At 67.8% G+C, this 55276-nt stretch carries 57 protein-coding genes (1 of these 57 cut by a window edge); 39 read left to right on the plus strand and 18 right to left on the minus strand.

The features are described 5' to 3' along the window. From phnE (KM176_RS00655) to phnC, 4 genes are all read right to left on the minus strand, one after another. On the minus strand, positions 1 to 880 hold the 5' portion of the coding sequence (gene phnE, locus KM176_RS00655; protein WP_160891694.1) for a phosphonate ABC transporter, permease protein PhnE. The gene continues 437 nt to the left of window position 1, outside the view; only the first 880 of its 1317 coding nucleotides appear in the window; the start codon lies at positions 878 to 880; its stop codon lies beyond the left edge, outside the window. Next, a complete protein-coding gene (gene phnE, locus KM176_RS00660; RefSeq protein WP_160891696.1) occupies positions 877 to 1749 on the minus strand; it encodes a phosphonate ABC transporter, permease protein PhnE in 873 nt (290 codons plus the stop codon). Before phnE (KM176_RS00660) ends, phnE (KM176_RS00655) begins: the two co-directional genes overlap by 4 nt. Before the next feature lie 69 nt (positions 1750 to 1818). After that, entirely contained in the window at positions 1819 to 2724 is a 906-nt protein-coding gene (gene phnD, locus KM176_RS00665; protein ID WP_160891698.1) for a phosphonate ABC transporter substrate-binding protein, read from the minus strand. 57 nt (positions 2725 to 2781) lie between these two features. Continuing rightward, positions 2782 to 3591, minus strand: coding sequence for a phosphonate ABC transporter ATP-binding protein (phnC, locus tag KM176_RS00670; protein WP_160891700.1), 810 nt, complete (start codon positions 3589 to 3591; stop codon positions 2782 to 2784). Between the two features lie 256 nt (positions 3592 to 3847). On the opposite strand from phnC, the gene KM176_RS00675 reads away from it, so the two are divergent. Together KM176_RS00675 and KM176_RS00680 are read left to right on the plus strand one after the other, a co-directional pair. Beyond that, positions 3848 to 5359, plus strand: a complete 1512-nt coding sequence (locus KM176_RS00675; protein ID WP_160891702.1) for a sensor histidine kinase — start codon at positions 3848 to 3850, stop codon at positions 5357 to 5359. Next, positions 5356 to 5772: a response regulator gene (locus tag KM176_RS00680; protein ID WP_160891704.1), complete on the plus strand. Its 417-nt coding sequence runs from the start codon at positions 5356 to 5358 to the stop codon at positions 5770 to 5772. Before KM176_RS00675 ends, KM176_RS00680 begins: the two co-directional genes overlap by 4 nt. A gap of 427 nt (positions 5773 to 6199) precedes the next feature. Here KM176_RS00680 and KM176_RS00685 read toward each other — a convergent pair whose 3' ends face one another. Continuing rightward, complete coding sequence (locus tag KM176_RS00685; RefSeq protein WP_160891706.1) at positions 6200 to 6904, minus strand: response regulator; 705 nt, start codon at positions 6902 to 6904, stop codon at positions 6200 to 6202. Between the two features lie 187 nt (positions 6905 to 7091). On the opposite strand from KM176_RS00685, the gene KM176_RS00690 reads away from it, so the two are divergent. The 3 genes from KM176_RS00690 to hisH all read left to right on the plus strand — a co-directional run bounded on the left by KM176_RS00690 (position 7092) and on the right by hisH (position 9359). Continuing rightward, entirely contained in the window at positions 7092 to 7829 is a 738-nt protein-coding gene (locus KM176_RS00690) for a sensor histidine kinase (RefSeq protein WP_160891708.1), read from the plus strand. A 275-nt stretch (positions 7830 to 8104) separates the two neighbouring features. After that, positions 8105 to 8692: an imidazoleglycerol-phosphate dehydratase HisB gene (hisB, locus tag KM176_RS00695; RefSeq protein ID WP_160891710.1), complete on the plus strand. Its 588-nt coding sequence runs from the start codon at positions 8105 to 8107 to the stop codon at positions 8690 to 8692. A 22-nt stretch (positions 8693 to 8714) separates the two neighbouring features. Beyond that, the gene (gene hisH / locus KM176_RS00700; RefSeq protein WP_160891712.1) at positions 8715 to 9359 is read left to right on the plus strand and encodes an imidazole glycerol phosphate synthase subunit HisH; all 645 of its coding nucleotides are present in this window, start codon (positions 8715 to 8717) and stop codon (positions 9357 to 9359) included. Positions 9360 to 9377: 18 nt separating this feature from the next. On the opposite strand, the gene KM176_RS00705 is transcribed toward hisH, so the two are convergent. Then, positions 9378 to 9791: a DUF2147 domain-containing protein gene (locus KM176_RS00705; protein WP_160891714.1), complete on the minus strand. Its 414-nt coding sequence runs from the start codon at positions 9789 to 9791 to the stop codon at positions 9378 to 9380. A 153-nt stretch (positions 9792 to 9944) separates the two neighbouring features. Between KM176_RS00705 and hisA the strand changes: the two genes are divergently transcribed. Genes hisA through KM176_RS00725 form a run of 4 tightly spaced genes read left to right on the plus strand, consistent with a single transcriptional unit; the run spans position 9945 to position 12339 of the window. Beyond that, positions 9945 to 10667, plus strand: a complete 723-nt coding sequence (gene hisA / locus KM176_RS00710; protein WP_160891716.1) for a 1-(5-phosphoribosyl)-5-[(5-phosphoribosylamino)methylideneamino]imidazole-4-carboxamide isomerase — start codon at positions 9945 to 9947, stop codon at positions 10665 to 10667. Positions 10668 to 10724: 57 nt separating this feature from the next. Further along, positions 10725 to 11228 carry a DUF2867 domain-containing protein gene (locus KM176_RS00715; RefSeq protein ID WP_236045122.1) on the plus strand — a complete coding sequence of 168 codons (504 nt, stop codon included), beginning with the start codon at positions 10725 to 10727 and terminating at the stop codon, positions 11226 to 11228. Between the two features lie 32 nt (positions 11229 to 11260). Then, entirely contained in the window at positions 11261 to 12022 is a 762-nt protein-coding gene (gene hisF / locus KM176_RS00720; protein ID WP_160891718.1) for an imidazole glycerol phosphate synthase subunit HisF, read from the plus strand. Continuing rightward, on the plus strand, positions 12019 to 12339 hold the full coding sequence (locus KM176_RS00725) for a phosphoribosyl-ATP diphosphatase (protein ID WP_160891720.1): 321 nt from the start codon (positions 12019 to 12021) through the stop codon (positions 12337 to 12339). Before hisF ends, KM176_RS00725 begins: the two co-directional genes overlap by 4 nt. A gap of 4 nt (positions 12340 to 12343) precedes the next feature. Here the strand turns inward: KM176_RS00725 and gloA2 are convergent, their stop codons facing one another. Together gloA2 and KM176_RS00735 are read right to left on the minus strand one after the other, a co-directional pair. Continuing rightward, positions 12344 to 12733 (minus strand): SMU1112c/YaeR family gloxylase I-like metalloprotein, encoded by a 390-nt coding sequence (gene gloA2 / locus KM176_RS00730; protein WP_311136124.1) that lies wholly within the window; start codon positions 12731 to 12733, stop codon positions 12344 to 12346. Then, positions 12730 to 13959 carry a deoxyguanosinetriphosphate triphosphohydrolase gene (locus tag KM176_RS00735; RefSeq protein WP_160892509.1) on the minus strand — a complete coding sequence of 410 codons (1230 nt, stop codon included), beginning with the start codon at positions 13957 to 13959 and terminating at the stop codon, positions 12730 to 12732. The genes gloA2 and KM176_RS00735 overlap by 4 nt, the downstream gene beginning before the upstream one ends. A gap of 86 nt (positions 13960 to 14045) precedes the next feature. Between KM176_RS00735 and KM176_RS00740 the strand changes: the two genes are divergently transcribed. From KM176_RS00740 to xth, 3 genes are all read left to right on the plus strand, one after another. Then, positions 14046 to 14363: a HesB/IscA family protein gene (locus KM176_RS00740; protein ID WP_160891722.1), complete on the plus strand. Its 318-nt coding sequence runs from the start codon at positions 14046 to 14048 to the stop codon at positions 14361 to 14363. Next, on the plus strand, positions 14360 to 14539 hold the full coding sequence (locus KM176_RS25120; protein WP_160891724.1) for an antitoxin VbhA family protein: 180 nt from the start codon (positions 14360 to 14362) through the stop codon (positions 14537 to 14539). Before KM176_RS00740 ends, KM176_RS25120 begins: the two co-directional genes overlap by 4 nt. 309 nt (positions 14540 to 14848) lie before the next feature. Then, on the plus strand, positions 14849 to 15658 hold the full coding sequence (gene xth / locus KM176_RS00750; RefSeq protein ID WP_160891726.1) for an exodeoxyribonuclease III: 810 nt from the start codon (positions 14849 to 14851) through the stop codon (positions 15656 to 15658). Here the strand turns inward: xth and KM176_RS00755 are convergent, their stop codons facing one another. After that, positions 15659 to 16840, minus strand: a complete 1182-nt coding sequence (locus KM176_RS00755; protein WP_160891728.1) for an FAD-dependent monooxygenase — start codon at positions 16838 to 16840, stop codon at positions 15659 to 15661. 157 nt (positions 16841 to 16997) lie between these two features. After that, positions 16998 to 17420 (minus strand): RNA polymerase-binding protein DksA, encoded by a 423-nt coding sequence (dksA, locus tag KM176_RS00760; protein WP_160891730.1) that lies wholly within the window; start codon positions 17418 to 17420, stop codon positions 16998 to 17000. Between the two features lie 470 nt (positions 17421 to 17890). Between dksA and KM176_RS00765 the strand changes: the two genes are divergently transcribed. The 8 genes from KM176_RS00765 to KM176_RS00800 all read left to right on the plus strand — a co-directional run bounded on the left by KM176_RS00765 (position 17891) and on the right by KM176_RS00800 (position 25609). Beyond that, a complete protein-coding gene (locus tag KM176_RS00765; protein ID WP_160891732.1) occupies positions 17891 to 18742 on the plus strand; it encodes an AAA family ATPase in 852 nt (283 codons plus the stop codon). 90 nt (positions 18743 to 18832) lie between these two features. Beyond that, positions 18833 to 20362 (plus strand): DUF2927 domain-containing protein, encoded by a 1530-nt coding sequence (locus KM176_RS00770; protein ID WP_311136125.1) that lies wholly within the window; start codon positions 18833 to 18835, stop codon positions 20360 to 20362. A 28-nt stretch (positions 20363 to 20390) separates the two neighbouring features. Continuing rightward, positions 20391 to 20558: a hypothetical protein gene (locus tag KM176_RS00775; protein WP_202397705.1), complete on the plus strand. Its 168-nt coding sequence runs from the start codon at positions 20391 to 20393 to the stop codon at positions 20556 to 20558. Between the two features lie 26 nt (positions 20559 to 20584). Continuing rightward, complete coding sequence (locus KM176_RS00780; protein WP_160891734.1) at positions 20585 to 21769, plus strand: vWA domain-containing protein; 1185 nt, start codon at positions 20585 to 20587, stop codon at positions 21767 to 21769. Positions 21770 to 21822: 53 nt separating this feature from the next. Continuing rightward, positions 21823 to 23232, plus strand: a complete 1410-nt coding sequence (locus KM176_RS00785; RefSeq protein WP_160891736.1) for a DUF2252 domain-containing protein — start codon at positions 21823 to 21825, stop codon at positions 23230 to 23232. 133 nt (positions 23233 to 23365) lie between these two features. Next, a complete protein-coding gene (locus KM176_RS00790) occupies positions 23366 to 23791 on the plus strand; it encodes an OsmC family protein (RefSeq protein WP_160891738.1) in 426 nt (141 codons plus the stop codon). Positions 23792 to 23888: 97 nt separating this feature from the next. Continuing rightward, entirely contained in the window at positions 23889 to 24593 is a 705-nt protein-coding gene (locus KM176_RS00795; protein ID WP_160891740.1) for a M48 family metalloprotease, read from the plus strand. After that, positions 24590 to 25609, plus strand: coding sequence for an LLM class flavin-dependent oxidoreductase (locus KM176_RS00800; protein WP_160891742.1), 1020 nt, complete (start codon positions 24590 to 24592; stop codon positions 25607 to 25609). Before KM176_RS00795 ends, KM176_RS00800 begins: the two co-directional genes overlap by 4 nt. A gap of 93 nt (positions 25610 to 25702) precedes the next feature. Here the strand turns inward: KM176_RS00800 and KM176_RS00805 are convergent, their stop codons facing one another. The 3 genes from KM176_RS00805 to KM176_RS00815 all read right to left on the minus strand — a co-directional run bounded on the left by KM176_RS00805 (position 25703) and on the right by KM176_RS00815 (position 28226). Beyond that, complete coding sequence (locus tag KM176_RS00805) at positions 25703 to 26260, minus strand: RSP_2648 family PIN domain-containing protein (RefSeq protein ID WP_160891744.1); 558 nt, start codon at positions 26258 to 26260, stop codon at positions 25703 to 25705. Next, a complete protein-coding gene (locus tag KM176_RS00810) occupies positions 26257 to 27465 on the minus strand; it encodes an RSP_2647 family RNA methyltransferase (protein WP_160891746.1) in 1209 nt (402 codons plus the stop codon). Before KM176_RS00810 ends, KM176_RS00805 begins: the two co-directional genes overlap by 4 nt. A gap of 92 nt (positions 27466 to 27557) precedes the next feature. Beyond that, the gene (locus tag KM176_RS00815; RefSeq protein ID WP_160891748.1) at positions 27558 to 28226 is read right to left on the minus strand and encodes a DUF6778 family protein; all 669 of its coding nucleotides are present in this window, start codon (positions 28224 to 28226) and stop codon (positions 27558 to 27560) included. A 224-nt stretch (positions 28227 to 28450) separates the two neighbouring features. On the opposite strand from KM176_RS00815, the gene edd reads away from it, so the two are divergent. From edd to KM176_RS00870, 11 genes are all read left to right on the plus strand, one after another. Beyond that, positions 28451 to 30253, plus strand: a complete 1803-nt coding sequence (gene edd / locus KM176_RS00820) for a phosphogluconate dehydratase (RefSeq protein ID WP_160891750.1) — start codon at positions 28451 to 28453, stop codon at positions 30251 to 30253. Positions 30254 to 30265: 12 nt separating this feature from the next. After that, positions 30266 to 30910, plus strand: a complete 645-nt coding sequence (gene eda / locus KM176_RS00825) for a bifunctional 4-hydroxy-2-oxoglutarate aldolase/2-dehydro-3-deoxy-phosphogluconate aldolase (RefSeq protein ID WP_160891752.1) — start codon at positions 30266 to 30268, stop codon at positions 30908 to 30910. Positions 30911 to 31014: 104 nt separating this feature from the next. Next, positions 31015 to 33825 (plus strand): [protein-PII] uridylyltransferase family protein, encoded by a 2811-nt coding sequence (locus tag KM176_RS00830; RefSeq protein WP_160891754.1) that lies wholly within the window; start codon positions 31015 to 31017, stop codon positions 33823 to 33825. Continuing rightward, positions 33822 to 34103, plus strand: a complete 282-nt coding sequence (locus tag KM176_RS00835) for a hypothetical protein (RefSeq protein WP_160891756.1) — start codon at positions 33822 to 33824, stop codon at positions 34101 to 34103. The genes KM176_RS00830 and KM176_RS00835 overlap by 4 nt, the downstream gene beginning before the upstream one ends. Before the next feature lie 151 nt (positions 34104 to 34254). Further along, the gene (locus tag KM176_RS00840; RefSeq protein ID WP_375372112.1) at positions 34255 to 34779 is read left to right on the plus strand and encodes an NUDIX hydrolase; all 525 of its coding nucleotides are present in this window, start codon (positions 34255 to 34257) and stop codon (positions 34777 to 34779) included. A 32-nt stretch (positions 34780 to 34811) separates the two neighbouring features. Further along, positions 34812 to 36293, plus strand: a complete 1482-nt coding sequence (locus KM176_RS00845; protein ID WP_160891757.1) for an inorganic phosphate transporter — start codon at positions 34812 to 34814, stop codon at positions 36291 to 36293. A gap of 59 nt (positions 36294 to 36352) precedes the next feature. Further along, a complete protein-coding gene (locus KM176_RS00850) occupies positions 36353 to 36820 on the plus strand; it encodes a YbaK/EbsC family protein (protein ID WP_160891759.1) in 468 nt (155 codons plus the stop codon). A gap of 105 nt (positions 36821 to 36925) precedes the next feature. After that, on the plus strand, positions 36926 to 37384 hold the full coding sequence (locus KM176_RS00855) for a DUF2852 domain-containing protein (protein WP_160891761.1): 459 nt from the start codon (positions 36926 to 36928) through the stop codon (positions 37382 to 37384). Positions 37385 to 37512: 128 nt separating this feature from the next. Then, positions 37513 to 37965: an RDD family protein gene (locus KM176_RS00860; RefSeq protein WP_160891763.1), complete on the plus strand. Its 453-nt coding sequence runs from the start codon at positions 37513 to 37515 to the stop codon at positions 37963 to 37965. Between the two features lie 105 nt (positions 37966 to 38070). Continuing rightward, on the plus strand, positions 38071 to 38889 hold the full coding sequence (locus KM176_RS00865) for an arginyltransferase (RefSeq protein WP_160891765.1): 819 nt from the start codon (positions 38071 to 38073) through the stop codon (positions 38887 to 38889). 345 nt (positions 38890 to 39234) lie between these two features. Beyond that, a complete protein-coding gene (locus KM176_RS00870; RefSeq protein ID WP_160891767.1) occupies positions 39235 to 39675 on the plus strand; it encodes a DUF1236 domain-containing protein in 441 nt (146 codons plus the stop codon). A 63-nt stretch (positions 39676 to 39738) separates the two neighbouring features. Here the strand turns inward: KM176_RS00870 and KM176_RS00875 are convergent, their stop codons facing one another. The 3 genes from KM176_RS00875 to KM176_RS00885 form a co-directional block, all read right to left on the minus strand. Beyond that, positions 39739 to 42096, minus strand: a complete 2358-nt coding sequence (locus tag KM176_RS00875) for a TRAP transporter large permease (protein ID WP_160891769.1) — start codon at positions 42094 to 42096, stop codon at positions 39739 to 39741. 14 nt (positions 42097 to 42110) lie between these two features. Next, positions 42111 to 43004: a TRAP transporter small permease subunit gene (locus KM176_RS00880; RefSeq protein WP_160891771.1), complete on the minus strand. Its 894-nt coding sequence runs from the start codon at positions 43002 to 43004 to the stop codon at positions 42111 to 42113. Positions 43005 to 43106: 102 nt separating this feature from the next. Next, positions 43107 to 44192: a TRAP transporter substrate-binding protein gene (locus tag KM176_RS00885; protein WP_160891773.1), complete on the minus strand. Its 1086-nt coding sequence runs from the start codon at positions 44190 to 44192 to the stop codon at positions 43107 to 43109. Between the two features lie 241 nt (positions 44193 to 44433). Here KM176_RS00885 and KM176_RS00890 point away from each other — a divergent pair, with 241 nt between their 5' ends. From KM176_RS00890 to ilvN, 5 genes are all read left to right on the plus strand, one after another. Continuing rightward, a complete protein-coding gene (locus KM176_RS00890; protein ID WP_160891775.1) occupies positions 44434 to 45870 on the plus strand; it encodes a cache domain-containing protein in 1437 nt (478 codons plus the stop codon). Continuing rightward, positions 45867 to 46517 (plus strand): response regulator transcription factor, encoded by a 651-nt coding sequence (locus KM176_RS00895; RefSeq protein WP_160891777.1) that lies wholly within the window; start codon positions 45867 to 45869, stop codon positions 46515 to 46517. Before KM176_RS00890 ends, KM176_RS00895 begins: the two co-directional genes overlap by 4 nt. A 126-nt stretch (positions 46518 to 46643) precedes the next feature. Beyond that, entirely contained in the window at positions 46644 to 47558 is a 915-nt protein-coding gene (locus tag KM176_RS00900; RefSeq protein WP_160891779.1) for a delta-class carbonic anhydrase, read from the plus strand. Between the two features lie 390 nt (positions 47559 to 47948). After that, complete coding sequence (locus KM176_RS00905) at positions 47949 to 49703, plus strand: acetolactate synthase 3 large subunit (RefSeq protein WP_160891781.1); 1755 nt, start codon at positions 47949 to 47951, stop codon at positions 49701 to 49703. Positions 49704 to 49727: 24 nt separating this feature from the next. After that, the gene (ilvN, locus tag KM176_RS00910; protein WP_160891783.1) at positions 49728 to 50291 is read left to right on the plus strand and encodes an acetolactate synthase small subunit; all 564 of its coding nucleotides are present in this window, start codon (positions 49728 to 49730) and stop codon (positions 50289 to 50291) included. 101 nt (positions 50292 to 50392) lie between these two features. Here the strand turns inward: ilvN and KM176_RS00915 are convergent, their stop codons facing one another. Further along, on the minus strand, positions 50393 to 50812 hold the full coding sequence (locus tag KM176_RS00915; protein WP_160891785.1) for a hypothetical protein: 420 nt from the start codon (positions 50810 to 50812) through the stop codon (positions 50393 to 50395). Positions 50813 to 51032: 220 nt separating this feature from the next. Between KM176_RS00915 and KM176_RS00920 the strand changes: the two genes are divergently transcribed. Beyond that, entirely contained in the window at positions 51033 to 51842 is an 810-nt protein-coding gene (locus KM176_RS00920; RefSeq protein ID WP_160891787.1) for a helix-turn-helix domain-containing protein, read from the plus strand. 9 nt (positions 51843 to 51851) lie between these two features. Here the strand turns inward: KM176_RS00920 and KM176_RS00925 are convergent, their stop codons facing one another. After that, positions 51852 to 53003, minus strand: coding sequence for a pyridoxal phosphate-dependent aminotransferase (locus KM176_RS00925; protein ID WP_160891789.1), 1152 nt, complete (start codon positions 53001 to 53003; stop codon positions 51852 to 51854). A 186-nt stretch (positions 53004 to 53189) separates the two neighbouring features. Between KM176_RS00925 and KM176_RS00930 the strand changes: the two genes are divergently transcribed. Together KM176_RS00930 and KM176_RS00935 are read left to right on the plus strand one after the other, a co-directional pair. Then, complete coding sequence (locus tag KM176_RS00930; RefSeq protein WP_311136126.1) at positions 53190 to 54437, plus strand: M48 family metalloprotease; 1248 nt, start codon at positions 53190 to 53192, stop codon at positions 54435 to 54437. A gap of 72 nt (positions 54438 to 54509) precedes the next feature. After that, positions 54510 to 55274 (plus strand): DsbA family protein, encoded by a 765-nt coding sequence (locus tag KM176_RS00935; RefSeq protein WP_160891791.1) that lies wholly within the window; start codon positions 54510 to 54512, stop codon positions 55272 to 55274. Positions 55275 to 55276: the final 2 nt, after the last annotated feature.

The raw sequence follows: 55276 nt of genomic DNA on the forward strand, positions 1-55276 counted from the left end.
TCCAGATCAGCGCATCCACCCCGCGGCAGAGATCGAAGAGGCGGCGGAAAAACTGGCGCACCAGCACCAGCGGCGTGAAGTTGCGCGCCGCAAGGAAGGCCAGCGGCAGCGCCACGAGGGCCGCGCCGAAGGTGCCGAGGAAGGCCATCATCACCGTCTCGCAGAGCGCCCAGGCGACATCGGCGTGGCGCCACATGGCATTGTGCCAGAAGTCGTGCCAGATCTGCGGCGCTTCGCCGTTCAGCGCATGGGACAGCAGCTGCGCCGGACCCATGCCGTGATAGGGGCTGTCGAGGGTGAAGAAGAACAGCTCCCAGCCCAGGGAATAGCGGAACACCTCGGTGCGGTTGCGGGTGATCGTGATCTTGCCGCCGGGGGCATTGATCGTCACCCGGTTGCGGGAGGCATTGATCCAGTCGGGTCGCGCGCCTTCGGGGAAGGTCGCCTGAACGCCGCCGCTGCCGGGGGTGGCGCGGATGGTGCCGTAGTCGGGCAGCGCGACCTCCACGTGATCGGGGAAGTAGCGGACAGTTTCGCCCCGGCGCAGGGTGATCGTCGTCACGCCGTCGCTCTGGGCCACCCAGTCGGGGTGCTGGCCTTCCGGGTACTGGCCCTTGCGCTCTCCCTCGATGGCGAAGGTGACGGCGCCGCTGCGGTTGTCGCGGGTGGCATGGGTCTTGTAGCTGTAGATGTCGCGCACCAGGGTGGCGCCGTTTTCGGGGCTGGCGCTGCGCAGCAGGCCGGGAATGTCGAAGGCGAACAGCGCATAGGCCAGGTAGGCCAGCACCAGCAGCGGCAGGCCAAAGGCCTGGGCCTGCTTGCGGCGCAACAGGCGGCGGGCCTGGCCGCGCAGATCGGGGTTGGTGGTGGCAAGCGTCATGCGAAGATCCCCCGTTGGCGGCCATGGGTCAGCAGGTCGCGCAGCCAGCCCGACAGCTGGTCCACCGCGACGATGGTCAGGAACAGCATCAGGAAGATCGCCGCCGCCGCATCGAACCGCCCCTGCCCCCAGGAAATCGCATTCTTCAGCTCGTAGCCGATGCCGCCGGCACCGACGAAGCCCAGGATGGCAGAGGCGCGGATGTTGATCTCGAACCGGATCAGCGCGTAGCTGAGGTAGTTGGGTGCCACCTGCGGCATCACCCCCAGCACCATGCGCTGCCCCCAGCTGGCCCCGACCGAGGTCAGCCCCTCGACCGGCTTCAGGGAGGCGTTCTCATTCACCTCGGAGAAGAGCTTGCCCAGGGCTCCGACGGTGTGGAAGGCGATGGCGATCATCGCCGGCACCGGGCCGCCGCCCAGAACGAAGATCAGGATCAGCGCGATGACGATCTCGGGGACCGCGCGCATCACGTCCATGATCCGGCGGAACAGCGGAATGAGGCGCGGCCAGGGCGCCAGCCCCTGGGTCGCCAACATCGACAGCAGCGTGCCCAGGATCGCCCCGAACAGCGTCGAGACGGCGGCGATGTTCACCGTTTCCAGCAGGGTCGGGAAATATTCGACGATATGGCCCGGCAGGGCGGCGCGCTTTTCCCAGGCCTCCGACAGGACAGAGGCCGGGAAATCGAAGAGCCGGTGCAGCCCGCCCCAGAAACCGCCGGCGTTGCGTTCATCCACCACGACGAAGCCCGAGGCCATCAGCGCCACGAAAAGCGCCAGCATCAGCGCGGAGTAAAGCCTCTTGCGGCGCAGCATCGCCATGTAATCGGCGTGCAGCAGGGCGCTTTGGGGAAAGTCCTGGGTCATCGGATCTCGCTTCGGCGGAACGGAACGGGGCGGCCTTGCGAAGGGCCGCCCCGGGGTGTCAGGACAGGATCAGCTGCCGATCTTCGATTTGCGTGCGGCGATGATCGAGGTGTAGGCATCGAGCGTGATCGGGGTGAAACCCTTGCTCTCGCCGCCGACAACGCCGTAGGCGCAATCCGCATCGGTCTCGTAGAGATTGTCCATCATGTCGGTCATCTTGGCGCGCACGTCCTCGGGCAGCGCGTTGCGCAGCACCACGGGGCCGTTCGGGATCAGCTTGGAGCGCCAGATCTCGACCAGGTCGTTCATGTCCACAAGGCCCGCGTCCACGGCCTTGCGCAGCGCGCCGTTGTTGTAGCCGTCTTCCCAGTTGCCCATGCCGTCGGCCCAGGTGACGCCCGCATCCACATCGCCGTTGTTGACCGCGACAATGGTCTGCTCATGCCCGCCGGTGAAGACGACCTTGCCGAAGAAATCGCCGTCCTGCATCGAATGGCCGGTCACTTCGGGGATCTCGATCGAGGGGATCAGGTAGCCCGAGGTCGAGTTCGGATCGCCAAAGCCGAATTCCTTGCCCTTGAGGTCCATCAGGGATTTCACGCCGCTGTCCTTGCGGGCAAAGCCGATGGAGTAGTAGCCGGTGGACCCATCGGGGTTTTCCGTGGTCAGCACCGGGGTCACGGCATTCGGGTCTTCCAGGTAGATCTTGGCAAAGCCCGAGGCGCCGAGGACGGCCATGTCGATGGTGCCGCCCAGCAGGCCCTGGATGACGCCGTCGTAATCGGCGGGGGTGAAGACCTTCACCGGCACGCCCAGGGCCTTCTCGGTGTAATCGACGAGGCACTGGTTGTTGGCGATGCGGTCCTGAGCGTTCTCGCCGCCCAGGATCCCGATGCGGAATTCCTGGATGTCGGCGGCGCTGGCGGCGCCGGCAAGGGCGGTGGTGGCCAGGGCGGCCGCGATCAGTTTCTTCATGGTGTCAGCTCCCGAAATGGCCCCGCGTTTGCTCCCCCGGGGCGCTGTGAAACAGGCTCAGGCGGGAACGGGGCGTCCGGTGCCCCGCTCAAGCGCCGCGATCTCGGTCGAGGTGGCCTCTTCCGAGAAACTTGCATCCGCGCCGTAGATCTCGCGCGCGATCTGAAGGGTCAGCTGGGCGGGGGTGCCGTCGAAGACGATGCGCCCGTCGCGCATCCCCACCACCCGGTCGCAGTAGCGCCGCGCGGTATCCAGCGTGTGCAGGTTGGCGATGACCATGCGACCGTCTTCCTCGTGGATGCGGCGCAGGGTCTGCATGACCACCTGCGCGTTCATCGGATCGAGAGAGGCGATGGGCTCATCCGCCAGGATGATCTTCGGGTCCTGCATCAGCGCGCGGGCGATGGCAACGCGCTGCTGCTGGCCGCCCGAAAGCGCCTCGGCGCGCTTGGGCGCATGTTCGGCAATGCCGAGACGTTCGAGGATGTCGATGGCGCGGTAGATGTCGGCCTGCGGATAGAGGTTGAACAGCGAGGCCAGCGTCGAGCGCCGGTTCAGCGTGCCGTGCAGCACGTTCGAAACCACGTCCATCCGCGGCACCAGGTTGAACTGCTGGAAGATCATCGCGCAGTCGGCCTGCCAGGCCCGCTTCGCCCGCCCCTCCAGCCCGGAGACCTGCCGGCCCTCGAAATGGATCGTGCCGCTGCTGGCCTCCTCCAGCCGGTTCAGCATCCGCAGCAGCGTCGACTTGCCCGCGCCCGAGCGTCCGATGACGCCGATCATCATCGGGCGCTCCACCTGCAGCGTGGCCCGGTCCACCGCGGTGTTGCGGCCGAATGTCTTGGTCAGTTGCTCGATGCGCAGCACGTCTCATCCCTTCGCTTCTGAGCGGGGGATAGGCGGGGCTGCCGACGAAAATGTATCGGAGGCGCGAAAGTTTTGTGACGCGGGCCGATCCGGAGACCGGTGCGTCTTAAGACAACGGCAACAGGTCCTTCCTATTTTCCAAGCCTGACCGCTGTCCATCCGAACGGCCCGATCCGCAAAGCGCGGCGCCACGAGGGAAGAGATACAGCCGGGGCAGAACAGCCCCCAGCCGTCGCTTTTCCGAAGGAGGTTCCCGATGCGATTAGACACCACCGCCGGTCCGGATCCCGGCGCCCTGCCGGGCTCTTTCCCTGGCGGGGACCTCGGCCAGTACTGCCTGGCCGTGGCACTCTGCCCGATGCCGGCGCTGCTGTGCGACCCCGAGGGGCTGATCCTGGCCGCCAACCCGCTGCTGGAACGGATGCTGGGCTACGACGAAAGCGGCCTGTCCGGCCTGTCCGTCACCGCGCTGATCCCCGAACCCCAGCGCGAGGGGCACGCCGCCCTGATGCAGGCCTTCCACCAGCTGCCGCGCCGGCGCAGCATGAACGGCGGCGCAGAGGTGTCGGTGCGCCGCCGGGATGGCGCCCTGCTGCCGGTGGAGGTGCTGCTGAACCCGGTGCAGGTGGACCAGCGGGCGCTGACCTTCACCGCCTTCCTCGACACATCGGCCCGCCGGCGCGCAGAGCGGCGGCTGCGCGACGTGCTGAACGCCGCCGCCACCGCGATGATCCTGGTGGACGAGACCGGGAGAATCCGCCTGGTGAATGCCGCCGCCTGCACCCTGCTCGGCGGTCCCGAGGAGGCGCTGCTGGAGCACAGCGTCGATCACTTCCTGCCTCCCGATCTGCACGCGGCGCACCGGGTGCACCGGGCCAATTACCACATCGCCTCCAGCCCGCGGGCCATGGCGATGAACCGGCCGCTGAAGGTGGTCGGGCTCGACGGGGTGGAACGCCCGGTCAACATCGCCCTGCGCCCGGTCGAGACCGAAAGCGGCCAGCGCGTGGTGGCGACGATCTACGACCTGAGCGAGACATTTTCCTACCAGCAGGAGCTGAAATCCCGCGCCGACGGGCTGGCCGCCCTGAACGAGGAGCTGACCCAGTTCGCCTATTCCGCCAGCCACGACCTGCGGGCGCCGCTGGCCACGATCAGCGGGCTGCTGGATCTCTGCCTGGAGGACCTGGAGGCCGGCGACACCGCCGAATGCCGCCGCAACATCCACGCCGCGCTGGAGACCAGCCAGCGCAACATCCACAAGGTCGAGGCCGTGCTGACCCTGGCCCGCGCCGGGATGCAGGAGGTCCCGGTCGAACGGATGGAGCTGGACGAGGCCGTGGCCGGCGCCTGGTCCCGGCTGACCCGGGATCGCGCCGATGCGCCGGGCTTCGTGATCGACTGCGACGGGCCGGTCGCCCTGATGACCGAGCGACGCACCCTGCTGACCGCAATCGAGAACCTGCTCAGCAATGCGCTGCGTTTCCATGATCCGGAGCGCGATGCGCCCTGGGTGGCGGTCCGGATCCGCACCCGCGCCCGCAAGGTCTCGATCTGCGTCAGCGACAATGGCCTGGGCATTCCCGACACCGAACAGCCCCGGGTCTTCGAAATGTTCCGCCGCTCCGCCCGCAGCGAGGGGCACGGTCTGGGCCTGTCGCTGGTCATGAAACATGTCCGGCGCCTTGGCGGCCTGGTCAGCCTCTCCAGCAGCCCGTCGGGAACCGACGTGATCCTGAGCTTTGATGACATGGAGGTCCTGTCTTGATCCCTACCTACATCGTGGACGACGTGGAGTCGGACCGCTACATCGCCCGCCGCCGGCTGTCGAAGACCGGCCTCTTCGGGCCGGTCCAGGAAGCCCCCGGCGGGTCGGAATTCCTTGATCTCTACTTCGCCGGGACGGATGCCGAAGCCCCGCCGCCGCTGATCCTGATGGATATCAACATGCCCGAGCTTTCAGGGTTCGAGACCCTGGAGGCGCTGCGCCTGCGGCTGGCCGGCGATCCCGGCACAGGCGCCCGCAACCAGGTCGTCGCGGTCTTCTCCTCCTCAGACAACGAACGCGACATCGAGCGCTCTTCGGCCCTTGGCATCGTGCAGCATTTCTTCACCAAGCCGCTGGACGACGCCGCCATTGCCGAGATTCTGGAAACCTACCGGGCCAGCGGCGCGCTCTAGGGCCGCCGCTCTTCCCAGACTGCCACCACCTCTCCTGCGGACCTGTCCCAAACAGAAAACCGCCCGGGGGGGGGGGCGGTTCGGAACCGCCACGGGCGGTCCAAGGACGTCCATGGCCAAGCCGCTCGATACACCTCCGGATCCTTTCGGCGGGACGGTTGGCCCTTTCCCCAAGACACTTATCCCCGGGCACTCCGCAGACGCCCGGGAACCGGCCCAGCCCGGAACCGAACCAGAGCCGCCGCGGGACTGTTTCATCTTTCCCCAAATATGTCGGGGGAGTCTCCGCAGGAGACGGGGGCAGAGCCCCCCCAGCCACGCTTTCCGCCCGGCGTCACAGGGCCCGAACGCGCCCAATCCTCAATCCCGGCCCCCAGGTTCAGGTCGGCCCCAGCCCTTGCCGGCACAGGACGCGGCTCTCCAGCCCTCAATGCTTGTAGAAGACGAAGGTCCGGTCGGCATCGTCCAGAAGGTCGCTCCAGTCCCGCTCCTCCTCCTCGGGGATCAGCCCGTGCCGCTGCAGCATCTCCTTCACGCCATCCCGTCCCTGGGCGCCCTCCGGCATCAGCCGGTTCAGCTCTTCGCGCAGCAGGTCGCGCATGGTCTCGACGATCTCGCGCCGATGCGCTTCCAGCGCGGCCTCCAGGTTGGCCTGAGCCACCCGCCCCCCGGCTTCCAGCGCCCGCAGGATCAGCGATTTCAGCATGTCGCGGTTCAGCTCGTCCTTGGCCTTGTAGTCGATGCAGCCATCCTTCATGGCCTGCACCGCAACGTCCAGCCGCGCCTCGCCGCTGATCATCACCACCGGCGAATCCGCGCTGCGCCCGACCGAACGCAACAGATGCTGCGCCGCAAGCCCGTCGCCGTCGGGCAGCAGGTAGTCGATGAAGACCAGGTGATAATGCCGCTCTTCCAGGGCACGACGGAACTCCGTCATGTCGGCGGCGATCGTCACCCGCACCGGCAGATCGACCGACCGGCATTCCCGTTGCAGGGTCATGGCGTCGAAGCGGCTGTCGTCCAGTACCAGAACCTCGATCGTCGTCGCCTCCGGTTCCTCGGCCCGGGGCGCGACATCGGGAAAGCGCACCGGCTGCTCGCCCTTGGGAACCGGTTCGGTTTGCACATCCATCTGCCATCCTCCTGTGAACGGACATGCGCTGCGACATGCATGCCGAGGCAAAGGATCCGCCCCGAGCCTTGCCAGCTCCTTAACAAGCTCTTTCGAAACGCTCCGCATTTTAGCTGCTTTCCCGCAGCGCCGCCCGCTGTCGTAAAACCCCTGTTCACCGTTTCCGGGTCAGCCTGCCGCCATGCCGATGCCCGATCTTCCCACCGACAGCCCGCCGCCCACGCCGTCCAGCCCGGACAGCGCGCTGGAGGAATTCCTCTACATCGTCACCCATGACCTGCGCGCCGGATTCCGCGCCTTCGACACCATCCCCGACTGGATCAGGGAGGATATGGGCCCGCTGCCGGCAGAACGCCGCGCCCTGGTCGAGGGGCATCTCGACATGCTCAAGACCCAGGCGAAGCGCTGCAACCGGATGCTGCTGGACCTGCGCGACTATTCCCGCATCGGGCGGATGGCCGATCCGCCAGAGGATCACCCCGTCGCCGCCCTGCTGGAGGCTGCCGAACAGCGGGTGCCCCTGCCCGACGGGTTCACCCTGGCACTGCATGGCGACGGCGTCCTGACCGGCCCCGCGAACGAGCTGACCCAGCTTTTCGCGGCGCTGCTCTCCAACAGTCTCAAGCATCACGACCGCGCCCATGGCCAGATCAGCGTGACCGTCAGCGGCGCCGGGCCGCGGCGCCGGGTGGTCTTTGCCGATGACGGGCCGGGAATCCCCGCGCGCTTGCGCGAGGCGGTGTTCATCCCGCTGCGGACCCTGCGCCCGCGCGACGACTGCGAGGGCTCGGGCATGGGGCTGACCATTGCCCGCAAGATCGTCCAGCGCCTGGGCGGAGAGATCGAGGTGCTGGATGGCGGCGATGCCCGGGGCGCCACTCTGGTGTTCACCCTGCCCGGCCACGCGACGCCGCGGATCAACTGACCTGCGCCGCCCCCCGAACCGACCGTTCCGGTGCGGTCCCGGGCCGGCATCTTCCGGGCCAGTACTTTCCGGGCCAAAAGCTTCCGGGCCAATACCTTCCGGGCCAATACCTTCCGGGCCAATACCTTCCGGCACAGTATAGCTTCCCAGGCGGCGCCCCCCGCCAGGCCGCCCCCTGCGACACGCCCGCCACGGCACGCCCCCGCACCGCCACCGCCCCTTGGCCTCGGACCGCCTCCGGCCTATAAGCCCGGCATCCCGCATCGGAGGCAGACATGCGCAGCGCCCAGATCACCCGGACCACGGCCGAGACCGACATCAACGTGGCCATCGAGCTTGACGGCACCGGCAGCTACGACTGCCGCACCGGCGTCGGCTTCTTCGACCACATGCTGGACCAGCTGGCGCGCCATTCGCTGATCGACATCACGGTGACCTGCAAGGGCGACCTGCATATTGACGACCACCACACGGTCGAGGACGTGGGCATTGCGCTTGGCCAGGCGCTGACAAAGGCGCTTGGCGACAAGCGCGGCATCCGCCGCTACGGCGATTGCCACCTGGCGATGGACGACAGCCTGGTGCGCGCCGCGCTCGACCTTTCGGCGCGGCCCTTCCTGGTCTGGAACGTCGATTTCCCCACCCAGAAGATCGGCACCTTCGACACCGAGCTGGTGCGTGAATTCTTCCAGGCCTTCTCGACCCATGGCGGGATCACCCTGCATGTCGACAAGCTGCACGGGATCAATTCGCACCACATCGCCGAGGCCGCCTTCAAGGCTGTCGCGCGCGCCCTGCGCAACGCCGTGGAAACCGATCCGCGCAAGGCCGATGCCATTCCGTCCACCAAGGGTGCGCTCTGAGAGCGCCCGAAAGGAGGCCCCGATGCTGACCGTCCTCATCGATTACGAGAGCGGCAACCTGCACTCTGCCGCCAAGGCCTTCCAGCGCATGGCGCAGGAGGTCGACGCCGGCGAGGTGATCGTTTCGTCCAAGGCCGAGGACGTGGCGCGTGCCGACCGCATCGTGCTGCCGGGCGACGGCGCCTTCCCGGCCTGCCGCCAGGCGCTGGCCGGGGCGGGCGAAGGCTCTGTCCTGGAAGCGCTGAGCGAGGCCGTCGAAGTCCGTGGCCGCCCCTTCCTCGGCATCTGCGTCGGCATGCAGCTGATGGCGAAGACCGGCTTCGAATATGAAGAGACCCCGGGCCTGGGCTGGATCGACGGAGAAGTCCACCGGATCACCCCGGCGGACCCGTCCTTCAAGGTGCCGCACATGGGCTGGAACGACCTGGTGATCGACACGCCGCACCCGGTGCTGGCGGGGATCGAGACCGGGCAGCACGCCTATTTCGTGCACTCCTACCACATGCAGGTGGCGACCCCGTCGCAGCTGCTGGCCCATGTGGACTACGGCCATCCGGTGACCGCCATCGTCGGGCGCGACACCATGATCGGCACCCAGTTCCACCCCGAGAAAAGCCAGGCCACCGGCCTGCGGCTGATCGCCAACTTCCTGACCTGGAAGCCGTAACCCCCCTTTGGCGGTGCCTCAGCGCAGGCGCCGCCAGACCTGCAGGTCGCACAGCATCGGGTTCACGCAGCCCTGCACCTGCAACACATCCCCCTGAAGCAGCATCTCGGCCGAAACCGTCTGGTCGATCCCCGGCACCCAGACCATCCCGCTGTAATAGGCCGGGGCCGTCGGCTGCATCCCCCAGGCGATGCGCGTGCCCACGGCGTCGCTGGGCACCACGCGCCCCTGCGGATCCAGCAGCGCCGCCACCGTGCCGCAATAGGCCGGGCCGCAGGGCTGGATCATCACCCGTCCCCGCATTCCGTTCGGCGCGGGCGGCGACAACCACATCCCCACCAGCGGATCCTCGTATGGCGCCTGCGCCGCGACCGGCGCCGCCAGAAGCATTGCCCCCAGCATCAGCGCCGCCTGTCCTGCCCGTCGGAACATCCTTGCCTCCCGTCCCGTTCGGACACCAGCCTAGCACCGAAACGGCACCGCATCACCTGTCTGGCCGGTCGAACACCGGCAGGAGATTGCATTCCCGGCCCATGCGTGCAAAAGCCCGCCCATCCCCGCCCGGTTCTCGTGAAAGGAAATCCGATGATCCTCTACCCCGCCATCGACCTCAAGGACGGCCAGGCCGTGCGCCTGTTCAAGGGCGACATGGAGAAGGCCACGGTCTTCAACGACGACCCGGCGGCGCAGGCCATGGAATTCGTCGAGGCGGGCTGCGAATGGCTGCACCTGGTGGACCTGAACGGCGCCTTCGCCGGTGCCCCCGTGAACGCCGCCCCGGTCGAGGAAATCCTGAAGCGCACCAAGGTGCCCGCCCAGCTGGGCGGCGGCATCCGCGACATGAAGACGATCGAGACCTGGCTGTCGAAGGGCCTGGCGCGCGTCATCCTGGGCACCGTCGCGGTCGAGAACCCCGCGCTGGTGCGCGAGGCGGCAAGGGCCTTCCCCGGCAAGGTCGCCGTCGGCATCGACGCCCGCAACGGCCGCGTCGCCACCAAGGGCTGGGCGACCGAGACCGACGTCATGGTCACCGACCTAGCGCGCAGCTTCGAGGACGCGGGCGTTGCCGCGATCATCTACACCGACATCAACCGCGACGGCGCCATGCAGGGCCCCAATGTCGAGGCAACGGCGGATCTGGCCAATGCCGTCTCGATCCCGGTGATCGCCTCGGGCGGGGTGTCCTCGGTTGCCGATCTGAAGGCTCTGAAGGACTGCGGCGCACCGCTCAACGGCGCGATCTCGGGCCGGGCGCTTTATGACGGGGCGATCGACCTGAAAGAGGCGCTCTCGGTCCTGAAGGGCTGATCCCGGGTGTGACCCCGGGTCGCATGGCCAGCCCGCGCGATTGCGCAAGGATGCGCCATGCCGCTTCGGGAGGTCGCCATGCCCCGCATCTTCACCGCAGCCCTGCCCGCCTGGGCTGCGGTCCATGATCTGACCCGCAGGGGCGATTTCCTCGACTGCTATGCCGCCGTCTCGGACATGCCGGCGCCCGAGGCGATGCGCCTCGGCCTCGCGATGCCGGGCTGGGCCATGGCGCTGCTGCGGTTGCGCAATGCGCTGGTTGCCCCCTTCGGCCTGCGCACCGAAGCGCCCGCAGGCCCCAGCTTCGGCCTGTTCCCGATCCTGAAGGACACCCCGCAGGAGGTGCTTCTGGGCTTTGACGACAGTCACCTGAATTTCCGCATCACCGTGCTGTCGCAGGCGGGCCGCATCTACCTGTCGACCTGGATGCATCCCCACAACCGCTACGGGCGCGCCTATCTGGCGCTGGTGATGCCCTTCCACGTGCTGATCGTGAAGGACAGCCTGCGCCGCATCGCCCGGGGCCCGTCGCACGTTGCATCCGGGCGCGGGGCCTCTTAAGGGAAGGCCATACCGTTTTCCGGAGGCCGCCCATGCTGAAGACCCGCATTATCCCCTGCCTCGACGTGGCCGATGGCCGCGTGGTCAAGGGCGTCAACTTCGTCGATCTGCGCGATGCCGGCGATCCCGTCGATGCCGCCCGCGCCTATGACGCCGCCGGCGCCGACGAGCTGTGCTTCCTCGACATCCATGCCACCCATGAAAACCGCGGCACCATGTTCGACGTGGTGACCCGCACGGCCGAGCAATGCTACATCCCGCTGACCGTGGGCGGGGGCGTGCGTACCGTGCAGGACGTGCGCAACCTGCTGCTGGCGGGCGCCGACAAGGTGTCGTTCAACTCGGCCGCCGTGGCCGATCCGGACGTGATCGCGCGCGCCGCGGATCATTTCGGCAGCCAGTGCATCGTCTGCGCCATCGACGCCAAGACCGTCGCGCCGGGCAAATGGGAGATCTTCACCCATGGCGGGCGCAAGCCCACCGGCATCGACGCCGTGGAATTCGCGCGTCTGGTCGCCGCCAAGGGCGCCGGGGAAATCCTGCTGACCTCGATGGACCGCGACGGCACGCGCGCGGGCTTCAACCTGCCGCTGACGCGGGCGATTTCCGATGCGGTCGAAGTGCCGGTCATCGCCTCGGGCGGGGTCGGCAACCTGGATCACCTGGTCGAAGGGGTGACGGAGGGCGGCGCCTCGGCGGTGCTGGCGGCCTCGATCTTCCACTTCGGCGATTACACCATCCGCGAGGCCAAGGAACACATGGCCGCCGCGGGCATCCCCATGAGGCTGCAATGAGCGATACCCTCTCCCGTCTCTATGCGACGATCGAAAGCCGCAAGGGCGCGTCCCCGGACAGTTCCTGGACCGCCAAGCTGCTGTCCAAGGGCCCCGAGAAATGCGCCGAGAAATTCGGCGAGGAGGCCGTCGAGGCGATCATCGAGGCCGTGCGCAACGACCCCGAGAAGCTGGCCTCGGAATGCGCCGATGCGCTTTATCACATGCTGGTCATGCTGGCGGCGCGCGACGTGCCGCTCTCGGCGGTGATGGACGTTCTGGAAGCGCGCGAGGGCACCTCGGGCATCGCCGAAAAGGCCGCCCGCCCCAAGGGCTGAGGGCCTAGCCCTCGTAAAGCTCCAGCGGCAGGCCGTCGGGATCGGCGAAGAAGGTGAAGCGCCGCCCGGTGTATTCATCGGTGCGGATCTCCTCCACGGCGATCCCCTGCCCCTCCAGCACCTGCTTTGCCGCCGCCACGTCGGCCACGGCGAAGCAGAGGTGCCGCAGCCCCTGTGCCTCGGGGTGCGACAGGCGCGGCGGTGCGCCGGGAAAGCTGAACAGCTCGATCTGGCCGCCATCGGGCAGCGCCAGGTCCAGCTTCCAGCTGTCCCGCGCCGCCCGGAAGTTTTCAGCCAGCACCTCCAGCCCGAGGACCTTCGTGTAGAAGGCCTTCGAGACCGGATAATCGCTGCAGATCACCGCGACATGGTGGATTTTGCGAAGCCCGATCACATCCCGTGCTCGTGCTCGTGTTCCTCCACGCGGTCGGCATAGCGGATGTGCCCCGGACCCGAGGCGCGCAGCCCGGGCTCCGGATCGCGGCCCGTCAGGCGGGCATGTTCCACGATGGCGAAGCGGTCGGTCATGCCGCTGATGTAGTCGCAGACGATCCGCGCCAGCTTCAGCTCATCATCGCCGACTTCCTCCACGTCCTTGCGCCATTGCTTCGGCAGCCGGTCGGGATGTTCCATGAACAGCGGGAACAGTTCCTTCACGATGTCGGTGACCTTCTTGCGCATGGTGACGACCTCGGGGGCGCGGTACATGCGGTGGAACAGGAATTCCCGGATCACCTTCAGATCGGCCCAGACCATCGGCGAGAACTGCACCATCATGCGTCCGGCATTGCGCACATCGGTGACGCTTTGCGGGTTCAGCGCCTTCAGGTTGGCCTGGCTGACGTCGATCACGTCGCTGACCAGCACGCCGAAGAAGCGCCGCAGCGCCTCGTGCCGGCGACGGTAGTAGTTCAGCCCGGGGTAAAGACCGTCCACTTCCGCGAAACAATCCTGGAGGATCGGCAGCTCCGACAGCTCATCGGTCGAGAACAGCTCGGCGCGCAGCCCGTCATGCAGATCGTGGTTGTTATAGGCGATGTCATCCGACAGCGCCGCAACCTGCGCCTCGGCGCTGGCGTGGGTCGACAGCTCCAGATCGTGGTGGGCATTGTAATCGGCCAGGGCATAGGGGATGCGCCCGGTGACCGGGCCATTGTGCTTGGCGATACCCTCCAGCGTCTCCCAGGTCAGGTTCAGCCCGTCCCATTCGGCATAGGTCCGTTCCAGCGATGTGACGATGCGGATCGCCTGGGCATTGTGGTCGAACCCGCCATAGGGCGCCATGAGTTCATGCAGCGCGTCTTCGCCGGTATGGCCGAAGGGCGGGTGTCCCAGGTCATGGGCCAGCGCCACGGCCTCGGTCAGTTCCTGATTCAGACCAAGCGCGCCGGCAATCGTGCGCGCCACCTGGCCGACCTCGATGGAATGGGTCAGGCGGGTGCGGAAATAGTCACCCTCGTGCTCAATGAAAACCTGGGTTTTATGTTTCAGGCGCCGGAACGCCGAGGCATGGATGATGCGGTCGCGATCCCTTTGAAAACAGGAGCGGAATGCGCTTTCCTCTTCCGGGTAGAGACGGCCGCGCGATTGCGCGGGGTCGGAGGCATAAATGGCTCTCATCATGGGTGTCCCTTCGGCTTCTTGTCGCTTTTTTCCACAATCCATATATTGCGGGAAGACGACATGCAAAATGTCAGGAGAAATTCATGAACCTGCCCCCCATCGTAACCGACCGCGCCTTCGCCCGCCTTGCCGAGATTGACGCAGGCGAAAAGGCCCTGCGCGTCGCCGTCGAGGGCGGCGGCTGCTCGGGGTTCCAGTACGACATCCGCCTTGACGACGTGTCCGAGGACGACCTGGTCCTTGAAGGCCAGGGCCAGAAGGTCGTCGTGGACAGCGTGTCCCTGCCCTTCCTGGCCGGCGCCACCATCGACTTCACCGAAGAGCTGATCGGCGCCCGCTTCGTCATCGAGAACCCCAACGCCACGTCGTCCTGCGGCTGCGGCACCTCCTTCTCGATGTGAGCGAGTCCGACCGCCTTCATCGCCAGCGCCTCGTGGACGAGGCGCTGGCGCATCAGCGGCTGGCGGGCATTGTTCCAGATCAGGAAACGATTGCCGCGCTGAATGCCTATGTCGCCGGGGATCTGCCCCTGGCTGCGGTGCTGGCCGACCTCCAGGCCCGCTATCCCAGCCGCTAGGCCCGAGCGAAGGGATGGCCGGGCCATTACCGGGGGTCCTGCGGGGCGGTTTCAACAAGATCGCCCTTGCCGAACCGCCCCGCACTATTTTCGCATCGCGGTGAAACTCCGGCGCATTCCCTGCGTTGTTCCATACGGAAACGGGGCGGTGGTCACCAGTGGTGTGTTTCGCAGGTCCCGAGTTTTGACGAGTTGCGTCCCGTTTCCTCCGCCCGCGTCGCAGCGGGTCGCCAAGGAAGCCCTTGCGCCCACCCCCTGCCCCGGTGTGAATGGGGCCCTGACGGCAGCAGCAGCGCAAGGGGCCCCCGCATGAAGATCGCGACCTTCAACATCAACGGTATCAAGGCCCGGGTGAATGCGCTCTCGGACTGGCTGGATGAAGCCCAGCCCGATGTCGCCGTCCTGCAGGAAATCAAGTCGGTCGACGAGGCCTTCCCGCGCGAGCTTTTCGAGGAGAAGGGTTACCAGGTGGAGACCCACGGGCAAAAAAGCTTCAACGGCGTGGCGATCCTGTCGAAACTGCCGCTGGAGGACATCTCGCGCGGGCTGCCCGGGGACGAAAGCGACGAACAGGCGCGCTACATCGAGGCGACGGTGATCGGCGCGAAGAACGCGCTGCGCATCTGCGGCCTCTACCTGCCGAACGGCAACCCGGTGGAGCTGGATGAGGCGGGCCGCCCGGTCGAGGGCGGCAAGTACGCCTACAAGCTGGCCTGGATGGAACGCCTTAAGGCGCGCGCCGAGGAACTGATGGCCGAGGAGGAACCGGCGGTCTTCCTGGGCGACTACAACATCATCCCCCAGGAAGAGGACGCGGCGAACCCGAAGAAATGGCGCGAGGATGCGCTGTTCCGTCCCGAAAGCCGCGCCGCCTATCGCCGGATCCTGAACCTTGGCTACACGGAAATCTTCCGCACCCGCTTTGCCGCGCCCGGTCACTATACCTTCTGGGATTATCAGGCCGGCGCCTGGCAGAAGAACGACGGCATCCGCATCGACCACATGCTGATGACCCCGCAATGCGCGGATCTGGTTACCGATTGCGGCATCGACGCCGGCATTCGCGGCCGCGAGAAACCCTCGGATCACGTGCCGCTCTGGGCCGAGATCGACCTCTGATCAGGCGAGCCTTTCGCCGCCGGTGACATCCTCGGCATAGAGCCAGTCGAACTGGTGCAGGATGCGATCGGCGGCCAGCCGGTCGCCGACCCGCAGCAGGGTATGGGCGGCCAGCCGCAGCGGCGGGAAGCGCAGGTGGTATTTCCAGGCATTGCGGTTGGCGGCCGAGATGGCGCGCTGCACCCGCGGACGCCGCCGTTCCTGGTAGCGCGCCAGCGCCTGGCCCAGCTCTGCGCCCGCAGCCAGTTCGGCGGCCAGCACCCAGGCATCCTCCAACGCAAGATTGGCACCCTGCGCCATGAAAGGCAGCGTGGGATGGGCCGCATCGCCCAGCAGCGCGCTGTGGCCCTGCACCCATTGCGGCGCCACCGGGTGGCGGTGCAATCCCCAAAGGTGCACCGTCCCGACCCGCTCCAGCAGGCCGCGCACCTCGGGGCAGAAGCCCGCGAAAGCCGCGCGCAGGGTTTCGGGACGATCCTCGTGCGACCAGGAATCGGGGGCCCAGGCGCGGCGCTCTTCCACCGCGACGATGTTGCGCATCCGCCCGCCGCGCAGCGGGTAGGTCACCAGGTGGCGACCGGGCCCCATGTAGATGCGCGCCTCGGCGGGAATGCGTTCACCGGGGGCCGCCGGCAGCACCGCGCGCCAGGCGACCTGGCCGGTGAACTGCGGCTTCGCCTCGCCCAGGATGGCGGCGCGCAGCCGCGAATGCAGGCCGTCGGCGCCGATCACCAGATCGGGCCGCATGACCGAGGAATTGCAGATCCGGATCACCGGTTCGGCGCCGGTCTGGACCTCGTCCACCCGTTGCAGCAGGCGGATCTTGACGCCGGCGGACCGTGCCGCCCCCGCCAGGGCATCGACCAGATCGGCCCGGTGACAGAAGAAATAGCCCTGATCGGGCCCCAGCCGCCCCAGGTCCATGCGCAGCACCCCCTGGCCGGCATGATCCTTCAGGCAGACCGCCTCGGCGCGCTGGCCGATGGCCGCGGGATCCAGCCCCAGCCCGCGCAGCACCGCCGCGCCGTTCGGGCTGATCTGAAGCCCCGCCCCGACCTCGCGGATCGCCTCGGCCTGTTCCAGTACCGTGACATCGGCGCCGCGCAGCGCCAGGGCACGTGCCGCGGCAAGGCCACCGATTCCGGCACCGATGACGGTGATTTTCGATGTTTCCAGATCCAAGGGGCACTCCTGACCGCCCCGGTACGCCGGCACGGTCCCCCGACCGCTCCGAAACCGGGTGGCGCAGATATGGACCTGCAAGTGCCCGCTTTGCAAGCAGGAACGCCGGAGCAAAGCCCCGGCGCGCCAAAGTTTGATCTCCCTCCCAAGGGGCCTGTCAGTCGTCCCGGTGCACGCGTTCGCGGCGTTCGTGACGTTCCTGGGCTTCCAGGCTCATGGTCGCGATCGGACGGGCATCCAGCCGTTTCAGGCTGATCGGCTCTCCGGTCACTTCACAATAGCCATATTCCCCCTCGTCGATGCGGCGCAGTGCGGCATCGATCTTGGCGACAAGCTTGCGCTGACGGTCCCGGGTGCGCAGTTCCAGGGCACGGTCGGTCTCCTCGCTGGCCCTGTCGGCAATGTCGGGAATGTTGCGGGTGGAATCCTTCATGCCCTCGATCGTGTCGCGCGAGTCCTCCAGAATCTCCTCTTTCCAGGTGAGAAGCTTGCGGCGGAAGTACTCGAGCTGCCGGTCGTTCATGAACGGCTCATCCTCGGCAGGGCGGTAATCGTCTTCAAGGAAAGTTTCTGCTTTCATCACAGGCTCCCAAACTAGTCCTTGGCCCGGGATGCTCATGCTACATGCACTTGCCTTGCCGGGCGGCAGGGTCCCCTGAGGGTGGGAATTAACGGGTTCCCCTTACGATGTCACTACACAATAACCGCCTCCGCCATGTGGAATTGCCTTCTGGCTGGGCAGATGCTCAACCACGGGGCACTCTCCCGCAGATGTGACGGCCACCACCGGAAACCTAATGTTTCAAGGGCCGGAATGTCCCCAGACCGCTATCCGGACTACCCACCACAACCGAAGGAAGAGCGACTGGAGTCATTAAACGTTTCATGAATTTGGTGACTGTCCTGTTAATCAAACTGCTGAAAAACGAGGCTTAATGCCGGATCGCCCCGCGACGGAGAGGGGGCTGGACAAGCCGGCGGCCGCCACTTACCCCCAAGGGGTCCCCGGCGACCGGCCCCGCGCGGGTCCCGCCCCCAGCGGAGAACTCCATGACCCTCAGTTTCGAAGGCACCCAGAGCTACATCGCGACCGAGGACCTCTCGGTAGCGGTCAATGCCGCGATCACCCTGGAGCGCCCCCTCCTGGTGAAGGGCGAACCCGGCACCGGCAAGACCGAGCTGGCGCGCCAGGTGGCCCAGGCACTGGACCTGCCGATGATCGAATGGACCATCAAGTCGACCACCCGCGCCCAGCAGGGACTTTATGAATACGATGCCGTATCGCGGCTGCGCGACAGCCAGCTGGGCGAGGAAGGCGTGCACGATGTCGCCAATTACATCCGCAAGGGCAAGCTTTGGCAGGCCTTCGAGGCCGAGGGCCGCGTCGTCCTGCTGATCGACGAGATCGACAAGGCCGACATCGAATTCCCCAACGACCTCCTTCAAGAGCTCGACCGTATGGAATTCCACGTCTACGAGACCGGAGAGATGGTGCGCGCCCGCCAGCGCCCGATCGTCATCATCACCTCCAACAACGAGAAGGAGCTGCCCGACGCCTTCCTGCGCCGCTGCTTCTTCCACTACATCCGCTTTCCCGACATCGACACGATGCGCGCCATCGTCGCGGCCCATCACCCCGGCATCAAAGCCGAGCTGCTGAGCGCTGCGCTGACCCAGTTCTACGAGCTGCGCGAAACCCCCGGGCTGAAGAAGAAGCCCTCCACCTCGGAAGTGCTGGACTGGCTGAAGCTGCTGCTGGCCGAGGACCTGAGCCCCGAGGACCTGAAGCGCGACGGCGCCAACGCGCTGCCAAAGCTGCACGGGGCGCTGCTGAAGAACGAACAGGACGTGCACCTGTTCGAACGGCTGGCCTTCATGGCACGCAATCCGCGCGGACGCTGAACGAAGGGGCTTGGCCCGCCGCCGTCGGGCCGATACTCCTGTCACAAGATCCAAGGCGGCCCGAGACCGCGGTTCCGAGGAGGCAGGCCCGTGAAGGCAACCCCATGTGGCAACAGGGATTTCCCGCTCCGCGCCGCGGCCCGGCGGCCTTTTGGCCGGGCGTTTCTGCTGGCCGGGCTGCTGCTGGCGGGCTGTGCCCGGGCACCGGCTCCGGTGCCCCTGCTGCCGCCCGCCACCGCCCTGCGCCCCGTCGCCCCCGACCCCGACCACCTGGCCCTGCCGCCGATGCAGCTGTTCGGCGCCGTCAGCCCGGTGGCCCCGAAGATCTCCAACATCGACCTGGCGCGGGATGTGCTGGACCTGACGATGCAGCTGGAATCGGGACGCACCCTGCCCCGCTTCACCCGCTTCGAAGGGCCGATCCGGATCTCCCTCAAGGGGCCCGAACCGCCGACGCTGCGCCATGACCTGGCGCAGGTGATCGACCGGCTGCGCCGGGAGGCCGGGCTGGACATCGCCCTGCAGCCCGACGGACAGATCGGCAATATCGTCATCCAGACCGTCCCCGAGGCCGAGATCCGCCGCCAGCTGCCGGGCGCCGCCTGCTTCGTCGTGCCCGGCATCGCCGACCTCTCGCAGTACCGCGCCGCGCAGCGCCAGGGCCTGACCGACTGGGCCAGCCTGGACGAGCGCCGCAACCTGGCCATCATCGTGCCCGCCAACCAGCCCCCGCAGGAACTGCGCGACTGCCTGAACGAGGAGCTGGCCCAGTCGCTCGGGCCACTCGACGATCTTTACCGGCTGCCCGACAGCACCTTCAACGACGACAATATCCATTCGATCCTGACCGGCTTCGACATGCTGGTGCTGCGGGTCACATACGCCCCCGAATTGCACAGCGGCATGACCCGGGACGAGGTCGGCGCCGCCCTGCCCGCGATCCTGTCGCGCCTCAACCCCGAGGGCGACCGGCTGCCGGCCCGCAACACCCCCGCCAGCCCGCCGGAATGGCGCGCGGCGATCTCGGAGGCGCTGGCCGAGGGCAGCAGCAGCAGCGGGCGCCGCCGCGCCGCCCAGCGTGCGGTCGAGATCGCCGAGGCCGCCGGCTGGCAGGACACCCGAATGGCCTTCGCCTATTTCACCCGCGCCCGGCTGGAACAGGACCGCGACCCCGAGGGCGCGCTGCGCGACCTGAGCCGCGCCCACAGGCTTTATGCCAGCCTGCCCGACACCCGCCTGCACGAGGCCACGACCGCGACGCAACTGGCTGTCTTCGCACTGGCCTCGGGCGATCCGGAGGCGGCGCTGGCGCTGCTGAAGGGCCGCGACGCGGTGGCGCTGCGCTACCAGAACGCCGCCCTGCTGTCCTCGGTGCTGATGCTTCAGGGCCGGGCCGAGATCCTGCTGGGCCGCACCGATGCCGGCAAGGCGCTGATCCGCAAGAGCCTGGGCTGGGGGCTGTACGGGTTCGGCAGCGCCGAGGCGGTGCAGGCGCAGCTGACCCAGGTCGAGGGGATGGGTCAGGGCCTGGAGGACAGCGCCGCCGCCCTCGCACCCGACACCGTCACCACCGCGCAGGCCGTTCCGGCGGCCCTTCCCACCGGCCCGGCCCCGGGCTGAGACCATTGAACCGCAAGGGAGAACCGCCATGCTGGCACTGGCAGGTCTGATCATCGGCGCGCTTTTCGGCGGGCTGCGCGCCCGCAGGCGCGGCGGCGACCGGCGCGACATCTGGCAATATGCCATCGTCCATGCGATGCTCTTTGCACTGGTGGGGCTGTTCCTCTCCATCCTGCTGACCCGCGCCCTCGGCTGAGGGGCCGCGCGACACGAGGGATCCCGATGTTCCTGCCCTTCTTCGAGAACCTCCGCCGGCACGGCGTTAAGGTGTCGATCCGCGAATTCCTGACCTTTCTGGAGGCGCTGAAGGCGGGGCTGGTGACCTATGACCCGGAGGGGTTCTACTACCTGGCCCGCGCCACGCTGGTGAAGGACGAGCGGTTGATCGACCGTTTCGACCAGGCCTTCGCCGCCAGTTTCGAGGGCCTCGACGCGATCCCCCCCGAAGCGGTGATGAACGCGGTCGAGATCCCCGCCGACTGGCTGCGTTCCATGACCGAACGCCACCTGAGCGAAGAGGAAAAGGCCCAGATCGAGGCGCTTGGCGGTTTCGAGAAGCTGATGGAAACCCTGCGCGACCGCCTAGCCGAGCAGAAGGGCCGCCACCAGGGCGGCAACAAGTGGGTGGGCACCGGGGGCACCTCTCCCTTCGGGGCCGAGGGCTACAACCCCGAGGGCGTGCGCATCGGCCAGGACCGTTCCCGCCATCGCCGTGCCGTCAAGGTCTGGGACCGGCGCGAGTTCCGCAACCTCGACGACGGGGTGGAGCTGGGCACCCGCAACATCAAGGTGGCGCTGAAACGGCTGCGCCGCTGGGTGCGCGAGGGCGCGGCGGACGAGCTGGACCTGGACGGCACGATCCGTTCCACGGCCGAGCACGGCTGGCTGGATGTCCAGACCCGGCCAGAACGGCGCAACGCGGTGAAGGTGCTGCTGTTCCTCGACGTGGGTGGTTCGATGGACGACCACGTGAAGGTGGTGGAGGAACTGTTTTCCGCCGCGCGGGGCGAGTTCAAGCACCTTGAGCATTTCTACTTCCACAACTGCCTCTACGAGGCGGTCTGGAAGGACAATGCCCGCCGCTGGGACGAGGTGATCCCGACCCGGGAGATCCTTCATCGCTACGGTCCCGACTACAAGTGCATCTTCGTGGGCGATGCCTCCATGTCCCCCTACGAGATCACCCAGCCCGGCGGCGCGAACGAGCACTGGAACCCCGAGGCGGGCCATGTCTGGCTGAACCGCGCGCGGGCGCAGTGGCCCTCGCATCTGTGGATCAACCCGGTGCCCGAGCGCTACTGGCAGTATACCCAGTCGATCGGCCTGATCCGCCAGATCTTCGAAGAGGCGATGGTGCCGATGACCCTCGACGGGCTGGACCGCGGGATGCGCGACCTGGTGCGCTGAGGGAACGGGCCCTGCCCGTCCGGCGTTCCCCTTCCCAAGGAAAGGAGACCGCCATGCCCAAGGACACGATCCCCGACCCCAAGATGCGCCCCCCCGGGGCCGAAATCCGTCGCCCCGACCGGTTCGACGCCTTTGCCCGCCTCGCGCAGCGCCACGCCGCCGAAGTCGCCCAGCACCGTCCCGGCCAGCTGACCGGCCAGGCCCGCCGCCTGCATGTTCGTGACACGATCATCGAGGACCACGCGCTGCGCATCGACAAGAAGGCCGAAGGCGCGACCGAGAAGTTCGCCAAGCTCGACGCCAGCCTGTTTTCCTTCTTTCGCGGCACTTCCCTGCTGTTTCACCGCGACATGGCCGGAGAGGATGCCGACATGCCCACCGTTCTGGGGCTGGGCGACGTGCATCCGGCGAATTTCGGCATCATGCCCAATGCCGACAACGTGCCGATCTTCGGCGTGAACGACTTTGACGACGTGATCTATGCGCCCTTCACCTGGGACCTCAAGCGCGGCACCGTGGGCTTTCTTCTGGCCGCAGAGGAGGACGGCGGGCTGAAGCCGAAGACGCGCCGCAAGGTGGCGAAGGCCTTCCTGAAGGGCTACCGGGACGGCATCGCCCATTTCGCCCGCCACGGCACCGAAGGGCGCACCGAGATCCGCGCGGACAACGCCCCGAAGATCCTGCGCGACCTTTTCGAGGACAGCCGCAAGAGCCGTCGGAAATGGCTTTCGAAACGCTACCTCGACGAGACCGGGCGCGGCTTCCGCGCCAATGAGGAACTGACGCCGCTGTCGCGTCACCGCGCGGAGTTCCAGAAGCTGGTCGACCAGCTGGCCCGGGCCAACGGGCTGAAGAAGGGCGGTCGGGCCGGTGCGCTGAAGGTCAAGGACGTCGCCCTGCGCCATGGCCAGGGCACCGCCTCGCTCGGCCTGCCGCGCTACTACGTGCTGCTGGAAGGCCCGGCGAAAGACGCCTCCGACGACCTGATCCTCGAATTCAAGCGCGCCCGCCGTTCGGCGCTGGACGGGCTGGTGCCGGTGCGCGCCTTCGATGCCGGAACGGAAGGCGACCGCATCGCCCATGGCCAGTCCGTGCACCTTGCCCGGGGCGATGTCTTCTACGGAGAGGTCACCATCGCGGGCGAAAGCTTCATGTCGCGCGAACGCGCCCCGTTCCGCAACGACATGGATCTGGGCGATCTCTCGAAGAAGGGCTGGAAGCGCTACGCCCATGCCTGCGGCACGGCGCTGGCGCTGGCCCATGCGCGCTCGGACGACGCGGGCCTGCTGGACTATGACATCGAACCGGCGATCCTTGAGGCGATGCAGCCCGGCGCGCTGTTTGTCGACGACCTGCTGTGCTTTGCCGAGGAGGCGGTGGCGCGGCTGCGCCGGGACCATGCCTGCTTCCGAAAGGACCTCGCCCTCGGGGCCTTCGACATGACGCGGAAACGGTATCGCTAGGCCGCGCATTCCGGCAGGATGGCCCGGCGGGCGGAACCCGTTCCCCGCCCGCCCCGTTGACCCCGGGGGGCAGGCCCGCTGCGGCATGGCCCCGAAAGACCCAAGGACACGCTCCAAGGAGAAGGAGATCGACATGATCAAGAAACGCGGTTCCGCCAAGTGGTCCGGCACCCTGACCGAGGGCAAGGGCCTGGTCTCGACCCAGTCGAAGGCGCTGGACGACCAGCCCTACGGCTTCCAGACCCGGTTCGAGGACAAGCCCGGCACCAACCCCGAAGAGCTGATCGGCGCGGCCCACGCCAGCTGCTTTTCCATGGCGCTGTCGATGATCCTGGGCCAGGCCGGCTTCACCCCCGACAGCATCGAGACGACGGCCACGGTGATGATGGACAAGGAGGACGGCGGCTTTGCCATCCAGAGCGTACACCTGGACGTGAAGGCCAGCGTGCCCGGCGCCACCGCCGAGGACTTCGCCAAGGCCGCCGGGGCGGCCAAGGCGGGCTGCCCGATCTCCAAGCTGCTGTCCTGCGAGATCACCATGGAGGCGGCGCTTCTGTAAGCCCCTGCGCGGGTGCACAGCCGCCCCCGCGACCTCTGCACGGCCCCGCGCCCGGTTTCCGCTTGGCGCGGGGCGCGGGCCTGCCCATATCTGGGCCATGCTGAAGCTCACGCCGCTCCTCCTGGCCCTTGCCTATGCCCTGATCGCCTGGCGCTTTTCCTCCTGGCGCCTGAAGGCCGAGCTTGACCGGCGCTCGCGCCCGCTCGAGGAACCGGGGCTGGAACGGCTGACCGCGCGCCTCGCGAAGGCGCTCGACCTGCCGCATATCCCCGTGCATCTCTACGACATTCCCGCGATCAACGGGCTGGCGGCCCCGGACGGGCGGATCTTCCTGACCCGCGGTTTCCTTGACGCCTACCACGCCGGACGCGTCACCGCCGAAGAGCTGACCTCGGTCATCGCGCACGAGCTGGGGCATGTGGCGCTTGGCCATTCCCGGCGCCGGATGATCGACTTCTCGGGCCAGAACGCGCTGCGCATGGGGCTCTCCATGGTGCTGGGACGGCTCTTGCCCGGCATCGGGGCCTATCTGGCGAACGCCCTGACCTCGCTGCTGGCGGCAAGGCTGTCGCGGCGCGACGAATACGAGGCCGACGCCTATGCGGCGGCGCTCCTCACCAAGGCGGGCATCGGCACCGCGCCGCAGATGCGCCTTCTGCAGAAACTCGAAACCCTCACCGGCGGAGGGGGCCGCGGCACCCCCGCCTGGCTGCTCAGCCATCCCCGCACCAGCGAACGGGTCGCGGCCATCGCGCGCCTCGATACCGGCTGGCAGGGGACGGGCCAAAAGGACATGCCATGAAATACTCCCTCCTCGATCTCGCCCCGGTGCCCGAAGGCTCCGATGTCGGCCAGTCCATCGCCGCCTCTGCGCGCCTCGCCCAGGCAGCCGAGCGCCTGGGCTACCACCGGCTCTGGCTGGCGGAACACCACAACATGCCCGGCATCGCTTCCTCGGCCACCGCGGTGATGATCGGCCACCTGGCCGCCGCCACCGCGCGCATCCGCATCGGCTCGGGCGGGATCATGCTGCCGAACCACTCGCCCCTGGTCATCGCCGAGCAGTTCGGCACCCTGGCCGCGATCTACCCCGGGCGCATCGACCTTGGCCTCGGGCGCGCGCCCGGCACCGACCAGGGCACCATGCGGGCGCTGCGCCGCAACCACACCTCCTCCGAGAACTTCCCCCAGGATGTCGGCGAACTGATCGCCCTGCTCGATGACCCGACCGAAGGCCAGACCCTGCACGCCATCCCCGGAGAGGGCACGAAGGTCCCGGTCTGGATCCTCGGCTCCTCGCTCTATGGTGCCCAGCTGGCGGCCCAGGCCGGCCTGCCCTATGCCTTCGCCTCCCATTTCGCCCCCGACGCGCTCGGCCAGGCGGCCGAGGTCTACCGCCGCCACTTCCGCGCCTCGCGCTTCCTCGAAAAGCCGCATTTCATGATGGCGATGAACATCTTCGCGGCAGACACGGAAGCAGAGGCGATCCGCCTGAAATCCTCCCAGCAGCTGCAGTTCGTGGCGCTGCGCACCGGCAAGCCGGGCAAGCTGCCCTATCCGGTCGAGCGGATCGAGGATCACGTGCCCGCCGGCATCCTGGCGCAGGTCAACCGCGCCTTCTCGGTCTCCGCCACCGGCACGCCCGAAACCATCCCCGCCCAGGTCCAGGCCCTGATCGACGCCTTCGAACCCGACGAGCTGATGATCGGCGGCCAGATCCACGACCCCGAGGCCCGCATCCGTTCCTTCACCATCGCGGCCCAGGCCCTGCAATCACTCGGCGCCGAAAGCAGCGCGACCCCGCTCGCCGCTCAGTAACGCGCCAGGCTCTTTCATCTGGCCATAAATATCCCCGCCGGAGGCACCGGTCCGCAAGGGCCGGTCCCCCTCCCGGGGCCGCTCCCCCCCGCCTCAGACCCCAAGCGCCTCCAGCGCCTTGCCGAGCCTGGGCAGCCGCGCCTTGCGCATCAGCGAGCGGATCGTCCAGTCCGACCCCGCCCCCGAGAGCGCCCGCGCCTGCCCCAGCACCCGCGTGCCCACGGTGCCCATGACCTCGGGCGATCCGGCGGCAAAGCCTGCCAGCAGCCCGTCGGGATCGGCGCGCGACACGCCTTCCTCGGCCAGCAGGTGACGGGGGAAATCCTTCGCATTCACGGTGACGATGGCATCGGCGGAACTGCCCACCGCCAGCGCCAGCACATGCAGGTCGTTCTCGTCGGGCAGCCAGAGCCGGCGCGCCACGCCCTCGGGCACGTCGCGCTCGGCGCGGGGCCAGGCGGCCCGCAGCAGCGCCACCTCGGCGCGCGCCTGCGCCTCGCCGGCCTCGCCCAGCTTGCGCGCGGCCCGCGCCCATTCCTCAAGGATGCGCGCCGACCAGACCGGCTCGTAAAGCCCGGCCTCGGCGGCGCCCATCAGCATTTCGCGCATCACGGTCGGATAAAGGACGCAGGCGTCCAGAACCGCCCTCATAGCCGGAAGAACAGCGCTTTCAGGTAGCCGCTCTCGGCCAGCTGGGGATGCATCGGATGATCGGGGCCGGCAAAGCCCGTGTGGATCAGCGCCGAAGCCCGCCCCGTCCCGGCCAGCCCGCGCCCGATCCCCCGGATCGAGGCCTGACGGAACTTCGCCAGATCCGCCGCATGGGAACAGGAGCAAAGCCCGAGGTAGCCGCCCTCGGCCACCAGCGGCGCCGCCAGGCGGGCAATGCGCTCATAGGCGCGCAGACCGGCCTCCAGCGCCTGCTTGCTGGGCGCAAAGGCCGGCGGGTCGCAGATCACCACGTCGAACTGCGCGCCTTCACCGGCCAGCGCCTCCAGCTCGGCGAAGGCATCGCCCTGGCGGGTGGTGAAGCGTTCCGCCGCCCCCATCGCCGCCGCGCCGCGCGCCGCGAGGTCCAGCGCCGGGGCCGAGCCATCGACCGCCGTGGCCGAGACCGCGCCCCCCGCCAGCGCCGCCAGCCCGAAGCCGCCGACATGGCTGAAGACATCCAACACCCGCGCGCCTTGCGACAGGCCCGCCGCGAAGGCATGGTTCGGGCGCTGGTCGTAGAACAGGCCGGTCTTCTGGCCGCCGGTCAGGTCGGCCATGTAGGTCGCGCCGTTCATCTGCACCGGCACCGGCGCCTCGGGGGCCGCGCCCAGCAGCACCGAGGACAGGTCGTCCAGACCTTCCAGGCCGCGCGCGCGGCCCGAAGCGTTCTTGAGGATGTTGGCCACCCCCGTCACCTCGGCCAGGGCGGCGGCCAGCGGTTCGATCAGCGCCTCGGCCCAGGCGGCGTTGGGCTGGATCACGCAGGTGTCGCCGAAACGGTCGATGATCACGCCCGGCAGGCCGTCGGCCTCGGCATGGACCAGCCGGTAGAAGGGCGCCGCATAGAGGCGCTCGCGCATTGCCAGCGCCCGGGACAGCCGCTTGGCGAACCAGGCCTGATCGGGCAGGCCCGCGCCCGCCACGTCCAGCACCCGGCCGATGATCCGGCTTTCGGGGTTCACCGCGACCAGCGCGATGGGGGTGCGCTCCTCGTCCTGAAGCTCGGCGATGGTGCCGGGCGGCAGGGCCTTGGTGCGGCGGTCGGTGACCGCTTCGTTGGCAAAGACCCACGGGTGCCCGTGCCGGATCCGGCGGGCATCGGTCTTGGGTTTCAGGCGGAGGACGGGAAGATCGGGGGTGCTCATGGCGCTTCCTCTACAGGCTTCCGCGCGCCCCGGGAAGCCGGGAACTGCACGAAAGCGGCCCGCGATCCCGCAACGGCGTCAGGATCGCGGCCTCAGCCCCGGGGCCGGATCGGCGCCACCCGCTCCGGCAGCTCCGCCGGAGGGACCGGCGGGACCGGTGGCAACGGGCACAGGCCCAGCACCACGACCCCCAGGACATCGACCAGCTTCCGGGTGATCCGGTAGCGCTGCGTCTCGCCCCGCGCCTCGGCGGCACGGGCCCTTGCCCCGCCGTAGCCGCGAAGCTGGAGGCTCACCAGATGCGCCGGCACCACCACCGCGCCGGTCGCGGGATCCGTCAGCGTGACTTCGAACCGCAGGCTGTGCCAGCCCCCGATCCACGCCCGCGCCGTCTCGGACAGGGCATGGAAATAGGCGACCTGCAGCGTTGCCACCACCGGGCGCCCGCCGTTCGAGCGCGCGAAGGCCTCCTCTGCCGCCTCCAGGAAGATCTGCTGCACCTGGGCATGGCGATCCCCCGGCGGGTCGCCGTGCCAGACGATGTCGCCCAGCGGGTAGTAGCCGGTGCCCTCGGCCACCGAGAGCGCGCGCGGCACCCGCACGATCACCCCCCGGACATCATAGCGCGAGAGCGCCTCCGCCCCGCTGCGGCAGGCCTCGGACCGGGCCCCGGAACCCGGGTCCGGGACAGGGTCCGGACCGGCGCATCCGGCCAATGCCAGGCAGAGCAGCAATGCCCTCCGGATCCGTCCCTGTGCCATCGCCATCCTCCGCCGCGCTTGCCCTGCCCGCCCAGTTACAACCTGAGCGTGTCCTTCTGGCAAGAGATTAAGGTTGCAGCACCACCCGGCCCGGCCCTACCTTCTAGCTGTCCCCGCAGGCAGGCCGGAACGAAGGGCTGGTAAGACCTCGGTGTTAGCGCTAAACCGCGCAAAGTGAGATTGATGCTGCGACCAGCTCCGAAGCCAGATTGGAGGCCTCGACCATGTCCATGAACCAGACCATTTCCGATGTGACCGACAAGATCATCGAGCAGTCCCGCGACCGCCGCGAGACCTACCTGTCACGGATCGGTGCCGCCGCCTCTGCCGGGCCGGTGCGGGCGCACCTGACCTGCGGCAACCAGGCCCATGCCTATGCCGGCATGCCCGCCGACCAGGAGGCGCTGTCGCTGGGGCGGGCGCCCAACCTGGGCATCGTCACCGCCTACAACGACATGCTCTCGGCCCACCAGCCCTATGAGCGCTACCCGCAGCTGATCCGCGAGGCCGCCCGCAAGAAGGGCGCCACCGCCCAGGTCGCGGGCGGGGTTCCGGCGATGTGCGACGGCGTCACCCAGGGCCAGCCGGGGATGGAGCTTTCGCTGTTCTCGCGCGATGTGATCGCCATGGCTGCCGGTGTCGCGCTGTCGCACAACTGCTTCGATGCCGCGCTTTTCATGGGGGTCTGCGACAAGATCGTTCCGGGTCTGGTGATGGCGGCAGCGACCTTCGGCCATATCCCGGCGGTCTTCCTGCCTGCCGGTCCCATGCCCTCGGGCCTGCCGAACGATCAGAAGGCCAAGGTGCGCCAGCAATATGCCGCAGGCGAAGTGGGCCGCGACAAGCTGATGGAGGCCGAGATGGCCTCCTACCACTCCCCCGGCACCTGCACCTTCTACGGCACGGCCAACACCAACCAGATGCTGATGGAGTTCATGGGCCTGCACCTGCCGGGCTCCTCCTTCGTGAACCCCAACACGCCGCTGCGCGACGCGCTGACCATCGCGGGCACCGAACGGGCGCTGGAAATCACCGCCCTTGGCAACGACTACCGCCCCGCCGCCGAGATCCTGGATGAAAAGGCCTTCGTCAACGGAATCATCGGCCTGATGGCCACGGGCGGCTCGACCAACCTGGTGCTGCACATGCCCGCCATGGCGCGCGCCGCCGGCATCATCCTCGACCCCGAGGATTTCGACGCGATCTCCTCGGTCACGCCGCTGCTGGCGAAGGTCTATCCGAACGGTCTGGCGGACGTGAACCACTTCCACGCGGCAGGCGGCCTTGGCTACCTGATCGACCAGCTGCTGAACGCAGGGCTCCTGCACCCCGACACCAAGACCGTCGCCGGCGACGGGCTGGAACGCTACACCCACGAACCCAAGCTGAAGGAAGGCCGCGTCGTCTACGAGGCCGGCGCCCGCGAAAGCCTGAACGACAAGATTGTGCGCCCCGCCACCGATCCGTTCCAGAAGACCGGCGGGCTGAAAAGCCTGAGCGGCCCGCTGGGCAACGCGATCATGAAAGTGTCCGCCGTCAAGCCCGAGCATCACGTGATCGAGGCGCCCGTGCGCATCTTCCACGACCAGCACGACGTCAAGGACGCCTTCAAGAAGGGCGAGTTCACCTCCGACACCATCGTCGTGGTGCGCTTCCAGGGGCCCAAGGCCAACGGGATGCCGGAACTGCATTCGCTGACCCCCACCCTGTCGGTGCTGCTGGATCGCGGCCTGAAGGTCGCGCTGCTGACCGATGGGCGCATGTCGGGCGCCTCGGGCAAGGTGCCCGCCGCGATCCACCTCTCGCCCGAAGCGGCGGATGGCGGCTGGATCGCCCGGCTTCAGGACGGCGACGTGGTGAAGATCGACGCGGTGGCGGGGACCATCACCACCGATGCCGATCTGGCCGCGCGCACGCCGGTCACGCCCGACCTCTCGGCCAACAGCTTCGGCATCGGCCGCGAGCTGTTCGAGACCTTCCGCCAGAATGCCTCGCCCGCGCGCGAAGGCGCCTCCAACGTCGTCTAACCGGAGAGAGTGATGATCACCGCCGAATACGCCTCGAAAGAGGCCCTGAAGATTGCCAACCTCGCGCCCGTGATCCCGGTGCTGGTGGTGCATGATGCCGCCATCGCCCGCCCGCTGGCCGAGGCGCTGGTTGCCGGTGGCCTGCCGGCGCTGGAAGTGACCCTGCGCACCCCCGCGGCCCTCGACGTGATCCGCGAGATGGCACAGGTCGAGGGCGGCGTGGTCGGCGCGGGCTCCATCCTGACGCCGGAAATGGTGACCCAGGTCGTCGAGGCGGGCGCGAAGTTCGGCGTCTCTCCGGGCTCCACCGACAAGGTGCTGGATGCCGCCGAGGCCGCCGATCTGCCGATGCTGCCCGGTGCCGCCACCGCCTCCGAAGTGATGAAGCTGCTGGAACGCGGCTACACCATGCAGAAGTTCTTCCCCGCCGAGATCGCCGGTGGCGCCGCCGCCATCAAGGCCATCGGCGCGCCGATCCCGGGCGTCACCTTCTGCCCGACCGGCGGCGTCAGCCCGAAGAACGCCATGGACTACCTGTCGCTGAAGAACATCGTCTGCGTCGGCGGTTCCTGGGTCTGCCCGCAGTCCCTGATCGACGCGAAGGACTGGAAAGGGATCGAGGAGCTGGCGCGCGAAGCGTCGCAACTCGGCAAGTAAGCCCCTATCAGGTCACACAAAAGGGCGCCCCGCAGGGCGCCCTTTTCGCATCCCGCCCGCGAAATCCCGTTGACGCATCCGCCGCCCCGCCGCACGGTCGCCCCATGGATGACGCGCTGAAGATCTCCCGCCTGCCCCGCCCCTTCGACCCCGACCGGGGCGCCGAGGTCCTTGCCCTGCTGCCCGGCCTTGAAGGCGACCTGCCCGCGCTGATCGCGGGCACCGGCGGCACGTCTCCCTACCTCGCCGGGCTGATCGCCAGGGAGGCCGACTGGCTGCGCAGCTCCGGCGCGCTGGAGACGCCGCAGGCCGCCCTTGCCGCCGAGGCCGCGCGGCTGAGCGACATCGCCCCCGACCAGATCCCGACCGAGCTGCGCCGCGCCAAGCGCCGCTTCGCCCTGATGATCGCGCTCTGCGACCTCTCGGGCGCCTGGCCGCTGGAAAAGGTGACCGGCGCGCTGACCGATTTCGGCGATCTGGCGGCGGGGCTGGCGCTGCGCGCGGCGCTTGCCGCCGAGATCCGCCGCAAGAAGCTGCCCGGCATGAGCGAGGACGACCTGGAGACCTGCTGCGGCATGGTCCTGCTTGCAATGGGCAAGATGGGCGCGCATGAGCTCAACTACTCCTCCGACATCGACCTGATCGCGCTTTACGACGAGCGCCGCTACGAGGACGTGCAGGAGGCCCGCCCGGCGCTGATCCGCGCCACCCGCAAGATGGCGGCGACGCTCTCGGACATCACCGCAGAGGGCTACGTGTTCCGCACCGACCTGCGGCTGCGTCCCGACCCTTCGGTCACCCCGGTCTGCGTCGGCATGGCGGCGGCGGAACGCTACTACGAAAGCCTCGGGCGGACCTGGGAACGCGCCGCCTACATCAAGGCCCGCGCCGCGGTGGGCGATCTGGCGGCGGGGGCCGAATTCCTCGATGACCTGCGCCCCTTCGTCTGGCGGCGCCACCTTGATTATGCGGCGATCCAGGACGCCCATGCGGTGCGCCTCGCCATCCGCGAGAACAAGGGCTTCTTCGGCCCGCTGTCGCTGCCCGGCCACGACATGAAGCTGGGGCGCGGCGGCATCCGAGAGATCGAGTTCTTCGCCCAGTTCCACCAGCTGATCGCCGGGGGGCGTGACCCGTCGCTGCGCATCCGCCCCACGGTTCCGGCGCTGAAGCGACTGGCGGAACAGGGCTGGGTGCCGACCGAGACCGCCCAGATCCTGTCGCGCCACTACCGCGCCCACCGCGAGGTCGAGCACCGCATCCAGATGCTGAACGACGCCCAGACCCATTCCCTGCCCGCCGGTCCCGAGGGGCTGGGGCGGCTGGCGGCGCTGATGGGGCGGGACGAGGCAGAGCTGGCCGCCGACATCAAGGCCCGCCTCGAAGAGGTCCACGACGTGACCGAGGCCTTCTTTGCCCCCGAGAACGGCGGCGCCGAACCTGCCCCGCATCTGGAGTTCGACGAGGAGATCGTCGCGCGCTGGCGCAGCTATCCGGCGCTGTCCTCGGGCCGCGCGCGCGAGATCTTCGCGCGCCTGCGTCCGCAGCTTCTGGACGCGCTGGCCCGCGCTGCCCGCCCCGAAGAGGCGCTGAGCGCCTTCGACGGCTTCCTGCGCGGCCTGCCCGCCGGCGTGCAGCTTTTCGCCCTGTTCGAGGCCAATCCCCACCTGATCGACCTGCTGGGCGACATCGTGGGCACCGCGCCGGATCTGGCGCTGTATCTCAGCCGCAATTCCGGCGTCTTCGATGCGGTGATCGGCGGGCGCTTCTTCTCGGACTGGCCGGGGCTGGAGAGCCTGCGCGAGGAGCTGCGCGGCGTCATCGCCCAGGAGGACGATTACGAGGCCCGCCTCGACGCCGCCCGGCGCTGGCAGAAGGAATGGCATTTCCGCATCGGCGTGCACCATCTGCGCGGCCTCGTGCCGCCGCAGGAGGCGGGGCGCGAATATGCCGAGCTGGCCGAGGCCGTGGTCAGCGCGCTCTGGCCGACGGTGCAGGCCGAATTCGCCGCCCGCCACGGGCTGCCGCCGGGACGCGGCGCGGTGGTGATGGGGATGGGCTCCATCGGGGCGGGGCGGCTGAATGCGCGCTCGGACCTCGATCTGATCGTGATCTACGATCCCGCCGATCAGGAAACCTCCGACGGGGCCCGCCCGCTGCCTGCGCGCACCTATTACGCCCGCCTGACCCAGGCGCTGGTGACCGCGCTTTCCGCCCCGACCGCCGAGGGGCGGCTTTACGAGGTCGACATGCGGCTGCGCCCCTCCGGCAACCAGGGGCCCGTCGCGACCTCCCTGCCCGCCTACCGCGACTACCAGGAGAACCACGCCTGGACCTGGGAACACCTGGCGCTGACCCGCGCCCGGGTGATTGCCGGCCCCGAGGATCTGGCCGCCGATGTGATGGCCTTCCGCGACGGGCTGCTGAAGCGTGGCCGCGCCCCCGGTCCGGTGCTGCGCGACGTCGCCGAGATGCGCGCCCGAATCGCCGCCGCGCGCGGGCCCTCCTCGGTCTGGGACGTCAAGGTCGGCCCCGGGCGCAACCAGGAGATCGAGCTGATGGCCCAGTCCGGCGGCCTTGTCGCCGGCAATCCGGAGGGCTGGGTCGGCGACGGGCTGCGCCTGGCGCAGGAAAGCGGCTGGATGACACCGGCAGAGCGCGACACCCTGACCGAAACCTACCGGCTGCTGTGGTCGGTGGGCCAGGTCGGCAAGCTGCTGAGCGATCGCACCCTCGATCCCGGCGGGATCGGCGAGGGCGGCCGCACCCTGCTGCTGCGCGACACCGGCGCCGAAAGCATCGCGGCGCTTTCGGAGCGGCTGGAGGCCGCGACCCGGGCCGCCGCAGAGGCCATCGACACCATCCTCGCGCGCGAGGCCGCGCCGGAAGAGAGCGCCGGGGACGCGGCGCCGTGAAGGGCGACCGGGCGGATCCGAAGGCGCTGATCCGGGAAGCCTACCGGATCGAGGCGATCACCGAGGCCGAATGCCGTTCGATCCTGATGGATTGGGCCCTGAGTCTACCCCCCGACCAGCCGCAGGAGGCCGCCCTGAAGGTGCTGCTGCAACGCCACGGAGAGGCCGCCCCCGGCCACCCGATGAGTGCGCTGCTGCGCCAGGGGCTGGACCCGGCGGGAGCGCGGGGGCGCCGCGGCGGCTGGCGCGCCCGCCGAACCGACCAATCCCCGGGCTGACGCTTAGTCCGGCGCGAAAGCCGTGTCACAACTTCTGGATATTGGGCGGGACGGCCCCAATTCCCCTCATAGGGGCATTGATGTATGCAGCATTGTGACGATAAGGAAGCCGGAACCTGCCCTGGGTGGTCCGGGCAAAGGAGGTGAACCCGTGTTCTCGCGCTTTATGACCGATTTTCTCGCGCCGCTGATGCGCCGCCCGGCCCGTTACCAGGTCTCGGCGCTGTGCTATCGCTTCACCGCGGACGGCACGCCCGAGATCCTGCTGGTCACCTCCCGCGATACCGGGCGCTGGATCCTGCCCAAGGGCTGGCCGAAGAACGGGCGTTCCGGCGGCGGCACCGCCATCGAGGAAGCCTGGGAAGAGGCGGGGGTGAAACCCGCGCCCCGCGATCCGCTGAAGATCGGCCGCTACCGCTACAAGAAACGCCTCACCGGTGGCCTGCCGGTGGAGACGGTGGTGGATGTCTACGCCATCGAGGTGATCCGCCTGTTCGACGAGTTCCCCGAAATGGACGAACGCGAACGTCACTGGAAACTGCCGCTCGACGCCGCCGAGCTGGTGAATGAACCCGACCTCAAGATCCTGCTGCGCAACCTGCCCCAGCTGCCCTCGGGCCCCGAGGCCCATTCGCAGGCATATCCGCAGGACAGCACCAAGCCGAACGGAGGCTGACCCGCCCCGCCCGGGCGGCCGGACTGTATCCCATGAGCAATGACGACAACGCCTTCGAGTGGAAGACGCTCGACCGCGACCTGAACCGTTTTTCGCGGCTCGAGGCCGCCTCCATGTATGCCTCGCGCCCGCTGGTGGGTGTCGGCCTGTCGATGATCTTCGTGGCGCTCGCGGCCCTTGCGGCGGCGCTGCTGACCGGGGGCAACCAGCCCGGCGACCTGGTGGTCATCGTCGCCGCCGCCTTCGGGGCCTACATGGCACTGAACATCGGCGCCAATGACGTGGCCAACAACATGGGTCCGGCGGTGGGGGCCAATGCGCTCTCCATGGTCGGGGCCATCGCCATCGCCGCGATCGCGGAAACCGCCGGCGCGCTGCTGGCGGGGGGCGACGTGGTTTCGACCATCTCCAAGGGGATCATCGACCCGGCCAGCCTAGCCTCTTCGCAGACCTTCATCTGGGCGATGATGGCGGCGCTGCTGTCGGCGGCGATCTGGGTCAACCTGGCCACCTGGATCGGCGCGCCGGTCTCGACCACCCACTCGGTCGTGGGGGGCGTGATGGGCGCGGGCGTGGCCGCTGCGGGCCTCGGCGCGGTCGACTGGTCCACCATGGGCTCCATCGCGCTCAGCTGGGTGATCTCTCCGTTGCTGGGGGGCATCATCGCCGCCGGTATGCTGGCCTTCATCAAGTGGCGCATCCTCTATGTCGAGGACAAGATCGCCGCCGCGCGTACCTGGGTGCCGGTGCTGATCGGCGTGATGTCCGCCGCCTTTGGCGCCTATCTGGCGATGAAGGGGCTGAAGCACCTGATCAAGCTGTCGCTGGCCGATGCCTGCCTGATCGGCGCCTTCGCCGGCATCCTGCTGGGCGGCCTGTCGGTGCCGCTGATCCGCGCCCAGTCCGAGGGACTCGAGAACCGCAACCGCTCTCTCAAGGTGATGTTCCGCCTGCCGCTGGTGATCTCGGCGGCGCTGCTGTCCTTCGCCCATGGCGCCAATGACGTCGCCAATGCCGTGGGGCCGCTGGCCGCCGTGGTCTATGCCCAGAAGACCGCCGCCACCGCCGGCCAGGTGGAAATCCCGCTCTGGGTCATGGTGATCGGCGCCGTCGGCATCTCGCTTGGACTTGCCGTCTTCGGGCCGAAGCTGATCGGCATGGTCGGCAGCCAGATCACCAAGCTGAACCCGATGCGGGCCTATTGCGTGGCGCTGGCCGCCGCGCTGACGGTGATCGTCGCCTCCGCGCTCGGCCTGCCCGTCAGCTCGACCCACATCGCGGTGGGTGGGGTCTTCGGCGTCGGCTTCTACCGCGAATGGTATGTCGAACGCCGCGCCCGCAAGCTGCAGCAGGAGCGTCCCCGCACCACCCTGGCCACCGAGGAACGCAAGCGCCGCAAGCTGGTGCGCCGCTCGCATTTCATGACCATCATTGCCGCCTGGGTGATCACCGTTCCGGCAGCGGCGCTGCTCTCGGCGCTGTGCTTCTGGGCGCTGTCGGTCTTCGGCGCCTGAGGGCTTTCCCTCTCTCCTGCCTTGTGGCACCCCACCGGGGCACTAGGCAGGAGAACACCATGAGCAAGAGCCTCAAACGGGTGGCCCGCGCCCTTCAGGACGCGGGCATCGCCACCGAGCTGGAAGAAGTGGGCGAGGCCCGCACCGCCCAGCAGGCCGCCGACCTTGTCGGCTGCGAGATCGACCAGATCGCCAAATCCATCATCTTCCGCGGCGAGACCTCCGGAGAGGCCATCCTGTTCATTACCGCAGGCGGCAACCGGGTCGATGACGCCAAGGCCTCGGACCTGGCCGGAGAGGCGCTTGGCAAGGCCGATGCGGCGCTGATCCGGGCCCAGACCGGCTTTGCCATCGGAGGCGTGTCGCCGGTGGGCCACCTGAACCCGATCCGCGCCTTCCTTGATCCCCGGCTGCTGGACTTTCCCCGGATCTGGGCCGCCGGCGGCACGCCGCGCCACCTCTTCGGTATGGACCCGACCGAGCTTCCCCGGATCACCGGCGCGCAAGCCGTTGATTTCACGGGGTGACTCAAAAGAATGTAAATTTCCTTCACATACCCCCTTGCGTGTGGCGGCCCGGGTCCCAATCTAGGCAATGTGAAAAGCATTCACATACCACACACGGAGAGAGAAATGACCACCGCCACCGCATACGACCCGTCCGAGCGCCCGCTGCGCGAGCGTTCGTGGATCGGCAAGACGGAGGACTGGATGGACAGCAGGGGCAAATGGGCCTGGATGACCGCAATGGTTCTGGGCTTCGTCTTCTTCTGGCCGGCCGGCCTCGCACTTCTCTTCTACATGATCTGGGGGAAAAAGATGTTCGGATCGAAATGCCGCAGCCGCATGGAGGGCCGCGGGCCCGCCGCCTACCGCACCGCCCATGCCGCGATGAAGTCCAGCGGGAACTCTGCCTTCGACAGCTACAAGCAGGAGACCCTGCGCCGGCTGGAAGAGGAACAGGGCGCCTTCGAGGCCTTCCTGGAACGCCTGCGCGCCGCCAAGGACAAGGCCGAATTCGACCAGTTCATGGATGACCGCGCCCGCAAGGCCGCCGCCGAGCGCGACGCACCGGCCCGCGAAGAGGCCTGAGGCCGCGGGCCTTCCCGGCGGGCCCGCCCCGCCCCACGACGCGGCCCCCACGGGGGCCGTTGCCGTGTCGGGGATCAGCCAGCCCCCCGCCTTTCCGCCACGCCTGCCCTTGCTCACCGGAGGTTCCGATGTACCGCCCCGACCCCGATTTTCGCGATATTCCCCGGGATCCGCCCGCCGAGTGGACGGCTGGCACCGCCCCCCGCCGCGCCCTGGCCTGGGCCCTGGACAGCGTGCTGGTGCTGGCGATCACCCTGCTGGTGCTGCCCTTCACCGCCTTCACCGGGCTGCTGTTCTTTCCGGCCCTGATGCTGGGCGTGGGCTTTCTTTACCGCCTGTTTACCATTGCCGCCGGATCCGGCACCTGGGGGATGCGCCTGCTGGGGATCGAGCTGCGCAGCCTTGATGGTGCCCGCCTGACCGGCGAGCAGGCCTTTCTTCATACCCTGGCCTATACGATCTGCTGGGCGATCCCGGTGCTGCAGGTGATCTCGGTCATCATGATGGCCGCGACGCCCCATGGTCAGGGTCTGGGTGACCATATCCTGGGAACCACGGCCATGAACCGGCGGCTGCGCTGATCCGGCACGCCCGCAGGGCTTGGCGGAAAGGGAATCGCGCGTTATCGTTCTGCCAAGAGGGGCGGCGCCCGCCGTTCCCGGTTCCCAGTCCCTGCTCCGGTTGTCATGCGTCATTCCCTTCCTCTCGCGCCGCAGTTCTACGTGACCGCCCCGCAGCCCTGCCCCTATCTGGAAGGCAGGATGGAGCGGAAACTGTTCACCTCGCTTCAGGGGGATTCAGCCGAACAGCTGAACAATTCCCTGTCCAAGCAGGGCTTCCGGCGCTCTCAGAACGTACTCTACCGTCCCTCCTGCGCCGATTGCGCCGCCTGCCTCTCGGCCCGGATCCGGGTGTCGGATTTCCGGCCCACCCGCTCGCAGCGGCGCACCATCAACCGCAATGCCCATCTGGAACGCCGCGCCACCTCGCCCTGGGCGACGGAGGAGCAGTTCTCTCTGTTTCGCCGCTACCTCGACAGCCGCCATGCCGATGGCGGCATGGCCGACATGGATGTCTTCGAATTCGCCGCCATGATCGAGGAAACCCCGATCCGCTCGCGCGTCATCGAATATGTCGATCCCGAAGCCGGGCTGAAGGCGGCGGCACTGACGGATGTCCTCGATGACGGGGTGTCGATGGTCTATTCCTTCTACGACCCGACGCTGGAGCGCAATTCGCTGGGCACCTACCTGATCCTCGATCACGTGGAGATCGCCCGGGCCGCCGGGCTGCCCTTCGTCTACCTGGGCTACTGGGTGCCGGGATCGCCGAAGATGGGCTACAAGGCCAAGTTCTCGGGGCTGGAGCTGTATCACGCCGGCCGCTGGGAAGGCATGAACGATCCCGCAGATTACGATTCCACCACCCATCCGCTGAAAAGCGATCCCATCGCCGAGCAGGTGGCCAATATCACCCTGCCCGATACCCGCGCGCCCCGGCGCTGAGGCGGACGCCGGTTCGGGGGCGGATCGGGGCCCGGGCCGGATCGAGCTGGAAGGTCGGGCCGGAGCGCCGGGTTGGGGGCTCTGCCCCCGTCTCCTGCGGAGACTCCCCCGGGATATTTATGGCCAGATGACAGGGAGCGGGGCCGGTACGGGTGGGTGACGTTGCGCGCCGGGGGGGCTGGGCGGGAACCCGCCGTGGAACCCATCTGATTTTTGGCATTTGTGGCGGAGATCTGCGCGCCGGGGCCCCGACGGGCGGCGGCGGCGAACCGATCCGGGCCAGGGCGGGTTGTACCGTCAGAGCAGGGATACAGCCCCGCAAGCCAAGATCTAGAAGGAAAGACAATGTTCAAGAAATCCATTTTCGCCGCCGCCGGTCTCGCCACGCTGATCGCCTCGGGCGCCGCCTATGCCGATACCACCGTCATCACCAAGCATGACAACATGGCCGAGAAGAAGGACAATGCCACCGCCGGCATGGTCGCCGGGGCCGCAACCGGTGCCGCCGTCGGCGGACCCGTGGGCGCCGTCGTGGGGGCCGCCATCGGGGCCTGGACCGGCAACGAGCTGACGCCGGAGCAGAAGGAAGTCGTCACCTATGCGGAAGCCCACCCGGTGCATACCGTGACCATCCCCGGCGAAGTGCGCACCGGCGTCGTGGTGCCCGACACCGTGGCCCTGACCCCGGTCCCCGACCAGCCGCAATATGCCTATGTCTATGACCAGCAGCAGCAGCCGGTGATCGTGGACAGCCAGGACCGCACCATCGTCCACGTGGTCGACTGAGCCATCCTCCCGGACCCGTGACGGGCGACCGGCCGCAGGGCATCCCCTGCGGCCGTTTCGCGTTCAGCGGCCCAGAAGGTCGGGCACCACGGTGACGATCTGGGGGACGAACCACAGCAGCATCAGCCCCAGCACCTGGATCAGCACGAAGGGGATCACGCCGCGGTAGATGTGGCCCGTGGTCACCGCCGCCGGGGCGACGCCGCGCAGGTAGAACAGCGCAAAGCCGAAGGGTGGGGTCAGGAACGAGGTCTGAAGATTGACCGCAATCATGATCGTCACCCATTTCGGATCGAAGGTGCCCCCGTAGATCACCGGGCCGACGATCGGGATCACGATGTAGATGATCTCGAGGAAGTCGAGCACGAAGCCCAGCACGAAGAGCACCAGCATCACGATCAGGAAGACCTGGAATTCGCTGTCGAAGCTTTTCAGGAAGTCCTGGATGTAATGCTCGCCGCCGAAGGAGATCACCACGAGGTTCAGCAGCTGCGAGCCCACCAGGATGGTGAAGACCATCGAGGTGACCTTGGCGGTTTCGCGCACCACCGGGCCCAGGACCTTCGTGCGCAGCAGCACCCAGCCCGAATAGATCAGCCCGATCGCCGCCATCATGTAGCAGGCAAAGGCGGCAAGATAGGCCAGCCAGTTTTCCGCCGTGACGACCTCCTGGGTGATGCGCAGGTCGAAGTTCGCGCCGAGCAGGATCATCCCGATCAGGGCGAAGGTGGCCCAGAGGATGATCCTGCGGTTGCCCCCCGTCTCTTCGAGCTTGCGGTAGGCGGCGAGCATGATCGCCCCCCCCGCCCCGAGGGCTGCCGCCGGTGTCGGGTTGGTGATGCCCCCCAGGATCGAGCCCAGCACCGCCACGATCAGCAGGAGCGGCGGGAAGACCACGCGCACCAGCTCGTTCTGCGCCAGCCTTGCGGCGGCGTGCTTCATCCCCCAGAGCGCCACCAGCATCGGCAGCAGCAGCACCAGGAACCGGGTGCCCGGGCCCGCTGCGGGCGGCAGGAACAGCACGTCGGCCAGGGCTGCGGCCAGCAGGCCGCCCGCGCCGATCAGCAGCGGCAGCGGGCTTTCCAGCGGTTTGACGCCACGCGCCGCCGCCAGCGCGATCCCGAAGATCACCAGCACCACCGCCAGACCGCTGCCGATGGGCGCGGCCGAAGCGGCCTTGGCGGCAGTGGCGGCGGCGAGTTCCTCCGCCGAGAGGCGGTGGGATTCCTCGACCCCGCCGGCGGCCTCGATGGCCTGGGTCTGGGCGACGGCCAGATCCCATTTCGCCTGGCCGTGCAGCTCGATCATCGCGGCCTTGCAAGTGTCGGAGACATGGGTGCGCAGCACCGCGCCCTGCCCCGCTTCGGAATAGCTGGCCACCGTCAGGTCCTGGGAGCCGATGATCCCGAATTCCCCCAGCAGCAGCGCGCCCGCCAGCACCGCGCCCGGCACCAGCAGGAACCAGGTCAGGCTTTCGGAACGCGTGATCACCTCTGCGCCACCGGTGTAGCCGGCATGGACCGCCGGCGCCTTCTTCGGGTTCAGCACCGCATAGCCGAAGGCATAGGCGGCATAGAGCACCGCCAGCAGGATCCCCGGCAGCATCGCCGACTGGAACAGCGTCCCGACCGAGACCACGGCGGGCTTGCCCAGATAGGTCAGCGCATCGGTGCAGCCCGCCGCCTGGGCGCGGGCCTCCTGCGCGGCGGAATAGAGATCCCCGGCAAGCGTGCCCAGCAGCACGATGACGATAGAGGGCGGGATGATCTGCCCCAGCGTGCCGGAGGCGGCGATGACGCCGGTCGAAAGCTCGGGCGAATAGCCGTTGCGCAGCATCGTGGGCAGCGACAGCAGCCCCATGGTGACGACCGTGGCGCCGACGATGCCGGTCGAGGCGGCAAGAAACGCCCCCACCACCACGACCGACACCGCGAGGCCCCCGGGCAGCGGGCCGAAGACCCGGGCCATGGTGGTCAGCAGGTCGTTGGCGATCTTCGAGCGTTCCAGCACGATGCCCATCATGACGAACATCAGCACCGCCAGCAGGGTCTCGATGCTCTGGCCGGCGAAGACACGCTCGTTCATGCGGTTCACGATGAAGGAGATGTTGCGGTCCATCGCGGTCTCCCAGCCGCGCTCGAACACGGGCTGCGCGAGGCGCGGCAGGTCGGGGTAGCGGAAGACCGAGATCGCATCCGCATGCACCCCCGTCCCCAGAAGCGCCCGGTAGGCGTCCGACCCGGTGTCGATGGCCTGGTGAACCAGCAGCCCGTTGCCATCGAGATAGGCGATGATCGCGAAGGCAAACAGCCCCGCACCCGGGATGGCGAAGGCCACCGGGAAGCCGGACAGGATGCCGGCAAACAGCGAAAGGAAGACGATGATCAGGCCGATCTCGACGCCATCAAGTCCGAAAAGCATGGTGTATCAGCCCCTTAATGCGTGCCTTCATAGGCTTCTTCGCCCGCGCCAAGGCTGTCCTGGTCACGGTAGCGGTCTGCGCTTTCGGGGCCTTCGAGGAACTCCAGCAGCGAGCGGTAGAAGAAGCTTACCGCCTGGAGGAAGACCAGCGCGATGAAGCACAGGATGAGGATCTTGAAGAGGAAATAGCCGTTGAACCCGTCCGGGCTGAAACCGATGGTTTCCACGTTCCATTTCACGATGCGGGCCTTCTTCAGCATCAGCTCCAGCTTGTCGGAGGCCGAGACCTTGGGCGTGATCAGGTGCCGCCAGAGGAAGAACCAGGAATACATCCACATCAGCGCGGCGACCGGCATCATGAAGAACAGCGATCCGAACATGTCGACGACGCGCTTGGCGCGGTGGCCGATGGGGGCATAGATCAGGTCGACGCGCACGTGGCTGCCCTGCACGAAGGCATAGGCCACGCAGAGCGCCACCACGATGGCGTTCCACAGCTTCAGCCCCTCGGCATACCAGGTGATCGACTGGCTCAGCCCCAGACCGAAGGGCGCCAGCACGATCTCGCCCTTCCGGAAGATCGACTGCACGAAGACGATGATGATCTGCTGGCCGACCAGGATCAGCCCCGCCCAGGCGGCGGTGCGCCCGATGGCATTGGCCGTGGCCTCGAGCACCCGGACGCAGCCCCACATGAAGCGCCGCCAGACCAGCCCCGCCACCGTCAGCACCAGGAACAGGTCGATGAAGACAAAGAGAAACTCGTGCGAGCCGCCGTAGTAGACGAAGCGCAAGAGGTTCTGCTTGTCGGACCAGTCCAGCCAGAGCGACGGATGCGTCAGCGCATAGCCCATGTGATAGAAGCCGAGGCCGATCTGCGAGATCAGCCAGATGAATGCGTCGAGCATTCCCCTCCCCCCTTTCGAAAGGCCCTGACGGCGCACGGGCGGCGCCTGTCACCCGTGCCCCCGGGCCGGGGGGCACAGGCCTGTTGCCGGTTCCGGCGGGCCTCAGGCCCCCATCACCCGGTTGCGCTGCGTGACATAGGTGCCGTCCGAGACCGAGTTCCACCCCGAGGAGGCCTTCATCGAGGTCTCGGCGCTTTCCCGGATCTTGGCGAACAGCTCATCATCCATGAAGCCGTCCAGCACTTCTTTCGAGGCCTGGCCATAGGCATCCCAGATCGCGTCCGAGAAGGTCTCGACGTTGACACCCGAGCCGCGCAGACGATCCAGCGCGGGACCGTTGTTGGAGATGAACAGCCCGTAGTTCTGCTGGTGGGTCTCGGCGGCGGCGATCTCGATGATCTTCTGCTGTGCCGGGGTCAGCCCGTTGAAGACATCGAGGTTGCAGGTCACGGTCAGCGCCGCGCCGGGTTCGTGAAAACCGGCGGGGTAGTAGTACTTGCAGACCTCCTGCAGGCCCAGCTTCTCGTCCGACCAGGGGCCGATCCATTCGGTGGCATCCAGCGCGCCTGTGGACAGCGCCTGATAGATCTCGCCGCCCGGCAGCACCTGCACCGAGGCGCCGAGCTTGGCCAGCGCCTGCCCGCCCAGACCCGGCATGCGGAACTTCAGGCCCTTGAAGTCGTCCGGGCTGCTGACCGGCTTGCGGAACCAGCCGCCGCCCTGGGCGCCGGTGTTGCCCGCGATGAAGCCCTTCAGGCCAAAGATCTCTCCCAGTTCGTGATGCAGCTCCATGCCGCCGTCGGCATAGTACCAGGTGATCATCTCGGGCGCGGTCATGCCGAAGGGCACCGTGGTGAAATAGGCCAGCGCCGGGTGCTGCCCGACAAAGTAGTATTCGCAACCGTGGTACATGTCGGCCTGGCCACTGGTCACCGCATCGAAGACCTCGAGCGCGCCGACCAGTTCGCCGGCGGCCTTCGCCTCGATGGTCAGCTGGCCGTCCGACATGGTGGCGACCGTGTTGCTGAAGCGCTCGACCGAATCCCAGACGCCCGCCAGGCCGCGCGGCCAGGTGGTGACCATGGTCAGCTTGACGGCGCCCTGCGCGATCGCAGGGGCCGCCAGGGACGTGGCCGCAGCCGCAGTGCCCCCGAAGGCCGAAGTCTTCAGGAAAGAACGACGATCCATGGGTATTTCTCCTCCCCTTGACGCACCATCGGGCTCCTCCCGCCCTCGGGTGCGTCGTTACAGTGTCTGGGAAGCTACCCAAGCTCACGGAACAGTGAAATACCAAGGATTGCGTAGACGGACAGATTTTTCACCGGAACGTGCGCGCCCGATCCGCCCGCGGGGGCGCTTTTGCCGCATGTGACGCAACGAAAGACACGCCATGGTGGAAATCACGGTCCGCCACGGCTAACGGTTGCGCATGAGGAGGAGGCTTCCCCGGGTCAAGGCAAGCTACGGACAGAAGATCTTTCTTCTGGCCACGCTGCCGCTCATCCTGGCGGTGGCGGCGATCTCCTGGCTGGTGGTGGAACAGTCCCGCGACCTCTCGGAGCGCGAGATCGCGGCGCTGGAGCGCCAGATGATCGAGGCCAAGAAGGCCGAGCTGAAGAACTATGTCACCCAGGCGCGCAACGGGCTGAACAGGATCTACGGCATGGCCGGGCCCGACGATGCGGCAGCCCAGGAGGCGGTCAAGCAGATCCTGTCGGCCATGACCTACGGCGAGGACGGGTTCTTCTTCGTCTACGACTACAGCGGCACCAACCTCGTCTCGCCGCGCCAGACCGCGATGATCAACCGCAACTGGTGGGACCTGCGCGACGGCACCGGGCGCTATGTGGTGCGCGACTTCATCGAGACCGCCCGCGAGGGCACCGGCTATGTCACCCACCTCTGGCCCAAGCCCTCCTCCGGAGAGGAGGCGCTGATGGTCAGCTACGTGACCGCGCTGCATTCCTGGAAATGGGCGGTGGGCACCGGGGTCTTCATCGACGACGTGCTGGCCAGCACCGCCGCCGCGCGTGCCGACGTCGAACACCGGGTGCGCCGCACCTTCCTCTACATCGGCGCGATCACGGCGGGGGCGCTGGTGCTGGTCTTCGCCTCTGGCCTGATGCTCAATATCCGCGAACGGCGCCTGGCCGATGCCAAGCTGAAGGAACTGACCCAGCGGGTCTTCGATGCCCAGGAGGAAGAGCGCGGCCGCGTCGCCCGGGAACTGCATGACGGTATTTCTCAGCTGCTTGTGGGGGTGCGCTACGGGCTCGACAGTGCCAAGCGGCGGATCGAGGCCGGCGATGTGCGGGGCCCGGCGACGCTGGACCGGGCCATGGCGGGGCTGGGCGACGCCATCCAGGAGGTGCGCCGGATCAGCCGCGACCTGCGCCCCGGGGTGCTGGACGACCTGGGTCTGGGCCCTGCCCTGAAGGCACTGGTGGAGGATTTCTCGGCGCGCACCGGCATCGCCTGCGACTTTACCACCGTGGTGTTCCGCAACCGGCTGGACGACAATGCCAAGATCGCGCTCTACCGCATCGCCCAGGAGGCGCTGACCAATATCGAACGCCACGCCCGCGCCACCCGGATCGAGATGGACCTGCGCGGCCATCGCACCGGCGTCACCCTGAAGATCGCCGACGACGGCCAGGGCATCCGCGAGGGCGGCACGCCCGGCACCCGCCCCGGCATCGGCCTGCGCAACATGCAGGAACGCGTCGACCAGATGGACGGCACGCTGAAGATCGTCTCCTCGCGCAGCGGCACGCTGATCGAGGTGACCCTGCCGCTGTCGCAGATCAAGGTCGCCTCCGCCGCCTCGGACGGCACCACCCCCGCCAGGGAGAAGGACCCCGCATGACCCTGACCCGCACCCGCCCCACCCGCGTTGCCATCGTCGACGATCACCCGATGGTCGCCGATGGCATCGAGGCGATCCTGGAAAGCTTCGAGGACATCGAGGTCGTGGGCACCTACGGCAACGGTCGTGCCATCATCGAGGCGGTGCCGGGCATCGCTCCGGATGTGATCCTGCTGGATCTGAACATGCCCGAGATGGGCGGGCTGACCGCCTGCGAGATCCTGCTAGAGAATACCCCCGACCTGCGCATCCTGATCCTGTCGATGCATGACAGCCCGGAATACATCCAGACGGCGCTGGACCATGGCGCCCAGGGCTACGTGCTGAAAGACGTACCCACGGACGAGATCAAGCGCGCCATCGACGCCGTCATGCGCGGAGAGCGCTACCTGTGCACCGGCGCCCAGGGATCGCTGGCGCCGCGCCGCAACGGCGGCCACCTGACCAACCGCGAACAGACCATCCTGCTTGCCCTGGCCCAGGGCAAGAGCAACAAGGAAGTGGCGCTGGAGCTGGATATCTCGGTGCGCACGGTCGAGACGCACAGGAAGAATCTGAAGAAAAAGCTGGGCATTTCCTCGACCGCGGGGCTGACGCAATATGCCATGCAGCACGGGGTACTTCAGGGCACGGGGCGCAAGTTCTGACGGGATTCCAGCGTGATGGCCGTCCCCGGGGGCGGCGTTAACCCGGGACGGTGAAAATCCGGCGCTGGCAAGGATCGGGAAAGGGATCCGGCGTTAAGCAGGGGCATCACCCTGCCGGAGGTCCCCATGCCGCTTTCCGTCTGCCGTCTCCTGCTGCCGACACTGGCCCTCGGGCTGGCCCTGCCTGCCCTCGCGCCCCCGGCCCATGCCGAGCAGAGCCACGTCGAACCCGCCCATGCCCCCCCGGCCCGGGCCGTGCCTGCCGCGGCCCCGACCGCCGGACATGACACCCCTCTGCCGGCGCCCGAGGATGGCGCCCTGTGCCAGGGCTTTGGTCCGCAGACCCCGCGCGACATCGCCCTGCGTGCCGGCACCAACAGCCAGATCTTCCCGCTGGCCCCGGCGCCCGCGATGATGAACCTCTGCAACATCCACACCCACACCAATGCCGAACACCGCGGCCCGGGCTTTCCCGTCGCCTCCCTCGATCCAGAGGCCGGCGGCTTCAAATGCGAGGGCTCCGACCAGCTGAGCGCGGCCGAGCTGGAAGACCCCGCCTTCGGTCACGGCCCCTTCCACGGCGTCAAGCCCGGCGACACGATCGAGGTGCACTGGGTCTATTCCTCCTGCGACGTGCAGCCCGGCAAGGGGCTGGGCGCCTGCCTGTCGGACAGCTGCTCCAACCCGACGCTGCGGGTGGAAAGCCAGGTCTTCCTGGTGGTGAACGACCCCTTCGCGCTGGACTTCGGCGCCTATACTTTCGACGGCCACATCTCGGGCGGACGCCCGCAGCCCAAGGCCCTGCCCCGCGACACCGGCACCCCGGTCGTCTTCCGCGGCTCGACCACCGGGCCGAACTACAGCCAGGCGGTCTGCTCTCCGCTGCAGGTCACCTGGTCGGTCCGGCCGCGCTGCGCGCGCCTTGATATCACCTCGCTCTACAACTGGGCGGCGCGCGGCAATGTCTTCGAGGAGGACCACTCCCACGGCGTGCGCAAGCTGGTCACCGCCCCGTCCCTGCTGGCCCCGATGATCGAGTGATCCGCTCACCAGGACGTGAGAGGGGTGCGGACCCGGCGCCGCACCCCGTTTTCATTGGGATTCGACGGCCAGATCGCCCCAACCCGAGGGATTGCGAAACCGGACCGGCAGGATCGCGCAACTTTCGAAAAGAAAATATGACCTCCGCGACATTTTTGCGTGGAAAAGGCGGTTGACCTTTGGGAGGTCAGCCCATATCACCCCTGTACCAACGAAGGAGCCCCGGGCGTCATGATGACCCTAGTAATCATCGTAGAGGAAAGGCGCATGGGCCGGTAATCACCGGAGACCCTTTTAGGACCCCATGCGCCCCCGGTAGATCCCACCGGGGGTTTTTTTGTACCCGAATAAGAGTTGAGAGCGCCACGGCGCGAGACGAGGAGAAGACAGATGGCACGGCAGATGACTGGGGCGAAGATGATTGTCCAGGCCCTGAAGGATCAGGGCGTGGACACGATTTTCGGCTATCCCGGCGGCGCCGTTCTGCCGATCTACGACGAGATCTTCCTGCAGAACGACATCCGCCACGTCCTCGTCCGGCACGAGCAGGCCGCCCTGCACGCCGCCGAGGGCTATGCGCGTTCGACCGGCAAGCCCGGCGTGGCGCTGGTGACCTCGGGCCCGGGCGCGACCAACGCGGTGACCGGCCTGACCGATGCGCTGCTCGACTCGATCCCGCTGGTCGTCCTGTCGGGACAGGTTCCGACCTTCATGATCGGCACCGACGGTTTCCAGGAGGCCGACACCGTCGGCATCACCCGCCCCTGCACCAAGCACAACTGGCTGGTGAAGGAGACCGACGACCTGCCGCGCCTGCTGCACCAGGCCTTCCATGTCGCGACCTCGGGCCGTCCGGGCCCGGTGCTGCTGGACATCCCGAAGGACGTGCAGTTCGCCACCGGCACCTATATCGCGCCGCCCAAGAAGACCGAGTACCGCTACCAGCCGCAGCTGAAGGGTGATCTGGAAGAGATCACCGAGGTCATCGCGGCGCTGGAAACCGCGAAGCGCCCGGTCTTCTACACCGGCGGCGGCGTCATCAACTCGGGCCCTGCCGCCAGCCAGCTGCTGCGCGAGCTGGTCGAGGCCACCGGCGCGCCGATCACCTCGACGCTGATGGGTCTGGGCGCCTACCCGGCCTCGGGCGACAAGTGGCTGGGGATGCTCGGGATGCATGGTCTCTACGAGGCCAACATGGCGATGCATGACTGCGACCTGATGATCTGCGTCGGCGCCCGCTTCGACGACCGCATCACCGGCCGCACCGACGCGTTCAGCCCGAAATCGAAGAAGGTGCATATCGACATCGACCCCTCTTCGATCAACAAGGTCATCCATGTCGATTACCCGATCATCGGCGACGTCGCCCATGTGCTGGAAGACATGCTGAAGGTCTGGAAGGCGCGCGGTCGCAAGATGGACCGCGAGGGCCTGGCGAAGTGGTGGCAGAAGATCGACGGCTGGAAACAGGTCAAGTGCCTGACCTACAAGAACTCCGACAAGATCATCAAACCGCAGTACGCGCTTGAGCGTCTGGAAGCGCTGACCAAGGGGATGGATCGCTACATCACCACCGAAGTGGGCCAGCACCAGATGTGGGCCGCGCAGTTCCTGCATTTCGAAGAGCCCCACCGCTGGATGACCTCCGGCGGCCTCGGCACCATGGGCTACGGCTTCCCGGCCTCCGTGGGCGTCCAGCAGGCCCACCCGGAGGCGCTGGTGATCAACGTCGCCGGCGAGGCCTCTTGGCTGATGAACATGCAGGAGATGGGCACGGCGATGCAGTACCGCCTGCCGGTCAAGCAGTTCATCCTGAACAATGAGCGCCTCGGGATGGTGCGCCAGTGGCAGCAGCTGCTGCACGGCGAGCGCTATTCCTCCAGCTGGTCGGAATCGCTGCCCGATTTCGTCAAGCTGGCCGAGGCCTTCGGTGCCAAGGGCATCCAGTGCTCGGATCCCGCGGATCTGGATGACGCGATCATGGAGATGATCAATTACGACGGGCCGGTGATTTTCGATTGCCTGGTCGAGAAGCACGAGAACTGCTTCCCGATGATCCCGTCGGGCAAGGCGCATAACGAGATGCTGCTGGGCGATGCCTCGACCGAGGGCGCGATCCAGTCGGACGGCGCGGTGCTGGTGTAAACGGTCGGAACGGAGGACAGAAAGATGAACGCACTCCATATCAAGAAGGGCGCAACCAGCCATTCCGCCTACAACCTGCGTCCGACCTACGGCGACGCGGTGGAACAGCACACTCTTGCGGTGCTGGTCGACAACGAGGCAGGGGTTCTAGCCCGGGTGATCGGCCTTTTCTCGGGTCGCGGCTACAACATCGAAAGCCTGACCGTCGCCGAGGTGGACCACACCGGCAAGCGGAGCCGCATCACCATCGTCACCCGCGGCACGCCGCTGGTGATCGAGCAGATCAAGGCCCAGCTGGGCCGCATCATCCCCGTGCACCAGGTCAACGACCTGACCGTCGAGGGCCCCTCGGTCGAGCGTGAACTGGCGCTGATCAAGGTCTCGGGCGGCGGCGACAAGCGCGTCGAGGCGCTGCGCCTGGCGGATATCTTCCGCGCCAAGGTGGTGGATTCGACGCTGGAAAGCTTCGTCTTCGAACTGACCGGCGCGCCGGACAAGATCGACGCCTTCGCCGAGCTGATGCGCCCCCTCGGCCTGAGCGAGATCGCCCGCACCGGCGTCGCAGCCCTGTCGCGCGGCGAAAGCTGATCGCCGGACGATCTCAAACAAGGGGCCGCCTGTCTACCCGACAGGCGGCCCTTTTTCCTTCCCGCGCCCTGCGTCCCGGTATCCGGAACGTCTGACCTGCCTCAGCAGATCAGCACGCGTTCTCCGGCGGCCAGATTCCAGCGGCTGCGGGCGCTAGCACAGGCCATGCCTTCCGCCGGCTTTTCCGCGCGCGGCGCGATCCGGCAGGGCGCCGCAGGATCCGCCGCATCCGCCTGCGCCGCCCCGGCCGCGCGCAGCTGGCGCAGGACCTGCGGCGAATGCCCGCCCGGCACGGCACGGGCGTTGCGGCCAACTCTCTGATGATCCATCACGAAAAGGTCGAACTGCACAAGGTCCCCGGCCCCCAGCCCGCCCCGTACCAGGCTCTGCCCGGTTCCCGTCGCCTCACGGCACAGTTCCAGATTGACCAGATCGCCCTGATCCTCGCACCACACCACTGCCGTTCGGGATTCCTCTGCCACCCACAGCACAATCCCCAGCATCGATCTCTCGATCTTCATAAGACGCTCCCCTCCCCGGTCACGTGTAGAGTGCACTATTCCAAATACCGGGCCATCTGTCGAGTTGTCAGTGATCCAGATCAAACATATGATATTTCCTGAGTGCTCCGGTCTGCGGCCCCTCGGGCCCCGGTCGCGTCATGGGGCCGCCAGTGGTGGCAAATGGTACATGGCCCGACGGCTTGCCCCAAGCCGGCAGAGCAAGAAGGATGCGCCCCGCATGAGTGACGCCCAGGATGCCCGTGCCGAAACCCTCAAACATGTCTTCGGCGTCAACCTGCGCCACCTGGCCAACCAGCACCCCTCGGTCTCGGGGCTGTGCCGGGATCTTGGCATCAACCGGACCCAGTTCAACCGCTACCTCTCGGGCGAGAGCTATCCCCGCCCCGAGGTGCTGGAGCGCATCTGCGCCTTCTTCGACACCGATGCCCGCATCCTGCTGGAGCCGCTCGAACAGATCCGGCGCAAGCCCGCCGCGCTGCTGGATCACCCCGAAATCTCGGGGTTTCTGACCACGGCCAAGCTGAAGGTGGCGCCCGATGCCTTTCCGGAGGGGTTCTACCGGTCCCTGACCCCCAGCCTGACGCATCACGGCAAGGTGCTGGTGATCCTGTCGCGGGTTTATCGGCGCGACGAACAGACCTTCATCCGCGGCTACCAGCCCCGGGCGCTGATGCGTCACCTTGGGCTTCCCGAGACCGGCGCCGCGCGGGAATTCCGCGGCTCCGTCTTCCGGCAGAGCCGCGGCGTCGGCATCCTGATGGCGCGCCGCGAGGCAAACTCCAGCACCTACTGCTTCGTCCATTCCGCGACGCCCGACGTGACGCAGAACCTCTGGATGGGCTGCGTCGTGCGGCAGAACCAGCCCGGTTCCGGCAGCGGCATGATGACCTTTCCGATCCTCTACGATTACCTGGGGCGGGACCTGGGGCGCGCCCTGCGCTGCGCCCGCAGGACCGGCTTTGCCGATCCCGAATCCCTGCCCCGCTTTCACCGCATGGTTCTGAGCGGCACCATGGCCCCCGCCTGACGTTGCGCCTCAGGCCACGGCACGGGCCTGCATGAAGCTCTTGAGGCGCGCCATCCCCTCCTCCATATCCGCCGTCGACCCCGCGTAGGAGAAGCGCAGCGTGCGCGCGCCGCGCGCCTTGTCGAAATCAAGCCCCGGGGTCACGGCAACGCCGGCCTTGTCCAGGATCTCTCGGGCGAAGGCAAGGGAATCGCCGGTCATGTCGCCGACATCGGCGTAGATGTAGAAGCCGCCGTCGGGCGGCGCGATCTTCGTGAACCCGGCCTGTGGCAGCTCGCGCAGCAGCAGGGCGCGGTTGGCGGCATAGACGGCGCGGTTCGCCTCCAGCTCCTCGCGGGCATCTAGGGCGGCAAGGGCCGCGACCTGGCTGGCGGTGGGGGCGCAGATGAACATGTGCTGGGCCAGACGCTCGACCGTGCGGACGTGATCCTCGGGGACCACCATCCAGCCGACCCGCCAGCCGGTCATCGAGAAATACTTGGAGAAGGAGTTGATGACGTAGCACTCATCGCTGACCTCCAGCGCCGAGACCGCGCGCTCCTCGTAATGCAGCCCGTGATAGATCTCGTCCGAGATGACCGAGATGCCCTGCGCCCGCGCCTCTGCCATCAGCTCGGACAGCGCCGGACGCGACAGCATGGTGCCCGACGGGTTGCCCGGAGAGGCCAGCATCAGCCCGGAAAGCCCCCGCCCCGCCAGATCGGCGGGACGCGGCTGGTAGCGCGCCTCGGCGGCGGTCTCGATCACCACGGGATCCAGGTTCGAGGCCTTCAGGAGCTGCAGGTAGGAGGGATAGCCGGGCGCCCCGATCCCCACCTTGTCGCCGGCATCGAACAGCGCGGCAAAGCTCAGCAGGAAGGCGCCGGAAGAACCCGTGGTGACCACCACGCGTTCGGGGTTCAGATCGACGTCGTACCATTCACCGTAAAGCCGCGCGATGCGTTCGCGCAGGGGGGCGATGCCCAGCGACAGCGCATAGCCCAGCGACTCCTGGTCCAGCGCGGCCTTCAGCGCCTCCCGCGCCGCCGCCGGCGCCGGGGTCGAGGGCTGGCCGACCTCCATGTGGATGATCCGACGGCCCTGCGCCTCCCACTCGGCCGCCCGGGACATCACGTCCATCACGATGAAAGGATCGACGGTGCCGCGACTTGAAACGCGCATGAGCTTCTCCGAAAGTAGTGACAGTCTCTTTCGTTTCATCAGGATGGCCGGGTCAGGTCAACACGGGGGCGCTCAGCTCTTCGGGAGGTTCAGGTGCGAATCTGCACGGTCAAGCTGCCATTCGTCGTTATTCTTGCCCTTTGTGCACAATTTCTCCCCGGGCGGGCAGCGCAGGCGGGCACGCTGGTGCGCGATCCCGACATCGAACATGCGCTGTCACAGCTGGCCGCGCCGGTGCTGCAGGCGGTGGGCCTGTCGGGCACCACCCGGATCCTTGTGATCCAGGATCCCGAGGCCAATGCCTTCGTCATCGACCGCAGCACGATCTTCCTGAACTCGGGCATGATCGAGGCCACCGAAAGCCCCGGAGAGCTGCAGTTCGTCATCGCCCACGAGGCCGCCCATATCGCCTATGACCATATCACCCGGCGGCGGGTGAATGCCGCCGATGCCTCGCGCGTGGCGGGGTTGGGGGCGGTCCTGGCGATCGGCGGCGGGGCACTGGCGGGCAATGCCGCCGCCGGGGTCGGTGCCGCGCTTGGTGTCGGCTCTTCCGCTGAGCGCGGCCTGATGGCCTATTCCCGCGCCGAGGAGACCGCAGCCGATCAGGCCGCCATCCGCGCCATGGCCAGCGCCGGGCTGGGCACCGCCGGCGCGGTCACGCTGATGCGCCGCTTTGCCGGCCAGGAGACGCTGAGCGCCAGTCTTCAGGACCCCTACACCCGCTCGCATCCCATGTCGCGCGACCGGCTGCGTGCGCTTGAGGCGCTGGCGCAAAGCTACGGCACCGCGCCAAAGGGCGACAGCGCCGCGCAGGCCTACTGGTTCGCCCGCGCGCAGGGCAAGCTTTCTGCCTTCGAACGGGCCCCCGCCTGGACCGTGGCCCGCGCCAAGGACAGCCCGACCGAGGACATTCGCCTGATGCGCCTGGCCATTGCCCGGCATCGCCAGGCCGACTGGAAGGGCGCAACGGCGCTGATCGACCAGGCGCTGGCCCTGCGTCCCCGCGATCCCTGGTACCTGGAGCTGAAGGGCCAGATCCTGCTGGAGGGCCGCCAGTTCTCCGCCGCCGAAGCCGCCTATGCCCAGGCCTCGGAGCTTGCCCCGGACGATGCGCTGATCCTGGCAAGCCTTGGCCATGCCATGGTGGTTCAGGGTGGCACCGCCCGGCTGAAACGCGCGATTTCGGTGCTGGAGCGCGCCCGCCAGCGCGATCCCCGCAGCCCCGGTGCCCTGCGCGATCTGGGGGCGGCCTATGCCCAGACCGGCCAGCCGGGTCTGGCCGCATTGTCGGCCGCCGAACGCCATGCGCTCTCGGGGCGGATGCACGATGCCGCGATCCTCGCGCGGCGGGCCGCGCCGCTGTTATCCAAGGGCTCCCCAGCTTGGCAAAGATCACAGGATGTGATCTTTGCTGCGCAGGGAGAGGAATGATGCTAAACCTTTGCCTGCAAGGAAAGATCACCGGGGCCCTCCCCCCTCTGCCACGTTCCGGAAGGACATGACATGACGCTGAAACTGCTTCGCAGCCTCTTCCTCGCCGGGACCACGGCGCTGACCCTGGCGCCGGTCGCCCCGATGACCGCCACCGCAGCCGAGATGACCGAGCAGGAGCGCGAGGATTTCCGCTCCGAGGTGCGCGACTACCTGCTGGAACATCCGGAGGTGATCTTCGAGGCGGTGCAGGCCTACAAGGACCAGCAGGAGCAGAACGCCGCCGCCAGCGACAAGACCCTGGTGTCGCAGAACCAGAAGGCGATCTTCGATGACGGGTTCAGCTGGTCGGGCGGCAATCCCGACGGCGACATCACCCTGGTCGAATTCATGGATTACCGCTGCGGCTATTGCCGCCGCGCCTTCCAGGATGTCGAGAAGCTGATCGCCACCGATGGCAACATCCGCTTCGTGCTGAAGGAATTCCCGATCCTGGGGCCCGACAGCGTGACCGCCTCGCGCTTTGCCATCGCCACCCGGCTGATTGCCGGCAACGATGCCTACAAGTCCGTCCATGACGCGCTGATGAACTTCGACGGCCCCTATGACGACACCGGGCTGGGCCGGCTGGCCGACGGGCTGGGGCTGGACGCCCAGCCGATCCTGGCCGCCATGGAGACCGATCCCGTCAACGCCGAGATCACCGCCAACCACAAGCTGGCCCAGGTGCTGAACGTCAGCGGCACGCCGACCTTCGTGCTGCCGGGCACCATGCTGCGCGGCTACCTGCCGCTGGACGGCATGCGCCAGGTGGTCGCGGACATCCGCACGGAGTGAAA

This window comes from Pseudooceanicola endophyticus (assembly GCF_018760365.1).
Taxonomy (GTDB): domain Bacteria; phylum Pseudomonadota; class Alphaproteobacteria; order Rhodobacterales; family Rhodobacteraceae; genus Pseudooceanicola; species Pseudooceanicola endophyticus.

Bases quoted from the DNA above. Each gene is read 5' to 3' on its own strand.
- phnE (WP_160891696.1), bottom strand. From the start codon at position 1,749: ATGACCCAGGACTTTCCCCAAAGCGCCCTGCTGCACGCCGATTACATG.
- phnD (WP_160891698.1), bottom strand. From the start codon at position 2,724: ATGAAGAAACTGATCGCGGCCGCCCTGGCCACCACCGCCCTTGCCGGC.
- KM176_RS00675 (WP_160891702.1), top strand. From the start codon at position 3,848: ATGCGATTAGACACCACCGCCGGTCCGGATCCCGGCGCCCTGCCGGGC.
- KM176_RS00685 (WP_160891706.1), bottom strand. From the start codon at position 6,904: ATGGATGTGCAAACCGAACCGGTTCCCAAGGGCGAGCAGCCGGTGCGC.
- KM176_RS00690 (WP_160891708.1), top strand. From the start codon at position 7,092: ATGCCCGATCTTCCCACCGACAGCCCGCCGCCCACGCCGTCCAGCCCG.
- hisB (WP_160891710.1), top strand. From the start codon at position 8,105: ATGCGCAGCGCCCAGATCACCCGGACCACGGCCGAGACCGACATCAAC.
- hisH (WP_160891712.1), top strand. From the start codon at position 8,715: ATGCTGACCGTCCTCATCGATTACGAGAGCGGCAACCTGCACTCTGCC.
- KM176_RS00705 (WP_160891714.1), bottom strand. From the start codon at position 9,791: ATGTTCCGACGGGCAGGACAGGCGGCGCTGATGCTGGGGGCAATGCTT.
- hisA (WP_160891716.1), top strand. From the start codon at position 9,945: ATGATCCTCTACCCCGCCATCGACCTCAAGGACGGCCAGGCCGTGCGC.
- KM176_RS00715 (WP_236045122.1), top strand. From the start codon at position 10,725: ATGCCGCTTCGGGAGGTCGCCATGCCCCGCATCTTCACCGCAGCCCTG.
- hisF (WP_160891718.1), top strand. From the start codon at position 11,261: ATGCTGAAGACCCGCATTATCCCCTGCCTCGACGTGGCCGATGGCCGC.
- KM176_RS00725 (WP_160891720.1), top strand. From the start codon at position 12,019: ATGAGCGATACCCTCTCCCGTCTCTATGCGACGATCGAAAGCCGCAAG.
- KM176_RS00735 (WP_160892509.1), bottom strand. From the start codon at position 13,959: ATGAGAGCCATTTATGCCTCCGACCCCGCGCAATCGCGCGGCCGTCTC.
- KM176_RS00740 (WP_160891722.1), top strand. From the start codon at position 14,046: ATGAACCTGCCCCCCATCGTAACCGACCGCGCCTTCGCCCGCCTTGCC.
- xth (WP_160891726.1), top strand. From the start codon at position 14,849: ATGAAGATCGCGACCTTCAACATCAACGGTATCAAGGCCCGGGTGAAT.
- dksA (WP_160891730.1), bottom strand. From the start codon at position 17,420: ATGAAAGCAGAAACTTTCCTTGAAGACGATTACCGCCCTGCCGAGGAT.
- KM176_RS00765 (WP_160891732.1), top strand. From the start codon at position 17,891: ATGACCCTCAGTTTCGAAGGCACCCAGAGCTACATCGCGACCGAGGAC.
- KM176_RS00775 (WP_202397705.1), top strand. From the start codon at position 20,391: ATGCTGGCACTGGCAGGTCTGATCATCGGCGCGCTTTTCGGCGGGCTG.
- KM176_RS00780 (WP_160891734.1), top strand. From the start codon at position 20,585: ATGTTCCTGCCCTTCTTCGAGAACCTCCGCCGGCACGGCGTTAAGGTG.
- KM176_RS00785 (WP_160891736.1), top strand. From the start codon at position 21,823: ATGCCCAAGGACACGATCCCCGACCCCAAGATGCGCCCCCCCGGGGCC.
- KM176_RS00790 (WP_160891738.1), top strand. From the start codon at position 23,366: ATGATCAAGAAACGCGGTTCCGCCAAGTGGTCCGGCACCCTGACCGAG.
- KM176_RS00795 (WP_160891740.1), top strand. From the start codon at position 23,889: ATGCTGAAGCTCACGCCGCTCCTCCTGGCCCTTGCCTATGCCCTGATC.
- KM176_RS00800 (WP_160891742.1), top strand. From the start codon at position 24,590: ATGAAATACTCCCTCCTCGATCTCGCCCCGGTGCCCGAAGGCTCCGAT.
- KM176_RS00805 (WP_160891744.1), bottom strand. From the start codon at position 26,260: ATGAGGGCGGTTCTGGACGCCTGCGTCCTTTATCCGACCGTGATGCGC.
- KM176_RS00810 (WP_160891746.1), bottom strand. From the start codon at position 27,465: ATGAGCACCCCCGATCTTCCCGTCCTCCGCCTGAAACCCAAGACCGAT.
- KM176_RS00815 (WP_160891748.1), bottom strand. From the start codon at position 28,226: ATGGCACAGGGACGGATCCGGAGGGCATTGCTGCTCTGCCTGGCATTG.
- edd (WP_160891750.1), top strand. From the start codon at position 28,451: ATGTCCATGAACCAGACCATTTCCGATGTGACCGACAAGATCATCGAG.
- eda (WP_160891752.1), top strand. From the start codon at position 30,266: ATGATCACCGCCGAATACGCCTCGAAAGAGGCCCTGAAGATTGCCAAC.
- KM176_RS00830 (WP_160891754.1), top strand. From the start codon at position 31,015: ATGGATGACGCGCTGAAGATCTCCCGCCTGCCCCGCCCCTTCGACCCC.
- KM176_RS00845 (WP_160891757.1), top strand. From the start codon at position 34,812: ATGAGCAATGACGACAACGCCTTCGAGTGGAAGACGCTCGACCGCGAC.
- KM176_RS00850 (WP_160891759.1), top strand. From the start codon at position 36,353: ATGAGCAAGAGCCTCAAACGGGTGGCCCGCGCCCTTCAGGACGCGGGC.
- KM176_RS00855 (WP_160891761.1), top strand. From the start codon at position 36,926: ATGACCACCGCCACCGCATACGACCCGTCCGAGCGCCCGCTGCGCGAG.
- KM176_RS00860 (WP_160891763.1), top strand. From the start codon at position 37,513: ATGTACCGCCCCGACCCCGATTTTCGCGATATTCCCCGGGATCCGCCC.
- KM176_RS00865 (WP_160891765.1), top strand. From the start codon at position 38,071: ATGCGTCATTCCCTTCCTCTCGCGCCGCAGTTCTACGTGACCGCCCCG.
- KM176_RS00870 (WP_160891767.1), top strand. From the start codon at position 39,235: ATGTTCAAGAAATCCATTTTCGCCGCCGCCGGTCTCGCCACGCTGATC.
- KM176_RS00875 (WP_160891769.1), bottom strand. From the start codon at position 42,096: ATGCTTTTCGGACTTGATGGCGTCGAGATCGGCCTGATCATCGTCTTC.
- KM176_RS00880 (WP_160891771.1), bottom strand. From the start codon at position 43,004: ATGCTCGACGCATTCATCTGGCTGATCTCGCAGATCGGCCTCGGCTTC.
- KM176_RS00885 (WP_160891773.1), bottom strand. From the start codon at position 44,192: ATGGATCGTCGTTCTTTCCTGAAGACTTCGGCCTTCGGGGGCACTGCG.
- KM176_RS00890 (WP_160891775.1), top strand. From the start codon at position 44,434: ATGAGGAGGAGGCTTCCCCGGGTCAAGGCAAGCTACGGACAGAAGATC.
- KM176_RS00895 (WP_160891777.1), top strand. From the start codon at position 45,867: ATGACCCTGACCCGCACCCGCCCCACCCGCGTTGCCATCGTCGACGAT.
- KM176_RS00900 (WP_160891779.1), top strand. From the start codon at position 46,644: ATGCCGCTTTCCGTCTGCCGTCTCCTGCTGCCGACACTGGCCCTCGGG.
- KM176_RS00905 (WP_160891781.1), top strand. From the start codon at position 47,949: ATGGCACGGCAGATGACTGGGGCGAAGATGATTGTCCAGGCCCTGAAG.
- ilvN (WP_160891783.1), top strand. From the start codon at position 49,728: ATGAACGCACTCCATATCAAGAAGGGCGCAACCAGCCATTCCGCCTAC.
- KM176_RS00915 (WP_160891785.1), bottom strand. From the start codon at position 50,812: ATGAAGATCGAGAGATCGATGCTGGGGATTGTGCTGTGGGTGGCAGAG.
- KM176_RS00920 (WP_160891787.1), top strand. From the start codon at position 51,033: ATGAGTGACGCCCAGGATGCCCGTGCCGAAACCCTCAAACATGTCTTC.
- KM176_RS00925 (WP_160891789.1), bottom strand. From the start codon at position 53,003: ATGCGCGTTTCAAGTCGCGGCACCGTCGATCCTTTCATCGTGATGGAC.
- KM176_RS00935 (WP_160891791.1), top strand. From the start codon at position 54,510: ATGACGCTGAAACTGCTTCGCAGCCTCTTCCTCGCCGGGACCACGGCG.